At 41.0% G+C, this 57671-nt stretch carries 45 protein-coding genes and 1 pseudogene (1 of these 46 running past the window's edge); 7 read left to right on the top strand and 39 right to left on the bottom strand.

The genetic code is table 11. From position 1 onward, the window contains the following. Positions 1-409: 409 nt before the first annotated feature. The 5 genes from J2T13_RS10915 to zwf form a co-directional block, all read right to left on the bottom strand. Complete coding sequence (locus J2T13_RS10915) at positions 410-1006, bottom strand: S-Ena type endospore appendage (protein WP_429371126.1); 597 nt, start codon at positions 1004-1006, stop codon at positions 410-412. A 205-nt stretch (positions 1007-1211) separates the two neighbouring features. Continuing rightward, positions 1212-1685: a ferritin-like domain-containing protein gene (locus J2T13_RS10920; RefSeq protein WP_429371128.1), complete on the bottom strand. Its 474-nt coding sequence runs from the start codon at positions 1683-1685 to the stop codon at positions 1212-1214. Positions 1686-1877: 192 nt separating this feature from the next. Next, positions 1878-2546 (bottom strand): fructose-6-phosphate aldolase, encoded by a 669-nt coding sequence (gene fsa, locus J2T13_RS10925; protein ID WP_429371129.1) that lies wholly within the window; start codon positions 2544-2546, stop codon positions 1878-1880. Positions 2547-2574: 28 nt separating this feature from the next. Continuing rightward, positions 2575-3468, bottom strand: a complete 894-nt coding sequence (gnd, locus tag J2T13_RS10930) for a phosphogluconate dehydrogenase (NAD(+)-dependent, decarboxylating) (protein WP_429371131.1) — start codon at positions 3466-3468, stop codon at positions 2575-2577. 37 nt (positions 3469-3505) lie between these two features. Further along, positions 3506-5050, bottom strand: a complete 1545-nt coding sequence (gene zwf, locus J2T13_RS10935; protein ID WP_429371133.1) for a glucose-6-phosphate dehydrogenase — start codon at positions 5048-5050, stop codon at positions 3506-3508. 256 nt (positions 5051-5306) lie between these two features. Here zwf and J2T13_RS10940 point away from each other — a divergent pair, with 256 nt between their 5' ends. Further along, a complete protein-coding gene (locus J2T13_RS10940; RefSeq protein WP_429371135.1) occupies positions 5307-5627 on the top strand; it encodes a winged helix-turn-helix transcriptional regulator in 321 nt (106 codons plus the stop codon). A 360-nt stretch (positions 5628-5987) separates the two neighbouring features. Next, the gene (locus J2T13_RS10945) at positions 5988-6305 is read left to right on the top strand and encodes a helix-turn-helix transcriptional regulator (RefSeq protein ID WP_429371137.1); all 318 of its coding nucleotides are present in this window, start codon (positions 5988-5990) and stop codon (positions 6303-6305) included. 401 nt (positions 6306-6706) lie between these two features. Here J2T13_RS10945 and J2T13_RS10950 read toward each other — a convergent pair whose 3' ends face one another. Next, complete coding sequence (locus J2T13_RS10950; protein ID WP_429371139.1) at positions 6707-7549, bottom strand: aldo/keto reductase; 843 nt, start codon at positions 7547-7549, stop codon at positions 6707-6709. Between the two features lie 231 nt (positions 7550-7780). On the opposite strand from J2T13_RS10950, the gene J2T13_RS10955 reads away from it, so the two are divergent. Then, complete coding sequence (locus J2T13_RS10955; RefSeq protein ID WP_429371141.1) at positions 7781-8617, top strand: sulfurtransferase; 837 nt, start codon at positions 7781-7783, stop codon at positions 8615-8617. Positions 8618-9010: 393 nt separating this feature from the next. On the opposite strand, the pseudogene J2T13_RS10960 reads toward J2T13_RS10955, so the two are convergent. The 19 genes and pseudogenes from J2T13_RS10960 to J2T13_RS11050 form a co-directional block, all read right to left on the bottom strand. Further along, positions 9011-10381 (bottom strand): annotated as a pseudogene (locus tag J2T13_RS10960) (transposase). A gap of 921 nt (positions 10382-11302) precedes the next feature. Beyond that, the gene (locus J2T13_RS10965) at positions 11303-11761 is read right to left on the bottom strand and encodes a hypothetical protein (protein ID WP_429371143.1); all 459 of its coding nucleotides are present in this window, start codon (positions 11759-11761) and stop codon (positions 11303-11305) included. 139 nt (positions 11762-11900) lie between these two features. Beyond that, complete coding sequence (locus J2T13_RS10970) at positions 11901-12098, bottom strand: hypothetical protein (protein WP_429371145.1); 198 nt, start codon at positions 12096-12098, stop codon at positions 11901-11903. Positions 12099-12236: 138 nt separating this feature from the next. Next, the gene (gene mnhG / locus J2T13_RS10975; RefSeq protein WP_429371324.1) at positions 12237-12638 is read right to left on the bottom strand and encodes a monovalent cation/H(+) antiporter subunit G; all 402 of its coding nucleotides are present in this window, start codon (positions 12636-12638) and stop codon (positions 12237-12239) included. Then, positions 12613-12906, bottom strand: a complete 294-nt coding sequence (locus tag J2T13_RS10980) for a Na(+)/H(+) antiporter subunit F1 (protein ID WP_429371147.1) — start codon at positions 12904-12906, stop codon at positions 12613-12615. Before J2T13_RS10980 ends, mnhG begins: the two co-directional genes overlap by 26 nt. Then, positions 12903-13379 carry a Na+/H+ antiporter subunit E gene (locus J2T13_RS10985; RefSeq protein ID WP_429371149.1) on the bottom strand — a complete coding sequence of 159 codons (477 nt, stop codon included), beginning with the start codon at positions 13377-13379 and terminating at the stop codon, positions 12903-12905. The genes J2T13_RS10980 and J2T13_RS10985 overlap by 4 nt, the downstream gene beginning before the upstream one ends. A gap of 8 nt (positions 13380-13387) precedes the next feature. Then, the gene (locus tag J2T13_RS10990) at positions 13388-14866 is read right to left on the bottom strand and encodes a Na+/H+ antiporter subunit D (protein ID WP_429371150.1); all 1479 of its coding nucleotides are present in this window, start codon (positions 14864-14866) and stop codon (positions 13388-13390) included. Continuing rightward, a complete protein-coding gene (locus J2T13_RS10995; protein WP_429371152.1) occupies positions 14863-15198 on the bottom strand; it encodes a Na(+)/H(+) antiporter subunit C in 336 nt (111 codons plus the stop codon). Before J2T13_RS10995 ends, J2T13_RS10990 begins: the two co-directional genes overlap by 4 nt. Next, positions 15198-18062 (bottom strand): Na+/H+ antiporter subunit A, encoded by a 2865-nt coding sequence (locus J2T13_RS11000; protein WP_429371154.1) that lies wholly within the window; start codon positions 18060-18062, stop codon positions 15198-15200. The genes J2T13_RS10995 and J2T13_RS11000 overlap by 1 nt, the downstream gene beginning before the upstream one ends. A gap of 87 nt (positions 18063-18149) precedes the next feature. After that, positions 18150-18788, bottom strand: a complete 639-nt coding sequence (locus J2T13_RS11005) for a universal stress protein (RefSeq protein WP_429371156.1) — start codon at positions 18786-18788, stop codon at positions 18150-18152. A 245-nt stretch (positions 18789-19033) separates the two neighbouring features. Beyond that, a complete protein-coding gene (locus J2T13_RS11010; RefSeq protein ID WP_429371158.1) occupies positions 19034-20641 on the bottom strand; it encodes a hypothetical protein in 1608 nt (535 codons plus the stop codon). Further along, entirely contained in the window at positions 20625-21341 is a 717-nt protein-coding gene (locus tag J2T13_RS11015; protein WP_429371159.1) for an ATP-binding cassette domain-containing protein, read from the bottom strand. The genes J2T13_RS11010 and J2T13_RS11015 overlap by 17 nt, the downstream gene beginning before the upstream one ends. A 248-nt stretch (positions 21342-21589) precedes the next feature. Beyond that, positions 21590-22738 carry an FAD-dependent monooxygenase gene (locus J2T13_RS11020; RefSeq protein ID WP_429371160.1) on the bottom strand — a complete coding sequence of 383 codons (1149 nt, stop codon included), beginning with the start codon at positions 22736-22738 and terminating at the stop codon, positions 21590-21592. A gap of 5 nt (positions 22739-22743) precedes the next feature. Beyond that, positions 22744-23172 carry a DUF3995 domain-containing protein gene (locus J2T13_RS11025; RefSeq protein WP_429371162.1) on the bottom strand — a complete coding sequence of 143 codons (429 nt, stop codon included), beginning with the start codon at positions 23170-23172 and terminating at the stop codon, positions 22744-22746. Positions 23173-23295: 123 nt separating this feature from the next. Then, complete coding sequence (locus J2T13_RS11030; RefSeq protein ID WP_429371164.1) at positions 23296-23652, bottom strand: DUF6463 family protein; 357 nt, start codon at positions 23650-23652, stop codon at positions 23296-23298. 4 nt (positions 23653-23656) lie between these two features. Continuing rightward, positions 23657-24835 (bottom strand): ArsA family ATPase, encoded by a 1179-nt coding sequence (locus tag J2T13_RS11035; protein WP_429371166.1) that lies wholly within the window; start codon positions 24833-24835, stop codon positions 23657-23659. Between the two features lie 54 nt (positions 24836-24889). Further along, positions 24890-25366 carry a MarR family winged helix-turn-helix transcriptional regulator gene (locus J2T13_RS11040; protein WP_429371168.1) on the bottom strand — a complete coding sequence of 159 codons (477 nt, stop codon included), beginning with the start codon at positions 25364-25366 and terminating at the stop codon, positions 24890-24892. A gap of 616 nt (positions 25367-25982) precedes the next feature. Beyond that, positions 25983-26750, bottom strand: a complete 768-nt coding sequence (locus tag J2T13_RS11045) for a hypothetical protein (RefSeq protein ID WP_429371170.1) — start codon at positions 26748-26750, stop codon at positions 25983-25985. 811 nt (positions 26751-27561) lie between these two features. Further along, positions 27562-29199 carry a Kelch repeat-containing protein gene (locus tag J2T13_RS11050; protein WP_429371172.1) on the bottom strand — a complete coding sequence of 546 codons (1638 nt, stop codon included), beginning with the start codon at positions 29197-29199 and terminating at the stop codon, positions 27562-27564. A 647-nt stretch (positions 29200-29846) separates the two neighbouring features. Between J2T13_RS11050 and J2T13_RS11055 the strand changes: the two genes are divergently transcribed. Together J2T13_RS11055 and J2T13_RS11060 are read left to right on the top strand one after the other, a co-directional pair. Next, a complete protein-coding gene (locus tag J2T13_RS11055; protein WP_429371174.1) occupies positions 29847-30272 on the top strand; it encodes a helix-turn-helix domain-containing protein in 426 nt (141 codons plus the stop codon). Positions 30273-30360: 88 nt separating this feature from the next. Next, complete coding sequence (locus J2T13_RS11060) at positions 30361-31026, top strand: ABC transporter substrate-binding protein (RefSeq protein WP_429371176.1); 666 nt, start codon at positions 30361-30363, stop codon at positions 31024-31026. 63 nt (positions 31027-31089) lie between these two features. On the opposite strand, the gene J2T13_RS11065 is transcribed toward J2T13_RS11060, so the two are convergent. Further along, positions 31090-32073, bottom strand: coding sequence for a sensor domain-containing diguanylate cyclase (locus J2T13_RS11065; protein WP_429371178.1), 984 nt, complete (start codon positions 32071-32073; stop codon positions 31090-31092). Between the two features lie 24 nt (positions 32074-32097). Then, entirely contained in the window at positions 32098-32904 is an 807-nt protein-coding gene (locus J2T13_RS11070; protein WP_429371180.1) for an alpha/beta fold hydrolase, read from the bottom strand. A 372-nt stretch (positions 32905-33276) separates the two neighbouring features. Here J2T13_RS11070 and J2T13_RS11075 point away from each other — a divergent pair, with 372 nt between their 5' ends. Then, complete coding sequence (locus J2T13_RS11075) at positions 33277-34140, top strand: AraC family transcriptional regulator (RefSeq protein WP_429371182.1); 864 nt, start codon at positions 33277-33279, stop codon at positions 34138-34140. Between the two features lie 503 nt (positions 34141-34643). On the opposite strand, the gene J2T13_RS11080 is transcribed toward J2T13_RS11075, so the two are convergent. The 3 genes from J2T13_RS11080 to J2T13_RS11090 all read right to left on the bottom strand — a co-directional run bounded on the left by J2T13_RS11080 (position 34644) and on the right by J2T13_RS11090 (position 36794). Then, entirely contained in the window at positions 34644-34796 is a 153-nt protein-coding gene (locus tag J2T13_RS11080; RefSeq protein ID WP_429371184.1) for a hypothetical protein, read from the bottom strand. Between the two features lie 143 nt (positions 34797-34939). Next, the gene (locus J2T13_RS11085; RefSeq protein ID WP_429371186.1) at positions 34940-36133 is read right to left on the bottom strand and encodes an MFS transporter; all 1194 of its coding nucleotides are present in this window, start codon (positions 36131-36133) and stop codon (positions 34940-34942) included. Positions 36134-36194: 61 nt separating this feature from the next. Then, on the bottom strand, positions 36195-36794 hold the full coding sequence (locus tag J2T13_RS11090; protein ID WP_429371187.1) for a TetR/AcrR family transcriptional regulator: 600 nt from the start codon (positions 36792-36794) through the stop codon (positions 36195-36197). Between the two features lie 545 nt (positions 36795-37339). On the opposite strand from J2T13_RS11090, the gene J2T13_RS11095 reads away from it, so the two are divergent. Continuing rightward, positions 37340-38143, top strand: coding sequence for a class I SAM-dependent methyltransferase (locus J2T13_RS11095; RefSeq protein ID WP_429371189.1), 804 nt, complete (start codon positions 37340-37342; stop codon positions 38141-38143). A gap of 730 nt (positions 38144-38873) precedes the next feature. Here the strand turns inward: J2T13_RS11095 and J2T13_RS11100 are convergent. The 9 genes from J2T13_RS11100 to J2T13_RS11140 all read right to left on the bottom strand — a co-directional run. Then, positions 38874-41345 carry an S-layer homology domain-containing protein gene (locus tag J2T13_RS11100; protein ID WP_429371191.1) on the bottom strand — a complete coding sequence of 824 codons (2472 nt, stop codon included), beginning with the start codon at positions 41343-41345 and terminating at the stop codon, positions 38874-38876. Between the two features lie 877 nt (positions 41346-42222). Beyond that, complete coding sequence (locus J2T13_RS11105; RefSeq protein ID WP_429371193.1) at positions 42223-44448, bottom strand: S-layer homology domain-containing protein; 2226 nt, start codon at positions 44446-44448, stop codon at positions 42223-42225. 240 nt (positions 44449-44688) lie between these two features. Then, positions 44689-45729: a hypothetical protein gene (locus J2T13_RS11110; protein WP_429371195.1), complete on the bottom strand. Its 1041-nt coding sequence runs from the start codon at positions 45727-45729 to the stop codon at positions 44689-44691. A gap of 219 nt (positions 45730-45948) precedes the next feature. Beyond that, positions 45949-48135: a hypothetical protein gene (locus J2T13_RS11115; RefSeq protein WP_429371197.1), complete on the bottom strand. Its 2187-nt coding sequence runs from the start codon at positions 48133-48135 to the stop codon at positions 45949-45951. 108 nt (positions 48136-48243) lie between these two features. Next, positions 48244-49038, bottom strand: coding sequence for a zinc ribbon domain-containing protein (locus tag J2T13_RS11120; protein ID WP_429371199.1), 795 nt, complete (start codon positions 49036-49038; stop codon positions 48244-48246). Positions 49039-49103: 65 nt separating this feature from the next. Beyond that, positions 49104-52286 carry a type I restriction endonuclease subunit R gene (locus J2T13_RS11125; RefSeq protein WP_429371201.1) on the bottom strand — a complete coding sequence of 1061 codons (3183 nt, stop codon included), beginning with the start codon at positions 52284-52286 and terminating at the stop codon, positions 49104-49106. A gap of 77 nt (positions 52287-52363) precedes the next feature. Further along, positions 52364-53521 carry a restriction endonuclease subunit S gene (locus J2T13_RS11130; RefSeq protein WP_429371202.1) on the bottom strand — a complete coding sequence of 386 codons (1158 nt, stop codon included), beginning with the start codon at positions 53519-53521 and terminating at the stop codon, positions 52364-52366. After that, a complete protein-coding gene (locus tag J2T13_RS11135) occupies positions 53521-55218 on the bottom strand; it encodes a type I restriction-modification system subunit M (protein ID WP_429371204.1) in 1698 nt (565 codons plus the stop codon). The genes J2T13_RS11130 and J2T13_RS11135 overlap by 1 nt, the downstream gene beginning before the upstream one ends. A 400-nt stretch (positions 55219-55618) precedes the next feature. Beyond that, positions 55619-57671, bottom strand: partial view of an ATP-binding protein gene (locus J2T13_RS11140; protein WP_429371206.1) — the 3' portion only. Its footprint extends 65 nt past the window's final position; only the last 2053 of its 2118 coding nucleotides appear in the window; the start codon falls outside the window, past its right edge; its stop codon occupies positions 55619-55621.

A 57671-nucleotide genomic window follows, 5' to 3' on the forward strand; every position in this document is an offset into this window, starting at 1 on the left:
TGTTCTTTTGTCCATAATCCCATGTGTGCTCCCCAACCTTCCTATATATCTATTTTAATAGATTTGGGAGTTTACACAATCTATTTTACAGACTCGCTAATCAATAATTCCTCCCTCTCCTTCACCATGTAAAAAAGAAGGAGAGAGATTATTATACAAAGTGACCGTTATATACAAAATGAAAGAAAGGTCATCTCAGACATCGCGGCACTCATTGTGCGCCGATGAAGCTTTAGAATGAAGCGGTTCTTGAATAAACACAGCATTTGGATTCTCTCACAGTTGTCCCAAGATAAGCCTCTGTCTACGGTATCGTGTTCCTCTGGATTTTCTCTTTCTCCTATCGATCCATCGAAGAAACTTTGAGGATCTATGTATAACGTTATACGACTAGACTAACTCTTCCTTGTTACACAGATGAAGAGTTAGTCATGAGATGAATGGAGCGTATACCCTTCCCCACAAAACTTAGTGTCTGACCTGGGAAGGCCTGTAAACCACTTGATTCACAGCCATCGATGTACACTTCTATGATCACCGTGTTATTTGGACTGGAGTATATAGATACATGCGCTACGGTAACCATCGTTCCCGATCCGACTTCCCATAATTCTATCGTATTTCTCTGATTCGCTTGAATCAAAAAATTACCACAACTTGTTGTATCTATTAAATCATTATCTTGTAGCGTAGCGACTGCCCGAGCGTTATATGGATATCTCCTAAACGCCGCGTGTGTGATCTTACATCGTAATGTAGATCGAGTTGAGCGTGTTTTGGGAAGTAAGGGGATTAGCCTTGGAGATGTAGTTAGTACAGGATAATATAATCGTCTTGTATGATTATGAATATGACAACGTCGTCTTTTACATTTTCTTGTGATCTTTGGTTTATTGTTGAACACCGCTGGAGAACATGGGAAAATTGATATTCTGATATATTCTGCTTGTTCCTCTTTTCTTGTAGTCACTCTTCTTTTCAGTGGTATCATCCTCTTCCATGTCATCGCTTCTCATCTTGTCGCTAAATCTAGTTACTCTACTTCTATTCAATGAATCATTCGAATGTTTGGCTTGCACTCTTGCCTTAATATATGAAATATAGCGGTTATTCAAAAGACAAGCAGAATTACAATAATAGAAAACCAAATAAAGCAGCGCAATCCTATCCAAGGATGCGCTGCTTTTGATATAATTAGGCGTTCCGTTCGTTTAACCGTTCGTTCGATTCAAGGTAAACAAATAGTTATACTTGCTTGCATGTTTCAACTCGTCTAATATAATACCGCCTACAGTATCACGATATATGCCTACGGGTAGTCCAAACCATATCTTTCGGTATTTCTCAACAGCTGCTAATTCTCCTAGAAGTGCCTTCTGTAAACCTGCAACATAGGATTCTACCTGCTGATACGGCTCTTTGCTAGTACTCGGAATTTCCTGTCCGGTAAGTTCCCTATAGATACCTCGGAACATTTGATTGTGACCACGTTCATCATCACGGATGGATGCAATGATACTGGCTTGTTCGGCGTTCGGAGCGAGTCGAATAAGTTCATCATAGAATAATTCGTCATTGCGTTCTCCTTGAACGGCTTCTTTTATTAAATCTAATGCTTGTGGAGCAGATACGGACCAGACTGGTTTAAACGAAGATCTATACCAATACGGAGATACCCAATACATCAAAAAACCTCCTAATATGTTAATCATTGTAATAACCATCATATGAGCACATGCCTAGTCTGGTTACAAGAAGATTAGCCTGGTCTGTACATAGTTCGCTCATCACATATAAACGGACCCCAATGCTTATTAGCATTGGGGCCCGTTTATATGTGATCTTTATTCACTGGATTTCTTACAAGTTAGTAGATATTAGTTCTTAGGAGCTTTTACCCAATCCGCAGCAAATTTCTCCATACCTTGATCCGTTAGAGGATGTTTAGTCAGTTGTTCAATCACACTATAAGGAACAGTTGCAATATGCGCTCCCGCCATAGCAACACGAGTTACATGATCGGGGTGACGTACTGATGCAGCAATAATTTGTGAATCCAAGTTGTGAATACGGAATAACTCAGCAATTTTGGCTACTAGTAATACGCCATCTTCCGAGATATCATCTAGACGTCCTAAGAACGGAGATACATAAGTAGCACCAGCACGAGCCGCTAGAAGCGCTTGGTTAACTGTAAATACTAGTGTAACGTTCGTTTTAACACCTTTTTTAGTAAGATAACGACAGGTTTCAAGACCCGCAATATTCATAGGAACTTTAATTGTAATATTCTTGTCGCCGCCATTGATCTTAATCAATTCGTTAGCTTCTGCGATCATATCTTCAGCAGTTAATGCGTCAGGAGTCACTTCAGCAGAAACAGATTCAACATCAGGTACTAATTTTAGAATTTCTTCAATACGATCTTCGAACTTTACACCCTCTTTAGCAACTAAGGAAGGGTTCGTAGTTACACCAGACAAAACACCGATTTTGTAAGCTTTTTGGATATCCTCTACATTTGCAGTATCAATAAAAAATTTCATGAGTAATTACCTCCATATTGTTAATTTCTTATTTCATTTCTACAGCATGTCCACCAAATTCATTACGTAGTGCTGCTACTACTTTACCTGTAAACGTATCGGTCTCTAAAGAACGATAACGCATTAATAGTGACATCGCAATCACAGGTGTAGCCGTTTGTAGATCAAACGCTGTCTCGAGTGTCCATTTTGCCTCGCCAGAAGAATGCATAATCCCTTTGATCTCATCTAGCTTAGAATCTTTGGAGAAAGCACGTTCCATTAGCTCGATAAGCCAAGAACGGATCACAGAACCATTATTCCATACTCTTGCAACCTTTTCAAAATCATAGTCGAATCCGCTTTTTTCTAAAACTTCAAATCCTTCACCTATAGCCGCCATCATACCATACTCAATCCCATTATGAACCATCTTCAAAAAATGACCGCTACCCGATTTACCGGCATACAAATACCCATTTTCCACCGATGTATCACGGAAAATAGGTTCAACGATATCCCAAGCTTCAGGATCTCCACCGATCATATAGCAGGCACCATGACGCGCACCCTCCATACCTCCTGATGTACCAACATCCATATAGCTCACACCAATTTCTTGAAGTGCATCATGACGCTTGATCGATTCCTTGTAATGCGAATTTCCGGCTTCAATAATAATATCCCCCTTATCTAACAAAGAAGAAAGCTCCAGAATCACAGCATCAACGACTTTATGTGGAACCATAACCCATAGAATTCTTGGGCTTTCCATCTCTTCGATAAGTGCTTTTATACTCGAAACACCTGTAGCCCCATAACCTTTAATCTCTTCAACTGCTTGTGTATTTAAATCAAAAGCAACAACATCATGTTTGCTGTCCAACAAATTCTGACCTAAGTTCAAACCCATTTTTCCAAGTCCAATTAAACCGACCTTCATATCATTTCCTCCAAAGTTGTTAGTATGCAGCTAATCGTTAGATTACGGAAGGAAATACGATTGTTTCTCCTTCTGGTACCTCAATATCATCACTATCTATATTTGACTCAGACATAGCTTTCGTATCCGCAACTGTCCACCATTGATCTTCTCCCAAAAGTGTATTAGAAGCTTCAGGTCCAAAAGAACCCGCCGAATAACCGTGAAGGGGCAAAGTGTTCATCTCCACAGCATCAAGAATAGGTTGAACCCATTTCCACGACATCTCGACTTCATCCCAATGTGCGAAGAACGTAGAATCTCCACGCACTGCATCATGAATTAGGTTCTCATAAGCCTCTGGCATGTCATTCGATGAGGAGTAGCAATTCACAAGAACAGGCTCAGAGCTATTATTGCTAAAAGGATCCGAACTATTCAAATATAAAGTAACTGATTCATCCGGCCCAATCTCAAGCACCAATAGATTAGGAGTAGCATGCTCATTATCTTGTTTACGATACTGTTCTAACGGTTCTTTGAATTCAATGACAATCCGCGTTGATTTTCCGTTCATTCTTTTACCTGTACGAATATAAAAAGGAACCTCGTTCCAGAACGAATCATCAATCCACAATTTAGCAGCGATGAAAGTATCATTTGTCGATGATTTATCTACGCCATGCTCATCGGTATAACCTACAACAGGATGGTCTTCAAGTTCACCTGCAGTATACTGACCACGCACAACATTATGAATAACATCCTCTGGTTGTAGAGGACGAAGAGATTGCATAATTTGTTTTTTCTTGCGTTGCACCTCTTCAGGTGTACTATGTTTGGGAAGTTGAATCGCTGTCATCATCAGAAGTTGCAGAAGGTGATTCTGAAACATATCACGAAGCGCACCCGATTTATCATAATAACCTGCTCGTTCTTCCACCCCTACCGTTTCGCTGGCAGTAATTTGAACATTAGCGATATAACGATTATTCCACAATGCCTCAAGAGTTGGATTGGAATATTCGAGAACTTCAAGGTTCTGCACCATATGCTTGCCCAAATAATGATCAATACGATAAATTTCGTTCTCTTCAAACGTTTTACTCAATGTATTGTTTAGTTCACGCGCCGTCTTCAAATCACGACCAAATGGTTTCTCAATAATGAGTCGTTTCCAACCTTTGGTTGATCCTAGGCCGCTTTCTTTAATGTTAGTAGCTATGATTTCAAAAAATTCTGGACCGACGGATAAATAGAACATCCGATTTTCAGGAATGCCTAGTTCCTGCTCTCTTCGTTCTACATGCTGAAGAAGTTTTTGATAATCTTCTTTGCGACTCACGTCTAACACGCTATATTGAAAAGCACTAAGGAATATATCCAGAGTGACAGGATCGCTAGCTTCACGTCTTGAGAAATGCTTTAACGAATCGCGTACTTGATTCTGAAACACTTCATTAGACAATTCACGTCTTCCCAAGCCAATAACTGAAAATGAACCTGGTAATTTTTGATCCAAATACAGATTGAATAAAGCGGGATAAATTTTTCTCTTGGCTAAATCGCCCGTCGCTCCAAACAATACAAAAGTCGACTCCATTTCCATTCCTCCTATCGGTCTATCTCTCTATGTTTAGGTTACTTATAGTTACCTTTTATATTTTACTTACCCAATATTACAACTATGATTTTTATTCGTCAACTATTTTTGTCTATAATGTGAAGTGATTCATCGCCTATTCATCTAGATAATAGCTATGTTATACTATACATAAATGTAATTCCAACTACCTCAAATCATCTTTACTGAAATTCATTAAGGGAATTAATAGTAACCTTAAGAAAGAGCTGGTGTAATGCTACAACATAAGGAATCCAAATATTTATGTGAAAAAGTTGAAATTGCGCATCAAATAATCGGTAAGAAATGGGTGAATCTAATCATTCATAGCTTAATGGAAGAACCTAAGCGATTTAGTGAAATTCACTCTTTTATTCCTGATTTAAGTAAACGAATGCTTATTGAACGTACGAAAGAGCTTGAGGAAAACGGAATTATTATTCGGAATGTCATTACTGAACGCCCTGTTCGAACGGAATATTCATTAACCAGAAAAGGAATAGAACTCGGTAGAGCCTTAAATGCTGTTGAGAACTGGGCTGAAAAATGGCTGTAATAACATACAAATAAGACCACCCCGCATGTGGGTGAGGCCACTGAAAAAGTCCAGAAACAGTTGTTCGTGTGGCCGCTACGATAACGGATTGTCCTTACGATCGTTGTTGCCCTCAGATTTCTTGATTATATAACCTCGATAGCGGTTGAAATCCGATGGCAAAGCATATGCTTTCGAAGTAGCTTTCCAAAGGAAAGCTTGTTGACGAACGCTACCGCTTCTTCAGGACAATTCCGTTCTCTTCGCTACTTCGAACTTAATACATTATTCTGGTTTTCAGGCATCCTTTGCACAATCTATTCGTGCGAAAGATGCCTCTTTTTTGTATAATTAAGCTATCAATTTCAGGCGGTGTTCAGAATGATTCCTAATCAACCCTATCTTATTCTAAGTCCATACATTGCCATTTACGATATCGTTTCACCATTTCAGATATTGCTGATTTCATTGGGCTTAACCGAAGTTATCTATGCTCCATCTTCAAAGCGTATATTCTATAGCATTCAGGAGTATTTGATCCATTTTCGGGTGAATAAAGCCTGTGAGCTCATGATGAACAGCGAATTATCCATTGGTGATATATCTCGTTCAGTAGGATATGATGATCCTCTACTTTTCTCTAAAATTTTCAAAAAAGTAAAAGGTGCTTCTCCGAAACACTTTCGGGACGCCATCTAAATCTCATGATATAGCCCATATCAGACTTTTATACCCTCTTGAACTTGTGGATTGAATAAAAGCAGGCTTTATAACATCGCGCGAAAAAGCCGCTCCTATATAGAGAGGCTTCTTCGTTCAATGATTGTGATTTATAGAGGTTGTTCAAAAAGTCATCTTTTGATCACGAAGCATATCAAGAGGCCTAATCGACGTCGAAGATTGAATTCAGCCGGTCTAAGCGTATGCTTACGAAGTATGTTTCCTCCGAAAACATTTCAGGTGCTCACGTAGGTACTGCCTACGTTCCGCTCCTCACTCCCTTGCTTCATCCAATCTTCTGAGGCGTTTCAAAGAAACGCAACATCGTAAGCATACACTTTAGTGCTGAAAAGTCGACTTTTCGAACTCGCACTTATATGCTAAAAATTAAAATTATCAGGGTCCGAACCTACCCGCGTATTATCATTTATGGCTTCTATTTGTTTCATATCTTCCACTGAAAGCTCGAAGTCAAAAATATTAGAATTCTCGATCATGCGCTCTTCTTTAACGGATTTAGGAATCGTAACGAATCCATTCTGTATATCCCAGCGAAGAATGACCTGAGCCACAGATTTACTATGTTGGTTAGCAATATCTTTAAGCACAGGATGATCTAACAATTTCCCTTGCATGAGTGGAGACCAAGCTTCAAGCTGGATACCCTTCTCTTTGCAATAAGAGCGTAACTCAAGCTGAGCTAGACGAGGATGATATTCAACTTGATTCACCATAGGTGTAATCTCCGCATCTTGCAGTAAGTCTTCTAGATGGTGAACATGGAAGTTACTAACCCCAATCGCACGAACACGTTTGTCAGTATATAACTTCTCAATGGCTCTCCATGTGTCTTTGTATTTGGTTTTTACAGGCCAATGAACAAGATACAAATCAAGATATTCTAGACCCAATTTATTCATCGTGAGATCAAAAGCGGCCAGCGTAGACTCATAACCTTGATCTGGATTCCATACTTTAGAAGTTACAAAAATATCTTCGCGTGTAAGACCTGCTTCTTGAATGCCTTCAAGAATACCTTGCCCTACGCCCTCTTCATTTCTATAAGCCGCAGCTGTATCGATACTACGATATCCAAGTTTAATGGCATTCTTAACGGTATGTACAACTTCTGAGCCTTCCTCAACTTTAAATACACCAAGTCCCAACCAAGGCATTTTCACGCCATTGCTAAGCATCGTCGTATCCTGTAAGCTTTTCACCATTATCATAAGTCCTCCTGTATTGGTTATTATGTTAGATATATATTATTACACATAAACGGTGAATAAGACTCATTATTGAGGTAATTTGATAAAAATAAATATAGCATCAGAAGATGAATATGATGGTTTCGAATGTTATTACTATTTAAATTATGAGTAACAATTAGAAGATTCTCCATCAACTTGTGTATAATGTAACCCATACTATCATGTATAAAGGAGCGGTAAATAATGACTTCAATCATTTCGAAACAATGGCTACTTGCTCGTATGTACGAGCCCGACCTTGTCATCATAGATTGCAGATTTATTATGGGACAACCTGAAGCGGGACGCAGTGCATATGAGGAAGAGCATATCCCAGGAGCTGTTTATCTAGACTTGGAAAAGGATCTTTCAGCACCCGTTACTGAACACGGGGGTAGACATCCCCTTCCTGACCCAGATCATTTGGTGAAGCGTCTCCAACAATTAGGGATATCCAATGATACACGCATCATTGCCTATGATGATCAAGGTGGCGCCATGGCTTCAAGATTATGGTGGTTGATGAGATATCTAGGTCATAGTGAAGTATATATTATGAATGAGGGATTCTCAGACTGGAAAAATTCAAGTTATCCTGTCACAACAGATCAACCTATTCGCGTCCCTCAATCCTATGTTGCGAATCTAAACGCTGACATGTTGGTAGATGTTGAAGGTGTAAGACAAGCATCACTTCAACGTAGCTCTATTCTAATAGATTCTAGAGAACCCGCACGTTATCAAGGACTCGAAGAAACTATAGATGCTGTTGCAGGTCACATTCCAGGCGCGATCAATAAGTTCTGGAAAGAGCTCAAAGACGAGCAAGGTCATTGGAAAAAGCCTGCCCTACTCGACCAACATTTCGATGATCTACCACGTGACCAAGAAATCATAGTCTATTGCGGCTCCGGCGTTACCGCCTGCCCGAATGTTCTTGGACTCTATGAGGCTGGTTATACTCAAGTGAAGCTGTATGGTGGGAGCTGGAGTGACTGGATTAGTTATGAGAGGAACGAGATTGCTACTGGGGAAGAGTAACAACGGAGAGACCGCGTCCTTCGCGGTCTTTTTTACTTGGTGATAAGGCGATGTACCTTACATGGGAATCTCTCAGAGGGGTTTGAAATCAACACGAAATCAACTATGATCATCTGAAAACACTTCCACGAAGGGCATTCGCAATATCTTGTAGCATGCGACATAAAAGACAAAAGTACCTGAACTACTTCATACTTAATCGAATGCTACTCATTCAATATTAAAGCATTACGGCAGGGAGACAGATGGGAGACCGATTGGGAGACAAAAGTGTAAGGAACTAAAGCTATCTCGAATCAATAAAAATAAAAATAAAATGAATCAATTTCATAAAGCGTCCTCTCAATAATCAGACAATCCGAAAATTACAACATCATTTTTATGAAATAGGAGCTATGCAGCCATTTTTGTAGCTTTAATACTTTGGTTCAAGCGATCAACTGTTAGCTTACAAGCCGTGTAGGTCAGACAAGCAAGCTCAAAATCAACCTTAGCCAGTGCTCCGCGATGGCGGATGTTATTCAATTGAAAGTACTCTTTCAGATACGCATTCACGCGTACAACGGCTGTTCTCTTCTTGTACAGATCGTAATAACTGTCGCTACCACGAGCTGGAACGGTGTATTTTCTTGGGTTATCGTCGATCTTTTTCTTAAAGACCTTCTGGCATTGTCCATCGTTAAACGGACATTCCTCACACTCTTTTGGCTACGTGTACTTTACGGTTTCGTATTTCGAATCATAGCTGTCGTACCGATATGAATGGCCTTCTTTGCAGGTCGGACGAAAGTATTTGTCCACGTCGGCATCCTGGTTTTCATTGCGATGGTTGTAATCGATGAGCGCTCTCGCGTTCATCATCTCGGCTTGCTTGTAAATTGGAACTAAATCATAACCAGCATCTGCAAGCACATGAGTAACCGGTAGGTTAGGATGTCTTTCGGACAGTCCTTTAAGCAAGGGAATGGCCATTTTTCCATCATTGATATTGCCGGAAGAAAGCAATCCTGTAAGTATATATTGGCTTTTGCAGTCGACCAGCAGATGTGCTTTAAATCCATACCAGAACACGTTTTTACCTTCGGAGTTCTTCTTCACACCCCATGCTGGGGTGAGTGGAATTTCCTTCACCAACGCGTCATACCCGTAAGTTAATTGTGCTTCTACCTTCTTCTCGAACAGGGGGAGATTTTCTTCGAGTTTCAGTTGTTCCTTTAACCATTGCTCACGCTCACCCTTGGATTTACGGCCGCGTTTCTTCTTCGGAAGTTCAGCTGCTGGTTGATCGGTATCGTCTTTCTTCTTCTCCGGTCGGCGATCTCTAGCTTCAATATGAGTGGCGTCCATAGCGATTGTTGTTGCATCGATAAAGCCTTCTTGAAAGGCTTGCTGAACTAATTTTTCTTGCGATTGCTGAAAGACATTGGATTTTTGAAGCTTTTGGATCAGCCGTGTATACGAAGCTTCACTTGGAATCCGATCAGAGCCGGTAAAGCCACAGTCCGTGCAAAATTCAATACTTCTTTTTAAACGTTTCCTTAGATCTTTTATGGTAGGAATTCGTTCCACAATTCGAATAAAAAGCGAATGAAGCATAGCTGCATAATTGAGCTGAGTCGGTGCCCCTAAAAAGGCTTTCTTCGACACAACACGTAAGAATGGATTAATATCTAACGTGTCAAAGAGATAGCCGTAGGTATCTTTGGGTGACATTTCTAATAAGTCTTGCAAGGAAAACAGGCTTTCTTGTGGAATATTGTACATTGGGAGATGCTCCTTTCTTCTCATAAGTGTCTGGTAGGGGTACTAAACACTTCGAGATTTGGGGAGGTACTCCTTTTTTTATGCTCTACGAACTTAAGCGCAGTAAGGCTTTGGAATTATGAAATTGATTCACCAGTATAGTTAAACAAAAATGCTCTAATAGTTGACGCTCAACTTGTGCAATATACATCCTTAGCCTTAAAGTCTTTACTCAAATCCAGTATTTCCGACCTCTGATCTATCCGCCCTCCTCTTGGACATCTCTCGTATAGTCTCTTGGAAATGCTTACAGGGTCAATAATAAGCTGGAGTAACTGGATTAGTGATGAGGAGAATGTGGTGGCTATTGGGGAAGAAAAGAAGGCGAAAGCTGAATAGCAGTATGTAAGATTTAAATACATTGCCGAATGCGCCGCGTGCTTTGGGCGATATTTTTTGTGTTTCAAGTCAACACGGAGTCAACAGCCACTCTAAGAATACAATTGCATGAAATCTTCGTACCGAGCCCGCCTATCCCACGTGCTTGGTGCTGAATAAAGCTCGATATAAGAGTGTAAAGTTGTATGCAGGCAACTGGAGTGATTGGATTAGTTGGTCTGAAAACCCAATAACTAGGGGAGATAAATAGAGTATCAAGAGACCGCGTCCTTCACGGTCTTTTTGTTATTCAGGGTACATGGAAGTGTCGTATCGTGAAAGTGCCTACATGGCTTGTGGCAAACAATCTGGCAAACAAGGAGGTCTTTGAAAGCAGTTTCAACAAGAATTTCTTGGGTCGCTGCAGTAGTTGCCCAATACTCTCAGGGTCGAGTAACCGGAGAACAGCATAAAAAGCCTGCGCAAGCTGCAGGCTCTTTATGCTGTAGTTATAACGATGAAAACTTGTTCATATTACCCAGGAGCAGGTTATGCCAATAATAATCAGTCAAAAACCTGTTCCAGTGCTTGCGGATAATAAGGACTTATGATTTTATATGCATTTAAGTGAGAATTGTTCAAATCATTCTCATAGATGATCATATGCTGTCTGCCCTTTAAAATAATATCAAATCGTTGCTTGTGGTCAGCCTGAACTATCGTAATATAGTAGCTGAATTTTTTGTCAGAGCTTACATTTCGGGCCGATTTCATTAATTGAACATCAGAGAAATCAGCAAAAATTCTCTCAATGACAGCAGAATCAGTAATAATGACGTCTTTCTTCTCACCGGGAACTGACGACAAACGTGTGATTTCTAGAGAAGCGATTTCTTCTAAACGGATAGTGTTGCCTACGATTCGTTTAAACGAAGTATAGCGGCTTGCTGTATAGGTCATCAAAGAGACGCCTACCCCTGCTAGAAGTGCACCGACAAGCATGTATTTTCCACTTTTCACCATTGTTACTGCTCCCCCCTGTAATACGATTCTGTAATATACAATTATAAAACTATAATGTCATCAGTGCAAATTTGCTTACTTTAACTGCATTTTGTCTGTGAGCATGCCTTTCAGCGATTCAAACGCCATACCCAAATATTCATAAATGATCTGAGAGCAACCCATATTGTTTGCTCGCTATATCAGCCATTTCTTTTTTTTCGCCCTCTATAATCGTTACTGTCTTATCTATCAGACCTGCTGCTATTAGCTTCTCTTTACTTTCTTCAACCTTCTTATTGAAGTTATCGAGAAAAATTTGCATCTCCTGCTCTTTCCCGAAAGTTTCACCCAGCAATCTATATCTAACTGGACCTAACTTTTTTCAGGCAGGCTGTCGGCGGATTAGCTATGAGAGGAACGCAATTGTTACTGTGGAAGAGTAAAAGAAAAAAAGCCCGCATCCGCGGGCTTTTTGTTCTGGATTTATGATTAATCACTGTTCATGAGTTTCAATCACTTCAGGCGTTACAGTCCGAATCCGTTCGTTCTCCAACACCTCTTTCAGATCATCCTGAACTCTGCGGTTCCAAAGCGGAACACCAGAGCGATAGGCAGCCCTACTGTTCAGATGGGCCGACAACGGTGAAGTCAAAAATACGAAGACGATACCTAACAGCAGCTTGGTGCTGACATGATCAAGAAAAAACGCAAAGTAGAGAAAAACGCCACTGAGAACACATAACACACCGAGAGTAGCACTTTTGGCGGAGGCATGTGATCTCAGATATACATCGGGCAGCCGAATCAGTCCATAGGCGCTAACGGCACTAAGCAGTGCGCCAATCAGAATCAACAATGCAAATAGAAGTTCACCGACTGTCTTGATCATTTCCATGTTCAAGCACCACTCCCCTCTCAATATATCTGGCGAATGCTGTCGTACCGATAAAGGAAAGAATTCCAATTAACAGAATAACTTCAAAAAAGGCCTGGGTTCTGAGTAACACAGATAGGACGGCAACCATTGCCAACAGGTTTATTCCAATCGTATCCAGCGCTGCGACACGATCGGATAAAGAAGGTCCCTTCACCAAACGCCAGGCGCATACGCCAATGGCCAAAGCCATTATCGAAAGCGACAGCATGAGAATAAAGTGGATCATGAGCGGGTCACCTCCAGTATCGCGCGCTCAAACGTATTGCGTATGTTCGCTTTGAACTGCTCTACATCCTGAATATCCATAGTATGAATATACAATGTCCGATTGTCATCAGACACCTCCAGCACTACCGATCCAGGGGTGAGACAGAGCAACGTGATTAAGGTAGCCACTTCCCAGTCCGATTTCAACTCCGTGGTGTACTTCAGTATAGCCGGACGTATATTAAGCTCCGGTCTCAGAACAGCTTTTATCACTATATAACTAGAAAAAATCAGTTCCCGCAGCAGTAAAAGGATCAGCTTGATGATCGCCCACACCTTTTCGAGATACAACCGACTCCAGACGCGTCGCATCCCCCAAAGTACGCCAACACCCAACAGGAAACCGACTAGGAAGCGGGGCCCGGTCCAGTCATTGTGCAGGAACATCCATAGGAAAGCTACAATGAAATTCAATAATAATTGAAAGGCCATATATTCATCTACTCCTTCATGACAGCGTTAATGTATAGTGCTGGATCAGCCAATACGGCTCCGGCTTGACCGACATATCCGTTTACCTTCTCAGCACCTACACCCAGCAGAATCACAATAACGAATAGGACAGCTGCCGGTGCCATCATAGCTTTATAACGTAGAGGCTGGACGCGATCCTCCCCCTTTTCGCCCCCCCAGAATACCTGCTGGAACACCTTGATCAGAGAAAAGAGCACAATGAAGCTGGATGCCAGCGCGATCAGCGCTAGAACAACTTGATGCTCCCCGAGGGCACTGCGTACCATCATCACTTTTCCGGCGAAACCGCTGAGCGGCGGTACACCGACGAGCGCCAGAGCCAATATGAAAAACATCCAGCCGGTCCAAGGGTAACGGCGAATCAAACCACCCATATCCTTTAAGCGTTCGGTGCCTGAAGCAGAGATAATTAAACCACCAAGAAAGAACAGCAATGCTTTGGCTACCATGTCATGCATTAAATAAAACACTACACCACTCAATGAATCCTGAGTAGCGACGGAAATACCAAAGGCAATAAAACCCACGCTGATGATGATATTATAATTAAAAATTCGACTGAGATCGTTGTAAGCCATCGCACCGATTGCGCCGAGAATCATTGTCGCTCCGGCCATCCAGCCAATCAGTGTATGGGTCAACCCCGGATCGTGAATAAAAATCAGTGTAAAAGTACGCGTAATTGCATACAGCCCCACCTTCGTCAGCAATGCACCAAACAATGCTCTGACGGCCAAAGGCGGCGCGCTGTAAGAGTCCGGCAGCCAGAAAAAGAGGAGCAGTCCTGCTTTGATCGAGAATACAAGCAGCAGCAGCACCGCAATGACGTTCAGTACACCGCCCTGCCCTGTCTCGGCCACACGCATGGCCAGATGCGCCATGTTCAATGTACCGGTCGCTGCATATAAATAAGCAATCGTTGCCACAAACAAGGTTGAAGAAATCACGTTGATTAAAATATACTTTAAGGTTTCCCGTAGTTGAACCTTGGTACCGCCGAGCACAATCATCGCGTAAGAGGCTACCAGCAGCACCTCGAAGCATACAAACAAGTTAAACAGGTCCCCGGTAAGAAAGGAGCCAAATACGCCGGTCAACAGGAAATGGAAAAACGTATAATAATAGAAGCGTTCCCGTTCTTCGCCGATGCTCGCGAAGGAAAAAAACAGGCAAGCCCCACCAACAACGGCCGTGGTCAGCACGAGCAGCGCCGAGAACATGTCGGCAACAAGTACGATGCCATAAGGCGGAAGCCAGCCGCCCATATACAGGGTTTGAATACCATCCGTACTTACTTGGTACACAATGAGTCCAGCAACAGCAATATTCAAAAACACGCTGACTGCGCTGATGAAACGTTGCAGTTCAATCCGTTCTTTCAGAAATATGAGTATAACTGCCGTAAAGGCCGGAATCAGCAGAGGCAGCACTAACAAGTTGTTCATGGTCTCTCCTCCTTGATTCCTTCCACATCATCCGTACCCGTCGAGCGATAAGCCCTGTAAGCCAGAACAATGAAGAAAGCGGTAACCCCAAAGCTTATTACAATGGAGGTCAAGATGAGTGCCTGTGGCAAAGGATCGACATATGCCTCCGCGTCCTCTCCAAGCAGCGGCGCGGCTCCGGTCTTCAGACCTGCCATTGTCAACAGCAGCAGATGAACACCATGGGTCAGTAAAGTGGTTCCGAGTAGGACTCGCAGCAAGCCTTTGGAAAGAATCTGATAAACACCGACGGTAAACAATACACCGATCGCCAGGGCTATAAGGAGTTCCATTAGTTATCCCTCCCGATCGTAAATATTATATTCATGGTGACACCAATGACGGCAAGGTATACGCCAAGATCGAAAAACATGGCTGTCGTAAGTTCGGTTTTGCCTAAAAGGGGCAGATGGAAATAACCAAATGTCTGGCTGAGAAATGGAGTGTCGAATAAAAATGAGCCCAGCCCTGTAAGAAAAGCGATAGAAACACCAATTGCTATTAGCTTACGATAATTGATAGGTAATGCCTTCTCAACCATGTCCATCCCAAAAGCAATGGCGAGCATTATCAACGCAGCGGAAGCCATCAAAGCCCCGATAAAGCCGCCTCCAGGATTGTTGTGACCGGCAAAAAATAGGTAAAACGAAAATATAAGAATGATTACGAATGCGACTTTGGCTACCGATTGCAGTAGCACATCGTTGCTTCGGAAATAGCGTGGCTTATTATCGTTAATTGCTCTCTTCAGCGGGGCCGGAGCTTCACCCGACTCCAACTTCAACTTGATCATGGAATAAATAGCAAGCGAAGCGAGGCCAAGCACTGTAATTTCAAACATAGTATCAAAGCCGCGGAAATCAACGAGTAAAACATTCACCATATTTTTACCGCCGCCTAGGGTATAACTATTCTCTACGTAATAATTCGAGATGGGTTCAAACGGGCTGCTGCCTAGAGCAGCAAGTGCAACAAGTGTCATTATTACGCCGAATCCGATGGATATAATCAGTTTCGGCAAACGGGACCGAAGTTTTAACGGTTCTCTCTTCAGCTTGGGCAAATGCCGGAAACAAAGCAGGTACAACGCGACAGAAACCACTTCGACAATCATCTGCGTAAGCGCCAAATCAGGCGCCCGGAACAGAACGAAAAGCAAGGTAACCATGTAACCTACCATTCCGGTTAACAGAATCGCTGTTATTCTGGAGTGTACAAACGGGATTGCCAAGGCACCCACCAGCATAACCATAACAACAACAACTTCAAAGAAAGAAATTGGGGCATATTGACCCATTCCAAAACTGATTCCGTCTGTGTACAGCATGGTTCCGCCAAGCGCAACAATCAGGAAAGTAAAAATATACATTAAATAATGACGCATGGAACCCGTCATATAAATCCCAGTCAACCATCTAGACAACTTCTCAACCAGCCGGATTCCTCCGTCATAGACTTGAGTTAAAGTGTAGCCTTCGCTCCATTCTTTATAGACAAGACTCCAGCGGCCATAGATTCTGTAAACAACTATTCCGAGGACCACGACACCCAGAGTCATAAATATCTCAGGTGTCCAGCCGTGCCAGAAATGAATGTTAACATCAAATACTTCTCCCGTTTGCATTACAGGGTGAATTGCATTCATTGCCGGGATAATGAGCGAATTGGACAACACATTCGGAAAAAAGCCGATTAAAATCGACAGCAGTGCCAGCAGGCATGGAGCCAACAAAAGGCCAATCGGCGCCTCATGTGTTTTTTTATCCAGTTTCTCAGGCTGATATTTACCGAAAAAGGTTTGGAACACCAAAATCATACTGTATGCAAAGGTACACACGCTGGCAATCCAGGCTAAAATCGGAAAGAGCGTAAATAACGAAGGTATAGAAATTATATCCAGCTGTCTAATATTCAACACAGCCGTGAAAAACATCTCCTTACTCAAAAAACCGGAAAAAGGAGGCAAACCCGCCATGGAGAAACTGCCGATCATTGCTATCGTGAAAGTAACCGGCATAAAGGAAATTAGCCCCCCCAACTTGCGCAGGTCGCGGGTACCCGTCTCATGGTCGACTATACCAACCATCATAAACAAGGAACCTTTAAATATGGCATGGTTAATAAGATGAAAGATAGCCGCCGTTGTTGCAGCGGTATAGAAAACCGCCTCTTCACCCGTATAAAAAGCTGCCGCTGAACCCATTCCAAGCAATCCCATAATCAGTCCAAGCTGACTGATCGTTGAATAGGCTAACAGAGCCTTCAGATCCGTCTGCTTCATCGCCTGAATCGAACCATAGATCAAGGTGATCAAACCGACGACAGAGACAATCCAGAACCACGCATGCTGCCCTGCAAAAATAGGGCTGAAACGAGCGACCAAATACAGGCCCGCCTTAACCATAGTTGCCGAATGAAGATAAGCACTGACCGGTGTAGGTGCTTCCATAGCATCTGGCAGCCATATATGAAATGGGAACTGGGCCGATTTGGTGAAGGCACCCAGCAGAATCAGCAGCATTGCCGGAATAAACAGCGTCTGTCCACTAATATCGCCAACCTCACTCCAAATTTCGCGAATGCTGAAAGTACCTGTCATCACATAGAGCATCAGAAAGCCGGCGAACATCGCTAGACCACCGAATACGGTAATCAGCATGGATTTCTGCGCACCATAACGAGACTTCTGCCTCCGATGCCAGAAACCGATCAGCAGAAACGACGAAACGCTTGTCAATTCCCAGAAACCGTAGAGCACCATCAAGTTATCCGAGAGCACAACACCTAGCATTGCTCCCATAAACAACATCAGATAAATATAAAAAGGGGTTAGTTCTTCCTTGCGCTTGCCCATATAATAAATAGAATAGATGATTACAAGACTCCCCATTCCAGTTATTAACAAGGCGAACAGTAAACTTAATCCATCTAAATGGAAAACCAGATTAATTCCGAGTGAAGGAATCCATGATATGGTTTCATACCCTAAATCCCCTCCCTTAATGAGCGGAATCCGGGTCAAAAAATAAACGAACAGGACCAGTGGACCGGGAAAAACAAGCCAACCTCTGTGTAGGTTGGGTACCCTCTTTCTTAAAAGCGCTATTACAAAGGCCAGTAGAAAAGGGAGAAGTATGATTATATGCAGCAAAGGCAAGCCTCCATTTCCATTTGAACATATCTATTTGTGAACATTAGTACTTTCTTTTTTACCAAAAACCAAAAAACCTATGGACACATCCGATTATAAAGAATCGGTCAATGTACCATCGCAAATATGCAAATATCTTACCTTGCCATCTTCTTGCACAATTCTGAATAAACCGTTCTCAAACTCTGTATGCAGTTCGTGAAAATACTTTCCTTTAAGCGAAAACTCTCCCTTTGGTTCATCACTGAGCTGATATTCATCCTCGATTTTGACCAGGTAGGAGATAACGCCTTCCTCATGTGTCTCTTCCAGCCCGGCGCGCATCCGTTGCACAGCCACTATATGCAGGTCGACCATATTCATTTTGCCAATAAGTTCATTGATGAAATTACGTTTTGTAAGCTCCTGCCATCGCGTCTGGGCAGATTGTCCAATTATAATCTGTGTAACTTCCTTCTCTTCAGCAGCCTTTACAATAACATCTGTTGTTTTTCGGCCTTCGCGTTTCCGAACCATAAACTCCGCGCCAGCTTCCTCAGCAAGACGTTTCCAGACCGTCATATACATTTCTTTGCCCTCATTATATTCATCGCTGTCCGAACTATCGACGTTTAATATAAACAATGGCGCCCCTATCAATTCAGACAACCCGACACCACGCCGGATTAAACGCTCCCCATGTGGACCATAATGAACACAAACCATAATTTTTTCATTGTGAATGACCTTCATCCTCCTGTAACATGGCCAAGCAACATAAAAAAGAGCCCACTTTCGTTAGGCCCCTTAATTATTACTTAAACCGATTAGTATACTTAATTATATCTATTCTTATATTCATTGTAAAGTTAACTGGTTATCATGGAACATAAATTCTCCGTAATACTTGTAACATGCCCTTCTATTGAAGTTATCATTCAGAGCACTACGGACGTGGGATACTGCTTGAGATATTCAACAAAATCTTGAAAATCGATTTATTTCACTCGAAATGTGCGGCTTCCGTATTTTCGAACGAGAACAAGCGAAATGAGTAAGTAAACTAGCGTAAGAGTAACCACAATAGCAGTGAAAATATCTGCTGGTGCACGCACGATAAGGCATATACCGCTTGCAAACGATACTAACATGTTTATAACATAATACAGCGGATTCTTTATATTCAATTCCGTAGCATAGGGCTGAAAGATATAATACATAAACAGATGATGAATGGAGAAAAAGACGGACAACGACAGTACGCACACCCACATCATGGGTATATCTTTGCTTAACCATTCTCCGCTTCCCGCTAACGTAATAGCAGTCAATGCCGCGGCTAGAATTGTTGCAATCCTTAGATTCAGACTCATAATTTTAATAAGCCGAATGCGAAAATGCTCGAAAGCCGAAGTTCGATAGAAGCTATACCGTAACAGGCTGATGTCACAGTTATAGAACATCGCTCTGCACATTTTTTCTCCCACGGACATGAAATACATACCAAAAACTAAGAATGGAAAAACAACTCCCAGATCCGGTCCAAGGAATTCGTCCCTCTGTGAGAGAATCAACACAACTGCCACTCCCACCGCACCCAATGCGGCTGTAATGGCCATCCTCTTGTAAACCGGATTGTTAATAAGACTGCGATGTCTGGAGAAGAACAGGATGTTCAGATAGCTGTAGCCTTGCTTTGTTCCGAGATTTTCCTGATGTTTTTCATTCAAGGCATAGTCGCTTTCTTTCGATTTCACACTCGTTTTTTGCGCCTCCGACATCATACGCCCCAGATCCAGCAGGGGATCGTCCCTTTTCGTTGCGGCATCGACTGCCCCTCTGTAGTTGGAATAACGGCTAAGTCGAACAGCTGCGAAGATACCACCAACCACGAGAACAAGACAGACAGGCAGGCTCAGCAGAATCGACGAGGTTACCGGTACCCGGTCGAGCAATAGTGGCAAATAAGCGGCAGTATAGCCAAGCCCGATGACGCTCCAGACAATCACGTTATTTTTTATCAAGACCATTCCCGTTATGTCATAGAGCTTAAGATGCAGGTACTCGGTTAGAATCCTCCACAAGGTGACAGACACCAACAACAAGATAACCTCTACGATGGAAGCTCCCATCAGTGAGGTGAATATAAGCATCGCGGGCATTAGATACACCATGAACGTAATATACCGGTAGCCAAGAGAAGCCTTCATATATTTTGTAGGAGACTGCCTCATTAGCTTCACAGCTACGTACTTCTCCCGTTTCGGCTCCAATATGGTGGCGCTACTGACACCTGCGACCACAAAGCTGAGTAAAAAATATATATGTAAAAAAAGCTGAAGCTGATCTTCCACAGCTAGTTCCTTACCTAATCCGACTACAGGCAAGTAGATAAGCAGACCTACATAGGCTAGCCTAATTACAAATCCCCATAGTAGGCTTATTAGAAATACGATAATGGAAATGGCCTTTTTCAAGTTTACATTGGCGTAGATACTGTCCGTTAAATGCTTGCCAATCACCGGTAGCTTCTGGATGTAATAAATGAACAGATTCGCCGTAGTGGATGTCCGAATAGCAAGAAGGGTATTAAGAGTTCTCAGCATGGCTCTCATCCTTCAACAGGTTAATAATGTTTTGTTCAAATTCCGCGCTGTGCAACAACTCTGTCGGTACGGCAGACAACCGTCCATTGTTCAACACGACCAACTCATCACATAGATCGGAGGCCAACTGCAGAATGTGCGTGGAGAAAACCAGAATATGATTCTGCTTCATCTCCCGCAACATCTCCTTCATCTCCAGCGCTACGATGATGTCAAAAGAGGTAAGCGGCTCATCGAGCAAGATCACGAGCGGTTTCGTAATGAGAAACAGCAGCATTTGTAGCTTGTTCTTCATCCCGTGAGAGTAACCCTTAATGAGCCGGTGCCTATCCTCCTCTGACATACTCATCATGTCAAAATAACCGTCGATGCTTTGATCCATTCGCAACTTATCACGGTTAATATCCATAAAAAACTTAACAAATTCATAGCCAGTCAGGAACTCAGGCAGAATCGGCAGTGAATAGACATAACCGATATCCTGCTCGCTCAACTCCCGGACATGTCCATTCTCCTCCAATAGCGCTTTCCCTCCGTCCATGGCCATCTCTCCGCTCAAACAGTTGAACAACGTCGTTTTACCTGCGCCGTTCCGGCCCAGCAAACCGTAAATCTTCCCTTTCTCAAAGGTATATCCAGCTCCCTTGAGTACCTCTTTTCCGTTAAATTGTTTGACAATATCTTCGATAATCAGACGCAATCATAACTCCCCCATTCGTTGAAAATGCTAGATGATGATTTTCACTTCTATACGTAATTGGAGACTGTCAGTTTCATGAATACTTTCTGAGTGGTCTACTGAAAAAAACAAAGGACCGGGTCTCACCCTCTACAGGTGTTCCCGACCTAATTGTGGACATAGTTCTTATTATTTCTTGAGATAGTAACCATCTCTTCTTATGGGGTATAAAGTTTGCCTCCAATAACAATATGCTTCTGCATAGCAAGCTAGTCAGAAAAGTCTACATCATATAAAAAACGCATTGCATTGCGTTGAACCGAGTGTGGGGTAAGTCGCATCATCATATTTCGTAGATAACATAACATTCGTTGATCCATCTGGGCTATCTTACCCATCATCAAAGACTGATTTGTAATGGCTGCCGTCCTCTTACCCCGAAGTAATTCAAATGCCCGGAAAGCTGATTTAATGGAAGAGTTTTGTTTTAAGCAGCGCACAATCTCAATCGCATCTTCAATAGCTTGGCATGCTCCTTGCCCAAGATTCGGTGTAGAAGCATGTGCAGCATCGCCAATGAGAAGGGTTCGTCCGGCAATAAACTTCTTAATTGGAGCGATATCATATATGTCTTTGTAACTTATTTTGTCATCTGGTGTACTGGAAAGTATTTGTGAAACAGGAGAATGATAATCGCCGAATATATCGAGTAAATCTTGAATCTGGTATTCATTAAACTTCCTATCCCGAGGAGTGCCGTTCAACACTGCAAACCAGTAGGTCTGTTTATTCGGTAGTGGGACGATGCCAAAACGTCCTTTATAACCCCATGTCTCCGTGAAACGATCGTCCCTTCCGGAATCCGGCCAGCAGTCAGCGACACCACGCCAACAAGAATAACCTGCATAACGGAGTTCTACAGACGGAAAAAGCTTGTTACGAATGATGGAATGGATGCCATCTGCCGACAATAAGTAGTCGCCTGTGACTTCACTACCATCTGCAAAAATAGCTGTAACCGCTTCTTCACTCTGGCGTAAATCCACTAGTGATTTCCCGAAAATGAGGGTCTCCGGTCGGAGTGCAGAAAGTAGAATACGATGAAGGTCAGCTCGGTGAATCGACACGATTGAAGATCCTTGACCATTTGCAGAGAGTTCAGATAAAACAGTTCCTTGCTCGTTTAAGATTGCAAAACCACTTGGACTTGTTTTAGATTGCTCCTTAACGATTTGCGAGAGTCCTATATACTCAAGAGCCTTCATAGCGTTAGGGGCTAACGTTAGCCCAGAACCCACATCACGAAATTCTAAAAACCGTTCATACACATGGACATTTATGCCACATTGTTGCAGAGCAACAGCAGCAGTCAAACCGGCAATACCACCACCAACAATCAGAAATGTTTTGTCCAACATCTGGTTCAACTCCCTATTGTAATGGCTGCATAAAAGATGAGACTAAACCAAACGCAAAGCGGTGTAAATAAATATGTATCGTAGTGGGAGAATCGAGAATTCCGTACTTTTTTAAATAAACCAAAGTATTTGAAATCTCCAACAACCCTCAGACCGAACGCGGTGACACATACCCAGCATCCCCATTTAACTATGAAGTTAGGCTGAATCGCCACAAATAAACCCCCTTGAAGGAAAAGAAGCAAAGCTGCGAAAAACACAAGAAATGCGACAATCAAAGTTGCTATTTTACCTGGAACAAAAGTATGGTTTTGCGTTTTAGTAGTAGGCAAAACTATGGTGCTTCCCCAAGTTCCGCCGAACGCCCAATATACATGTAAGCAGCCAATACCAGTTAAAGTTACGACAGATAACCCTATTAAACCATCGATCACTTCGAATCCCCCCTTGTAAGAATGGATATATGTACGCAAACTGAAACATAATCGACATCTTCAGATGCCGAATGTGTTGTTGCCTATAACAAGAGTTATTTGCATAGGTGAGCGATAGAGACTTTAATACCCGTATCCACCAATAATAAGGATTGGAGAGATGATCAAAGCTATCCACATAGGCGATTTGGGTAACGCTAGCACTCCGACAAATGAAATACCAAGCATATAATAACCAATAATTAATAGAAGACCCTGATCTGATGCATTGGCCGCATAAACCGCGATGTGTCCAGACATCGTTAGCAGTGGACCGAATATGGTGAACCAGAACGTGGCCCGGCGCAAATCACTCGAGTTAAATTTATCTATAAATCCTTCCTTAAATGCTTCTATAATAGGAGTTCTAAAAAAAATCAGCGTACAAATCATATGCCCTACTCCAAGAAATACAAGAGACCATGCTGCTACTAAGACCATATTTTCACTCCTCCTTCATAATGATCGCAAAACGTACTGAAAGCTTCCCTTCGGTAAACTTAGCTCCTTCAACCGAACACCCCATCAAAGCCCTTGGTAATATAACCTTACGTTTATAAGATCCGACATGGATTGTCAATTCGTCCCCCTTCTGCGTCAAATCAATGTCTTGTTTATCCACAAAGGGAATGTCCACATCGAGATAATAAACGCCGTCGACTTGACGTACTTGCTCTGTTCGACCTTCGTACATGATTTGTAAAGGATCGTTATCTTCAAACAAAATATCACCAACTACATCCAACATCTCCAAACCGCATACTTCAGTTGTCATTAATGGTACCCGCAAAATCGGCAACGGACTAAAATTCTCCAATATTTCTGCTTCGTAGTGGCGATGCAACTGATGCCATTGAGCTAAAAACCCTTCAGACGCTTCATCCGGTAAAACCCGATTCACAATAATTGCATCGGTATGGAACCCGAACAAATTTAAGTAAGTAAAGGAACGCTTCGCCTCCGAGATCACCATTTTCTCAGGATTTAACACAATTCGAACAGATGTCACTGCTGGATTAAGCAAAAAATTCTGCATTTCGCCCATGTCATTTACTAGTGAGACTATACTATGCATGACGTCTTCGCTCGGTAGCTCATAGCCGGAGAACATCTTCGCGACGGGTCTGAATACTTTGACTAACCGGCGTTCGTGCGGGAAAATTTTCTCGATCCACCATTCAAGAACATTCGGATAGCTGAGCAATCTCAGTGTTTCACCCGTAGGTGCGCAATCGACGATGATCGCATCATATTGATCGCTTTGTGCATGTCGTTTAATTTGCAATAAGCTAAATAGTTCTTCCATGCCTGGGAATACAATCATTTCATCTGTTGTAATATCTCTCAACTTTGCTTTGTCCATTAGCTTTTCTAGCCACGCCTGCACAACTCCCCAATTTCGTTCGCATTCCCGTAGGCTGTTTACTTCCTGTCCCCACAATAATTCTGAAATCTGAACAGGATCTGGACCAAGTGATATTCCAAAGGCATCTGATAAGCTATGTGCCGCATCCGTGCTCAAAATGAGTGTGCGTTTCCCCTGTTTAGCCATTTTCACTGCCGTTGCCGCCGCAATACTTGTCTTACCGACGCCTCCTTTTCCTGTATAAATGATGATTCTCATTTTAATCACCCTTTCTATTAGTACGATTTCGTATTAATGTAGCAAAAAAAAAGCTTAATCATCAATACGTATACGTTTGACGCCGCCTTCTTTTATGTCTTTTTCCTGTACTACACCATCCTTAAATATCTTCGCAACCTTCAATACTAGCGATAAGAATTGCTCCATTTCTTCAGGTGTTAACGCCTGTTCAACCCGACGTACATTAACATCCATGATCTTACGCGCTTCCGTAGCTATACTTATTCCTTCTGTTGTCATACGAACTAATGTGATGCGTTGATCCTTCATGGAACTAAATCGCTCGATATATCCTTTGGTTTCTAAACGCTTGGCTATACTCGTCATCGAACTAAGCGGTGCACCCATTTCAGAAGCCAATTCTGACATGCCCAATTCACCGCGAAAGGACAATACAAGCAATGTTGTTAGTTCGGAGTGATTCAAGTTTCGTTCCAGCTTAGCGGTTTCGGATAAGAGAGAAAATGGGCGAAGTCCTGTTTTGAGAAGGATGTCATAAAGTTGTTGCATAAAAAAATCTCCTTTTAGTACGAAAGTGAAGTATGTGTAACCTTATATTATTACGATATCGTAGTAATGTCAATATATTCCTTTTGCAGTTCAGAAATCGATCAAATGATGACTACACTTCATCTGAGGACTATTTTTCACCAAATATACGGTATCTGTTACTTGTCGAAAGATATTTTGATGCTAAAACCAAAAAAATCGCTTCCCCAGTGGCGATTCAGCACTCCTAGAATATTGTACCCCTAAAGGAATCAATATCACTCTCACAAGCGAAGTTTCCTTGGAGCTCGGAATACCACCAACGTTTACTCCGTCCTCGATTCAGCGAATATTTTTCTGTATCTAATTTTATTTGAATATGCCTATCAGTATAAATAAGAGGTTGGGTCTCTCCTTTATGGAGATAACCCGACCTCACTCTCTCTTTCCTGGAATACAACAATGAGCATCGCCGAGCAATAGATTACCTCTCCCCCAAAGTAGCGAAATGAGTAATCCGATTTCCCCCTCTGACAATTTCAACCGGAATTAAAAAACGGCCTTCACAGAGAAAAGGACCTCAGAGCGGTATAATCAGCCGCCTGTGATCCTGCTATTGAATGAATATTAAAATGAATTAGTATACCTCGTAATTATAGCCATAGTTATTATCCAAATACGTTTGCCCGTTCGTTGTATACAAAATCGAATATTTAACATTTGTAGCACCCGGAACATTGAAACTGTAGTTCCAGTTTTCAACACTATTGAAATTATTCAAGGGGTGAGAATAGGTGGCGAAGCCATGGTGAGTCGTTGCCCAGTCATTCGTTGTGTACAGTATTTCAATTGTTTTCGTCGGATTCAGGTTTTTCACATAGATATTGCCGCTAAATGTACCATTGTTCAACGTACTATTTGCGTTAAGCACATTTGGTGGTCCCAAAATCACGGATGTTATAGGATATGTACTATTCACTTCATTGTAATAATCCGCAGTCCCGTTGTTATCCCAATAAGTCTGGCCATTCACTTCGTATTTGATTGCGAACTTTACGAAGTTGAGATTCTTCAACTCGGAATGATCTGTTGTAGAGCCATTTGTGGAAATGCTAAAACGCCATTTCTCATGGTGATCATCCGTCTTCCCTACATAATACGCACTCGTATCATACCAATTTGTGTTATCTGTCGTGTAATGGACAGTCACATTCTTCGCGGGTCCCAGATTAGCAACTTCAATATTACCGCTGAATCCGACATAGCCCGGTTTATAAATAACGCTGACATCCGAGTCAATAAGCTTGACCTCATTACCGCTGGCAAATGCCGATCCCACAAAGGATACACCAAAAATCAGAGTAAACATCATCAATCCAACAAAAAGTTTTTTCATTGCTTTCATAGTTCTCGCTCCTCTAATTTTAATTTTTTACACCTGAGTCTGAGTCGACAAGGAAGACATATGCTTGTACGTTTTATTGTTCTTTCATCCCTCCTTTAACACTTCGAAAACAATTTGTAATTTTCAGAAAGACAATCATTTCCTATTATTATATTAACTTTAACTAAACTTTATGTAAATAGTTAATAAGTAACATATTTTATATATTAAGTAATGTTGTATTTTGTCATAAAAAGTCTAAACAACAGGAATGCAGCAAAAAAAATCCCTTGAAGACAATCGACATTCTCCTCAAGGGATTTTATTAAAAAGCTATATATACCGCATTTAAGATCATAACCTAACCAGGAGGCGATCAATCGTTTCCATCGGATGATCATTGATTCGCTTCATAAATTGGTCCATACGGCTTAAAGCCACAGCCATAGTCCTTCGACCGGATTCAGGTTGGGACTATACAATAAAGGCGTCCACATCGGCCTTTTCCTCTTCTCGGTGATGAACCTGTCCGGTTTCGTAGTTGATCGCTCCGAACAGCTTGGCTCCTTCGTGCTATGAATAATCGAGTAGCCCCATGAATTTATTCATGGGGCTACTCGTATACGTCCCATCCATAATTTCACATATTCTATCTAAAATAATCTAAAATCGATCGACAGATCTATCTGGAACATTTATGGTTATGAACTAATTTGGCTGACTAGCACACTACTCTCAACTCTTAGATTCATTTAGCTAAACTGTACCCTAAAAATAGACTCTTAAAAAAGTCTGTTTTCAGGGTACAAACATCAATAATAATCTGATCGTTTTAGTTTTTGCTCATCACAATTTTCAGTGAGTCATCGTTAACACTAAATATATCCACTCTACTAAAACTAAAAGAAACATTTCCTACTTTCACAACTGTATTCTGAATCTTTCCGACTGAATTAATAATATTGTTAATTTTGCTGTTCGTTGTGATTCCCTTTGCTTTCAAATAATCATTCAGCATTACTTTTGATGTGTTGCTTACCGCCCCATTGTATACCGAAAGATAGATTTCAGTGGTATTGGCATCTGTGTACTTCAGGAAAAAGCCTTGCGAATATTTGTTGATTGTAACAAACATAACTCCGCCACCGTCATAACCTACAGCTATATTTGTGCTCTTACTCCAATTTCCTTCTTTAAGAAATTCAGCCTTATTTTTTTTAATAATCTGTTCCAATATAGGACGGTCTTTCGCACGCCATGCAGCTACCCTTTGCTGTTCAGCACTCCTAGAATATTGTAAACCTAAAGGAATCAATATCTCTGTCGCAAGCGAAGTTTCTTTGAAGCTTGTTATACCTCCAACGGCCATGATTTGTCCATTAGGTAATAATGCTGCATCCCCACCGTCTCTACTGTTTACGAGTTTCGGCCCCTTAACCCAGTCTTTTTCTTGAGCTCTATAGATTACAGTTGTGTTAAGGTAATGATTCTCTGCCTCGTTGTTCATTCCTCCAATTAACATGATATCTCCATTAGGTAAAGAAAGATTGGCATGACTCGTTTGGGGTCCCGGCAGACTCGCGGCCCTGCTCCATTTATCGCTCTTGAGATTATAAATAAAACTATCTGATGTTTGGGTTGTAGCATCTTTCCAACCACCTGCGAACAATATATTACCGTCCGGCAGTACTCCTGCAAAATTGAGAGCGCGAACATTGAAGGGGTTTGGAGCCACAGTTCTTTGTTTCTTATTATCCATGTTATAGATTGTACCCTCTTCTCCTATTGTCAGCAGAATCTCATTATTTGTAAGAGGATTATATTGAACTAGCACACCAGATAGGCCTAGGTCTATATTTATGGGCTCTCCACTGTCATCCCATTTTCCAGTTTCCAAATCTAATCGAACGGGTTGTATTACACTATTAATATTTAAATCAGAAATATTGTAAACCTGTTTACCTTCATTGAATTTCCCAAGTCTAACACCTCTTACAAAAAAAACGATTTGCCCTGATTGTTCAGCTACAGCATCAACCACTTCCCAATTGTTGGATACACGAGTGAACTCCTTTAGACTGTTATCGTTTGGAGAATATATATAGAGAATATATCCAGATTTAACTTTATCCACAATAAGGGCCTGGCCGTCTGATAGCGGTAAAGCTGTTTCAACATTCACACTTTGTTTCAGCATCACCCATTTATCGCTAACAGGATCATATACTTGTGGAGTTGTTGGTGATAGCTCCCTAGGACTATAGGCAATCAACTTACCATCTTTTAATTTAATTAATTTTGTATAATCAAGCGGAATATGCAATGTTGATCCATTCTTCCAGGTACCCTTGGTATAATTGAAATTGACACCAGCAGTTCCTTCCTCGACATTTGTATCCGCAAAACTTTGGTTGTTATTGAAACTCAACAATAGCAAACATACCCATACAACTGTTATTATTTTTCTCATGTTTTAACCACCCTATGTATATTTGATAACTAACACCCTGACACTACGATTACTTAGAGTTGAGCAAAAATAATTTCTGAAAAATAGAAAGTTAGATTCATACATTAGCAAGGATACTTAAGGAATTACTAGGTAAAGGATGAATATGGTACTCCTAAATAAGTATGATACTCGCTTTATATAAATATATCTGTATCCTAGTAGACATGTTTTTTGTACTTTCGCGCACAAACACACGTTCCACAACTTTATACATGAGAAACGATTTGTTAAATATTAGTTGTCACATTTGCTTAGATTCGTTATCATTGAGAATGATTATCACATATAGGATTGAAGTGTTCCTGCATGAACAACACTGAATTTAACAACTTTGCTGCAACAATGCACCCCTTTTATATTCCTATACAGGCCGTATGTTTGTCCGAAAATTATCTATCATCACCAAAAGAGGTAGAACGATCTCACCCTGCTGTTGTTGCAATTTGGGGCGGAAGTGGGCTTCTCAAGGTCAACTATACGGAATATAAGTTAACACGCGGAATCGTCTTCTTTCTTAATAGCACTTCCAGGATTAGTATCTCTTCCACATCCAGACTGGAGGGCTTGATACTGCAATATCAAGGTCTGAACACAGCTGATTCTCCTTGTCAGGACCATTTCTTCCAGTCAGTATGCTAGAGCACTGTCCTGACAAAATTCTGATACTGGCTATTCAGCTTCAAATCGCTTGGGCAGACAACCTAATTGATAATCCATTCCAGATACAACACCTATTCTCCGCATTGATGGCGGAAATGCATAGCGAAATGAAGGCAAGACGGAATCCTGAAACCCGTTGGCTAGAGCGTACGCTCGCCTATATTAATACATATTACCGAGATGAGCTCACGAGAGAGCAACTTGCTAAGCTTGCTGGTGTCAGCTCAGAACATTTTTCCCGCTTCTTTCGCAAGACAACCGGCCCAACCTTCAATGAATATATCACCCTACTGCGAATCCGAAGCGCACAACTGCAGCTGTTGACTCATTCAACGAACTTAAACACGCTGGCGTTGAATGTAGGCTTATAAAGAAGGCACCTATTTAAGCCGAAAAATCAAACAATGGGTAGGCTTGTCTCCTACCCATTATCACCGCAAGACTAAGAGGGTAGTTTCCATGACGTTTAACCACACCGCTATCCTATGGGCTCTTGGCGTCATTCCTGAACTCGGCGTGTATTCTTCGTGGCTACTAAGTGTTACAAATGTCACTTCTGGACAAAAGCTGGATCCCTACCCGTCAAACCCCGCTTTGATCTATGATGAGATCGCCGATGCTGAACCAGATGTTATTATCAACTACAATTCGCTAGAGCAGAATAGAACTCTCATTCCCCTAGCACCAATTATTGAGCTACCTTTCATGACGATGGATTGGCGCGAACAGTTCCGAAGCATTGCGGATGTGGTAGACAAACGAGGGCAGGCAGAGGAATGGCTAGAACACTATGCGGAAAAGGTTGATGCTGTCAATACAAAACTTGATCATCATATCGGATCGCGGGGAACCGCTATTGTCTGGGAAATCGGAACAAATGGCGCTTACTGTTTCAGTAGCAGCTATGGAAGAGGTTGCCACATTTTATACGACGACCTTGGTTTTCAGATCCCTGCAGTCCTACTTGAAGAAGGCATTCTGCACTTGGGGTATATTGAGACTCCAATTGAAACGATGACTGCTTATTCTGCCGATCACATTTTTATCGTTTCCATGCCTTCAGAACCCGCCAGGGCCCCTGGCAGGTTATTGTTTTCTATTTATATGCCGATACTCTCCTCTTAGGAGATGATCCGGCCTCACTCTGTATTTCAAGGGATGAAATAATGAGCATAATCAAGCCATAGATTAGCTCTCCCCCAACGTAGCGGAATGAGTAACCCGATTTCTCCCTCTGTGCTTAGAGTTATAGAGAGCCTGGTCTGCCTTATTAAGTAAGCTTTGATCTGTATCCTCCTGCGAAATAGTCGTTACACCGATACTAACCGTTACTTTGTAATCTCCCCAAGGAGCATTCTCCGTCTGGGAACAGTATCTTTCTGCTACTAATATAGCCTTATCTTGATTCGTATTCGGAAGAATAATAATGAATTCCTCTCCCCCATATCGAGCTACAATGTCGATTTCTCGTGACATGGCTTTTAGTAATTTGCTTAGATTAGTAAGGACTAAGTCCCCCACTGGATGCCCATATGTATCATTTATACATTTGAAATGATCAATATCAATCATTAAGAGTGAAAAAGGTAGCTTTGTTCGTTGAAATAATGCCATGTTCGTAAGTAAGCTATCTTGGAGAAACCTTCTATTTTTGAGACCCGTTAAAGGATCTGTTGTTGCCAACGTTTCTAGTTGATGGTTTACATTAATTAATTCCTGTTGTTTGATTTCATATTCTGCATGCAAGAGTTCAAGCTTATTGTTCGCTTCATTCGTCGCCTGATACAATTCCTCTAGTCTTGTTTTGGTTTGGAGAATATCTTTCTCATATTCTATTCGCTTGCGCATCTCAACAACTACACAATCGATACAAACTTCTCCGTCACGCTCTTGTCGAATTCCATTAAGAAGCACTGGCACATCCTGATGATCACTCGTTCTGAACGAGAAGTACATCTCATTCACATGTCCATATAATTGAATAAACGGATAAAAATACGTATGAAAGAACAATTTGTTCGTCACAGACATGAAAGATTCAATATGTCGATCTTGCATTTCATGTCGTTCATAAATAAGAATGTTCAACAATGTTTGATTGACCGATTGAATTACCCCTGTGCTTGAGATAGAGAAATATCCACAGGGGGCGTAATCTAATTGCGTATCCATTTAACGGCTGCCTCTCTCCAGGTTCTACTTGGTGGCTAAATATTCTTTAATCCATTGTGTTGTTTCTTCTGGATGACTCAAATGAGGGTAATGACCTTTTGCAGACATATGTTGAAGTGTACTATTCTTAAGATGAGCATGTAAATAATCCCCTACCTCAATCGGAGCAATACTATCGTCTGAACACTGTAGAATTAGGGTTGGAACGGATGCAAGTAATAGATCCTCACGACAATCAGATAAAAAGGTAACTTCTGCAAATTGACGTGCAATCGAAGGAATTCTAGAGCAAAAGGTTTTTTCTAACTCTTCGGCTAATTCCTGTCGTTCGGGATTCTTCATGACAATGGGCGCAAGATAACTTGCCCAACCAATAAAATTCATTTCCATCATGTGGAGTAGTTCATCTATATCACGCTTATCGAAACCGCCATAATAATCAGGGAGATCATTAACATAGCGTGGAGAAGGTCCAATCATTATAATACGCTCAAAATACTTCGAATCACGGATTGAAGCAAGCATCCCAATCATACTGCTAACGGAGTGTCCTACAAATATCGCATTTCTTAAATTCAAAGTATCCATGATCTCCAACACATCTTGTGCGTACCCTTGTAAGTCACTATATTTATCTGAATTATAGTACTCGACTTGCGATTCTCCGGAACCTACATAATCAAACAAAATAATTCGATAGTTTTCCTCAAAATAAGGCACGATGTAACGCCACATATCTTGATCACAGCCGAATCCATGAGCGAATACAATCGGTTGTTCTCCTTTACCCAACACTTTTACGTTATTGCGTACTAAGACATCAATAGTCATTGTAGATCCCCTCTCTAAGGTGTCACTAGGTAATAAATTATTCTGAATTCTGTATCGATGCCTACATAAGATTAAAGTCTATAATACCATAGATATCATAGATTAGGTGATGATTCCAGTCTCTTCAATAAATACTACCTTGATGATAAACTTGCTATAAGTAATGACTCTCCCTTAATGGACTGTATCTCTCATTCAATTAAATCATGAGTTGCGTAATCGTCAATGATTCTGCATGTACCCAGCTACCTGCCTATTTATTTAATCTAGCATTTACTATAATATTCTGAGCACCCTGTCTTTAGAGAGCACGGAATAACAGGAACAGCGAACGTCAGCATGATAGTATGAAATCAAGAGGAGATGGCAAACATGGAATGGCTTATCCGAATGAAGGAAGCTTTGGATTATATGGAGAGCAAGATGGAGGAACACATTAATATTGATGATATCGCCAAGGTAGCTTACTCCTCCCCTTTCCACTTCCAGCGCATGTTCTACATGCTGACCGGAGTATCGGTTGCAGACTATATTCGCAGACGTAGATTAACGCTGGCTGCACAGGAACTGGCGATCTCTAAAGTTAAAGTGCTGGAGGTAGCTCTGAAATACGGATATGAGTCTCCTGAATCTTTCGCCAAGGCGTTCCGTAAGGCTCATGGTATCGCCCCTTCTTCAGCGCGAGAACCAGGGATACAGCTCAAAGCTTTCCCCCGCCTCTCCTTCCATCTAACATTGAAGGGAGATCAAGAAATGGAATACAGAATCGTGGAAAAAGAAGACTTTACCGTTATCGGCAAATCCATTCAGGTTACGACTAGAGACGGTGAGAATTTACGGGAAATCCCCCTCCTCTGGCAGGAAGCCAACAAAGACGGAACCTCAGATAGGCTTGCCGAAATTGGCTTGAACAAGGATTTACTAGGTATCTGTACAGGGATGGATCACACCAATGAAACATTTGCTTATTGGATCGCTGTAGAAGGACGGCCCGGAAGCGCCGATCTGCAAGGTCTTGCATCCACCGTGATTCCTGCTGCGAATTGGGCAGTATTTACCTCCATAGGACCCATGCCACATGCCATTCAGACGTTGTGGGAACGGATCTTTCAAGAATGGTTCCCTGGAACAGGTTACGAGCATACGGGTGGTCCAGAGTTAGAGCTATATCCGCCGGGGAATCCGAGTGCTGAGGATTATCGCTGCGAAGTGTGGGTTCCAATCAAGAAAAAGTAAATACGTATTTTTATAGATAGTGGCAGATCAAGGTCAAGAACCTTGCTCTGCCATCCATCTATTTTATGTCTATTAAGGCGTGTAAACAAATCCTGTGTATAACCATCCTACTCCAACAGTTCCCCTGCCAACTGTAATAATTGCTCCTTGCTTAATATCTAATCCCCATGGCTAGTAAGTGTATTTGCTATTTAGGGATATCTATTTCTAATCCCCATGCAGTTGCCATCTAATAACTTATTATCATGCTGAAGAATATAATGAAAGCCACAAGAGCCTACAATTCATGTTGAATGTAGGCTCTTTGCAATATCATTTCTAGATCGTACGTTCGTGTTCAAAGGAACATTAAATATGTCGAACGCGATACAGAAGCTTTTACATTAAAGTGGTGGTCGGACAGGTTCATTCGAAATATTCACAGGATCAAGTATGAAAGCCTAAAGTCCTTAACTTGCCCCGTATCATCGTCTACGAGAATCTCAAACTCCGTTTGATCCGAATCATGAAAGTAACCATCTACCAAATAGCTTAGAAAACCTCCATGCAAAAAAATCTATCCACTGTAACATTCTCTTATACTGTTCTGTAGCATACTGAACAACAATCTCAGCAGCCTTTTCTTCACTGATCATTTGTGTAAAAATGGGTCTCATCTCACTAATTGCTAGATAGTCGGTCAATCTCCTGCTTTACGAGCCCTGCCAAAGCCCTCAATTACAGCTTATCATTGATTATGTAATAGAAAAGACGCTCATAATCGAGCGCCTCCTTGAACTTAAATCGATTTATTCACCATTTACCCAGCGGATTCAGACAACCGACTTCTTCTTGCCATCACAGACAATCCGTAACATAGCATTAGTACGATGGCAGCTGATACATAAGGATAGTTAATATCGATATCAAATAGAAAACCCGCAACGATAGGCCCAGCAATATTTCCTAGACTTGTAAAAGCTGAGTTCAAGCCGGCAACGTACCCTTGCTGATCCGGAGCCACTTTAGACATTTGAGTACTAATGGCTGGCCTTAATACGTCCATCGCTAAGAACACAATGAAAGTAACCACAACAATCAACCAGTATTTGTGAACAAATAGAGTTAAAAATATGAACACGCTTGATATGACCAGACTAGACGAGATAACCTTCTTCTCTCCAAAACGGTTCAATATCCATCCGAATATCGTTGCTTGTACAACAGCACCAGATATAGATCCAAACGTAATAATATAAGCGATATCTTTCGGTGTGAACCCGAATTTTTGATCGACGAACAGACCAAATACAGTCTCATAGTTTGCCAAACCAAAAGAGGCGACAAACACAATAACTAAACTTAAAAAAAACGGTTCTTTATATGAACGCAGAAGCTGTGTAGTAAGGCTCTCTCTCGCAACAGTCTTAGAGACTTTACGCTTGTCCGCGGATAAAGATTCAGGTAGAATCAATGCGGTGATTATGGCTGCTATCCCGCCGGCTATTCCCGCCGCGAAGAAAGGAACACGAATACCATATTCAGCAAGGATCCCTCCAATCCCAGGACCAATAATGAATCCCGTTGTTATCGCTGCAGTAATGTACCCCATACCTTTGGCTCTCTCTTCGTTGGAGGTAACATCTGCGGTATAAGCCATAACTGAAGGAAAGATGAGAGCAGCACCGATTCCCCCTAGAAATCTTGCGATAAACAACAGATAAGTCGAACTAACGGCTCCAAAGAGCACCTCTGAGAGGGCGAACACGATCATTCCTGAGACAATCATCTTCTTGCGTCCCCAAGAATCCGACAACCTTCCGGCTACAGGGGAAAACAAGAGTTGCGTTAACGAAAAGGCTGCAACAAGCATCCCAACCATACTTCCACTTATATGAAGTTCTCTCATATAGGTAGGCATGATAGGAACTACGAGTCCTATTCCTGTAAAGACTAGAAATATGTTGAACATAAGGAGCAATAGTGCGCCCCTATTTCTTAAAAGTAATGTCATAAAAAAATCCCCCGAGTTTCTCATTCTCTTTGATGTAATTTTGTGAATCATTTATTTGGAATCAGATAGGGTCTTTGGCGATGCCATACAGGAACACTTTAATTGCTAAATGATATAATGCAAGTGCATCCTTCTGGTTCGATTTTCGAGACATCTGACTGAGTCCCATCGTTAAACTTTCAAAAATAACTGAAAGACCCTCTACATTATTTGGCTTAAATTCCCCGTTATCGACCCCTTGTTGTAATATTTTTTGATAGAATTTAAGATGTCCAGTCACCATCTCGGTTATCCGTTCTTCGACATCGTTAGCCTTCTCCTCATTATTGAAAAACTCATCTGCTGCTTTGGTCAGAGGATGGTTTAAATCTTCAAGAACCATTTGCTCTGCGATCCCGTACATCTTATCTATCGAAGTTGTGTAAAGCGATTCTTTTTCTTTCCATTGTTTCTCCCATTCTTGGTCCCATTCCTCAATCAAATAGAGAAATAGCCCTTCCTTGCTCTTGAAATGATAATAGATGTTTCCCTTACTACTCCCTGTTGCACCTACGATATCTTCTATTGAAGTTGCCTTATAGCCTTTTTGAACAAATAAACTTCTGGCAGCATCAGCAATTCTCTTTTTGGTATCCTCGCTTTGCAACTGTTTTTTGTTCACACTCGTTCACTCCGATTCATTGGTGATCTACCGCTGTCACCCACTTATACTGAACGTTCATTCAGTATAATAACATGAACAACAAATTCTTTCAAAATAAATTTAATACGACGCTTCAATTTTAAAAGATGAATCAAAATTGCTCTTTCCATAATTACATTCATTGTTTATGGTTTTATAAGAATCATTGTGTTATATCCAGGTACATTTCCACCATGTCCAACTAGATTCTATAGATCGGAATATACAAACCAACCCTATGCATAACTTGTAACTCAGTGTAATTCTTCGATCATGAGTAACGACTCGGATCACGTAAGATTCTCAATTGGTTTGTCTTAACTGCCCCTTACGCCTTATACCATACCCATATCGGATAATGTCTCACACTCTTCCCAGTGTTTAACGAAAAACTGCCTTTAAATATGGTAATAATGTGAATATTATAAAAAAAACAACCTATATCATACCATAAATTAACAAAACAATCAAGTCTTGTTTCATTCATACTCTCAATGTTACAACAGATATGAGGTGATTAGATAATGGATAATAGAAGTTTAACTGCGCTGGTCAGTGCGTTCTCAAGAGCGTATCACGCCGAACATAATCAGATCAAAATTTTTGATGATCAACTTGCCAGACAGCTATTAACCGATGAGGAATATGAGCATATTTCCAGTAATATGTCACAGGGAATTGCTTTCTTCCTACCGGAATTTGTTGGTTCACAGGTGCAAGCGTTGCGTAAACTCGTTGATCATCAACTGTCTCCATCTCCACTTGGCAGGGCTGCATTTGCCGAACATGCACTTGAGCTTTCCACCACACTGGGTGCCAGACAATATCTTATTTTTGCCGCAGGTTATGACACCTTCGCTTACCGCCAACCGAACTGGGCTAAGAATTTGCAAATCTTTGAAATCGATCATCCCGATACTGCAGCCGAAAAACGCAGACGGGTAACGGCCCTACATTGGGACGCTCCGTCAAATCTGCACTGCATTTCAGCCGACTTCCGCGAACCAGATTGGCAGAGCCGTGTGCTGGCCTGCCCTGATTTTGATCCGAGTCTAATCAGTTTTAGCAGCTTGCTGGGAATCAGTTATTATTTGCCCAAGGATGTGTTTAAACATTTCTTGTCTGCCATTGCTTCACTTCTCCCATGCGGCAGCAGCATCGTCTTTGATTATCCCGATGAGCGAACGTTCACCACGCAGGCAGGTGATCGGGCGCAGAAGCAGGTGATGATGGCCGTGGGTGCGGGCGAGCCCATGCAGGCAAGCTACTCCTATTCGGAGCTGGAACAGATGTTGGAAGAGCTCAACCTGCTTATCTATCAGCATTAGACTCCAAAGGAAATCACCGGACAGCTGTTTCAAGCCTACAATAACAGCCAGCCTACACACAAAATAACGGCATTCGATAATGTGAACTATTGTTTGGTGGTAAAACAATAGTTCACTATAAAATTATTCTATAGCATGCCGTATAAAGCAGCATGGCTCTAAAATATCCTACGGTAACATATACGTTAGGATACTGAGGAAAGAGTTGAATAATGGAAGTAGGACGATTCTCAATCATAAATCACGTTCCCGCTTCTTCGACTGTCAAATTCTCATGAGGATAAATAATATCCATTAATGGTTCTGCATTACGAATTGATGGAGGATTAGTTCGTAGTGTGTTTTAGTAGATGCATGGCATAGGCTTATTCTCGATGCGGATATTATTTTATCTCTTTTCCGTTTTTTTGTAACAAAAATCCGATGATTTAGGTATTCATTCCTAATAGTTCATCGGATTTTTTTGAATATTCATATTATTTTTCATATAAACCGAGGTGAATTATTCTGTATAGCGATCACCTCTTCCTATTTGCTCTACTCCAGTAGCAATCTCATTCTCCTCATAACTAATCCAGTCAATCCAGTTAACACAGATCGCCCACCGATACCCTGCATAGCTCTTAAACCCGCTTGCGATTGTGATCGAAGATGTGTCTACGATATTCGTAACACTAGGTAAGAGGAATTCGTTTGTACGGCCCTGCCGTTCACGACTGCAATCGTCAGATTAGGTGCCAGAGTTCGGGTTCGGGTTCGGTTCCGGGTTCGGGCTCGGGCTCGGGTTCGGGTTCGGTTCCGGGTTCGGGCTCGGGTTCGGGTTCGGGTTCGGGTTCGGGTTCGGGTTCGGGTTCGGGTTCGGGTTCGGGTTCGGGTTCGGGTTCGGGTTCGGGTTCGGGCTCGGGTTCGGGTTCGGGTTCGGGTTCGGGTTCGGGCTCGGGTTCGGGCTCGGGTTCGGGTTCGGGTTCGGGTTCGGGTTCGGGTTCGGGTTCGGGTTCGGGCTCGGGTTCGGGTTCGGGCTCGGGCTCGGGCTCGGGCTCGGGTTCGGGCTCGGGTTCGGGCTCGGGTTCGGGCTTGGTGTTGGTGTTGGTACCGGCGTTGGCGTTGGTGCCGTTGATTGCCCGTTGACAGCCTTCACTCTAGCAAGGTCAACGTCATTTACAAAAATCGTTGCAGGCTTTACTCCCGCTGGAACGATCAGATTAGTGATAGATGTGGCGGCTCCCAGAACAAGCTGAGAATTGACTCCGGTTGTCTGAAGACTTCCGATAGTCCCCTGCACATTCAGGTTAACTACTCCGGCATTGCCGTCTACGATCGTCTGCCTGATGTTCACTGAACCGGTGAAGGAGGTGCTGTCGAATGGGTTATGGTCAGCCGTATCCGAATTACCGATGATCAGCGTACCGATTGGCGTTTGACTTGAATATTGCATTCTAACGCCAGGCACAACGGTGACTGTGGCAAGCGAAGCGGACGGATCGGCGCTGAGATCGGTATTCACCGCCGCCGTAACCGTGGCGTTTATGTTTTCAACTTTAAGTTGCACGGCGCTCCCAACAGTTGTCGAATTACCACCGGTTCCGGAGTTTGTATCAGTGGCTGCGGTGGCAACTGATCCTGCAAAAAACGCTAATCCTTCCGCATCTGGTTTTCTTCCAAATAAATTCAAGTATATTGTGTCAACGACTTGATCGATACTAAGCCCTGCGAATTCAGCTTTATATTCCGGACTATCCGCGAAGCTGTTGGCAGCCGTAATAGTGGTGGGGTTATCATTAATGACGCTTTCCCAATATTGAAGGCCCGCGATGTCGGCGGGTCGATTAAAGTATGCAACATAAAGTTCTTGAATAGATTGTGTGTATGTTCGATCTGCCAATGTGCTGACTGCTACCATTGACTTGAAGTTTGATTGGGACGTTTTGTTCGCACCAATATCAACCTTTTTCAAGGATGTGGTATCTGCCAAGATGCGGACTGCTCCCTTTGACTTGATGTCTGATTGGGAAGTCTTATCCGCACTGATATCAATCTTTTTCACTAGAGCGCTGTTAAACAAATATAATTGGCCGAGATCGCTATGCTCGAACCATATATTTGTGATCTGTGATTTCGGACGACCGTTATCTTTCAGGAAAACCGTTTTGCCTTGTACGAGCACATTGAAGGCAAAGAAATCCGACTGAACTGCCGGGGTCAAATTTAAATCCCCTTTAACTTCCAAGTGAGCCAACGCGACCTGATTTGAGCTCACGATTACGGTTCCGTAGACGGTGTTGCCTTTGGCATCAAATATTATAGGTGCATCCGTTCCGATTAATGCGTCTTTGTATCCGATAATCAGCCCTTCAACAGACTTTATCGTATCCCCCGCATAGGTGAACTGAATCGCCGCATTGTGCAAAGCAGCTTTGTTCGACGGTTGAAAAATGCCCTGTACCGATGCGCCCGCGCGATAGGTCTGACCATCGATCTTAATTGTGCCGTCATTGCCAATGTCTTGAATGATAGACGGACTGAAGAAGGAGCGATACAGCATAGTTATCCCTTCGGCCAGCACAATGTTTGCGTTTGGATCGAAGTTATCCTTCGATTTCCCGTTCGCAATACCCGCTTTCGTCAAGGCGCCTACTTCGCCAGCATACCAGCTTTTCTGCGGAACATCAGAGAATTGGCTACCGACTTGCGGCTCTGACTTCAGCTTCTTGGCCGTAACAATCAAGCTCGCCACTTCAGCCCTTGTAATCTGTAAGTTCGGACGGAACGTGCCGTCTTGGTAACCTTTCGTCAGCCCCGCATCATGGAGGGCAGTAACATACCCTGTTAATTCGCCGTCAACAGGCATATCCTTAAACGTTGAGGCGCTTTTGGAGGGGGACAGATCTAGTGAGATCGCAAGAAACTTAGCAAAATCGCCGCGTGTCATAACAAGCTGGGGACTTAGCTTATCTCCTTGCTTCGGATTAAGAATTCCTAGCATAATCCAAGTGTTAACCGCCTCTGCGTACCATGCTGTATCGGGTACATCCGAATAGCGTTGTAGGTTCACCAGTTGGGCAGAAGTAGCAGCTTCCGCTTGGCTACCCTGCGTCTTTGGAGATTCGGCCGCCGCCACATTAAAAGGAGAGCAGATGGTCAGCAATAATAACGAAACGAGCGCAATAGTCAGCCATTTTGTACGATTAATAGTAAATATCATTGGGAATCTCCTTTTTGGTCGTCTAATTAATGAAAATACAATTATCAGTTTACAAGAGGTAGCAATAGCTCCTGATCTGATCACTTTAGCATAGTAATGAAGGAAACCAATACGATAGACCTGATAAGTGATTTCTTGTTCATGATCGTTACTCAACCTACCTTCTAGTTATTTTTTTGTTCCTTACCAAGCATCTTTTATCAGCCTATCATTATTAACATCCTCAAATCTTAATGAAATCTTAATGGATATCCACAAACCTCAGAAACACGTAAACGGCTATCTTCCGCAACGATCACCTTGCACCATCATTTGATGATTATCCGCTGATTTCATATTGCGAACTGTATAAAGTGTTGATTTCTAAACATAAAAATACATCGCACCGAGGTACTTGCCTCAGTGCGATGTATTCAGATTTTCATACTAATATTCAGCTTTCGCCTTTTTTTCTTCCCCCACATCCACCGGATTCCCCTCGTAGCTAATCCAATCACTCCAGCTATCGGATACTCCGTAAAAATAGTTTCATCTCGGGAACCTTGGTGTGTACAAAACCAAGGTATGGCTTGGCTTCATTGTGTCGTTTCCCATAGCCTTCATGGGAGTTGTTTGGGGTCGCTACTTATAAGTTTCGGTTCTTCCACACGTCAGGGCCATTGGTTCGGAGAGCGAGAAATATGTTTAGCGTAGGGAATACACAGCCCAAGGTAGCCTCAGAATCCGCAACCCCTTTCCGGCAAACGGCAAGATATCATCCTTGCGGCAAGCTAACTGGGTAAGGTACTGAATGCTGAATGCTAACTGGGTAAGGTACTGAATGCTGAATGCTAAAAATAAAAAATCCCCCATTTGGGTTGGGGGATAAGAGGTTAATTTACTTCTGTTCCATCATTTTCAACAAAACCGATACAGCCTCTGCTCTTGTTGCATGATCATCAGGAGCAAATTTGTTCATACCTTTACCCGTAATAATGCCAAGCTTCTTCATTGCTGCCACTGCGCTTTTCGCCCAATTCGGAATGACCTCATCGTCCACGAAGCCCGTTGCTGTAACCTCATCGATAGGCTGACCCAGAGCGTTCGCGATCATCATTGCCATCTCCGAACGTGTAATCCCGGCACCCGGACGGAAGGTTCCGTCCCCATAGCCCTTAATAATGCCAGCTTGTACCGCCAGAGCTATCGCTTTCTTCGCCCATGTTCCAATCTCTGTGGCATCTGTGAAAGTACGCTCCGCGCCATTCCCTTGCGGCTTCAACGTATTCATCAGCATAACTGCGAATTCTGCGCGAGTCACCGTATTGTTCGGCTTAAATGTGCCATTAGCATAACCATTGACGATGCCGCTGTTTACGGCTTGCTCAATACTTGCCTTCGCCCAATGTCCCTCGATATCGCTAAATTTAACTTCTGTATCGGTTTCAGGTTTGCTCGTGGCTGAATCCACTACGAATACCGCATACTTCGTGAAGTGATCGACCTCTACGCTAATCCTATTTCCATTGATCCTACCACCTGTGACTTCCAGCCATACCTTCTTCACTTCATCATAATAGAATACGGCTGGTCTTTGGTCACTACCCACTTTAGTAAGATCAAACACGAATGTCAGTGTGACTGATTTACTGAAATTACCCGGGAAGTTTTTCAGTATTTCGAATACACGACTAGCTAGTATTTCACCATTAGATAGAAGGTTGTTCATTTCCAGCAATTTTTCTATCGTAATTGTTATATCTTTGTTCGTAGCATTCACTGGAATGTCAATCGTTACTTCGTTGTCTAGCGTAACCTTTCCTGCACTACCTGTTGGAATCGTTATCGTACCATTGGATGACGTTACATTCGTATCAATGATCGGTGTTGAATCATCACTGTTCGTAGACGATTCCTTACGCGTCACGACAACCGTATACACCTTAGATGGCCCATTCCCAACCGTTACCGTAACTGTAATCGTATTTGCTCCCACTTTAAGTGGAAGAGTAGCACTTGCAGCACCACTAGTAACAATTGTACTAGCTTCGTTATTCACAGCTACTTTCACTATTGCTGTTGAGTCTGCTACAGTTGGAGTAACTGTAAGACTAGATATTCCATACACTACATTTTGCGTATAACTCGTCTTTGCACTAGTAAACGTCTCATTCATTGTACCGCTACTTAATACTAAGTTGCTTAGATTAAGATTGGGATGAATGATCTGTTGCACCGTTGCATCTGCATATCCGTCCGCAACTACTGAGATCGTATAGGTTGCAGCAGCTAAAACGTTCGCAAATAGTGTAATCTTACCTGCTTCTATCGAGTAATCTTCTTCACTCAATATGTCCCCATTAGCAACAATTGCTGTAATCTCACCTCTCCATGTTAAATCATCAGCGAATGTAATTTCTATATCACTTAACACGTCATTATCCGTTGTATCAGTTGATAGGACTGGCGGGCTCAGTAACTGTAACCACACCGCATAGAGAGTTAAGTCATCTCCACCGTTATATGCATCTCCTGGGTCATAAACATTTCCACTACCGTCTGCTTCTGTATTCCAACCGACGAAAGTATAGCCTGTTTTGGTTAAGTTTCCACTATAATCTTCTATAATTATTTCTTGATCTTGCGTATAAATTTTAGTTGTTGGAATCGTCCCACCCGTATTACCATTTCCTGAATAGATGGCATACTTAGGACTAGGCAATTCGCTCAAGTAAGGAAAGCCATTATTATGCGTTGGATTTATCGTCCAAGTACTAGCATCGAAGGCCCAATTTGTGTAGGTTGCCTCTAGTCGCATGTCTGCTGTCGATACTGCATTGCCTTTACCAGTATCAATTTGACTTGATGTTTCCTTATTGTAGAAACCATTGCTTGTGAGAAATCCATCATATATATAACCAATCAATCCACCTTTAAAAATGTTCCCCGTTACTTTGCCTGTCGCATAATTATTATTACTGACTGTGTAGAAATTTAATCCAATCAAACCACCTACAAAGCTGTCACCAGTAACATTTCCTAGTGCGAAACTATTTGTAACAACTTCGTCATCACTATTATCATTTGGAGTATTGTTAAGACTAATTCCAATTAATCCTCCCACTATAAATCAAGCTTGAGAACAGTGAAGTGTTTCCACCCATTAAATCTTGTGACAAAGGTGCTTACTGGAAGATGACCTCATACGCTTAATATAAACAATGGACAGAGATTTTCACATTAAAAATCTCTGTCCATTGTTTAATGTGACTAGCATCAGTGTGTTGAACACTCCAGTAGTCTACATTATCCCTCAATTGACTGCTCTGACTGACCCCACTTTTCGGTTTGATTATCCATCATGTTAATATTTCTCTTTTATATTCAAAACGTACTTAGGATTAATCGATACCTTTTCATCGAGATACTTCTTCCAGCACGTATTATCTCTGCTTGGATCATTTGCTTGCTCCGTGAAATATGCCCCCATACTGTTATACTCAAAAAGGAAGTAATCCCGCCCTCTCTGATTTCCAAACAAAGCAACCATTGCGTAGTTGTAGCTAGAGCCAATAGCAATACCTGTCTTCTGCATCGGAACCCTCTTGTGTATCTCTTCTATTGTAAACGTAGCCTCATGCTCGGCGTTTTTTCCATCCATGGATTGCAAAAGTAATGCAAATAATAGATCCGCATTTGACCTCAATATGATCATTCCAATATCGAAGCCATCCGATTGGAATGTACTCCAATCATGCTTCTTAGAAACTGCTGGTGCCACTTTAGACCTGGACACTGGAATGGTTTTCACCTTATGCTTTCCAAACATCATGAGGAACTTATTCAATTCGCGTTTGTTACCTTTCGCCTCTTTGACAGCGGGAAGTAATGCCCTCAGAAAATCAGAGAAGTCCACAATGTCGTAGATACTCATGGGATTACGTTTCCAAACCCAATCCTCCCTAACAGTAGACATGAGATAATTCATGGCTCTGAAATTATGTTGATCTATAATTTCGACTTGTTCGGGATTGATTAGGTGTGACAAGAATGCCACTGTAATGAAGGATTGATGTCCCGCTAGACGTTCCTCCCAAAAGGCAAAGGAACTATCAATTTCACGATGCCCTGTTTCCGCAAACTCCGTCCAATACTTTTGTAGCTTGGCTATAATAACCTTATGTGCAGGGACATAGTTGACCTTTCCCCAATGACCGTACTTCCATTCCATCGCTTGCTTTACGTCATTTTTATCGACCACTTTTGGTTCAGGGAATACGGATAGCCATTTCATATATGGCTCTTCAGGATACTTAACGCTCTCATATTTGGATCTGTATTCGCTGAAGTGCTCAGAAATGGTCTTCGTGATGGACTCTATTTCTTTCTTCTTTAATATAGCCATAAACTGTTCCTCCTTCTTTTAATAAGTCCATTCACACAGCCAGCCTCGCATCATTTTATGGGAACTATTGTTCATCTCAAACTTCCCGCTTATTATTTACTCGCACAATTGTAGGGAGACTTCCTTTAAAGTGTAGCTCTAAATATAATATCCTGTGGGATTGTCATTATAGACAGCAAAAGGCCCCACTGTAAGGACTACAGTAGGACCAGAATTGAATTACCCTGCTTTGACAACCTTATTCTTTTTGACGCTTGGCTTTGTTACTGGCTTATTGTTTCTAGCACGTTTCTTTGAATCAGCCATTACATCCTTCATCACATCATCTATATCAAGCCCTTGTTCAAGAATAGAGTGGTTGATAGCGTGTACTAAATCATCGAAATACCACATGACCACCTTTTTATTATGCAGTCGAGCGATATGTTGACATAACGCTGTTAGTCCTTGGTCAACATTAGCTGCAATAATTAAACCAACCACGTGTACTCTTTGGTCTAAACACATCTTTAAAAACTGTTGAATCATTTCTCTTCCCTTATCACTGCTTTCAGTTACCGTCTTTTTCTCGTAGCTTTTCGCAACACCAACAAATACTGAATCGTCTACCCCAAGATTAAGAGTAAAGCTAACATCTCCAAACTCTTGCCCGTGATGAGGGTGGAGTATATGATCTGTAAACGAAATAAACGGCTTCATTACGCATAAGACACTTTTTTCAGATTGACATTGCCTACACCCCTCAACACTTTGACGACTACACTTTTCTTTCAAAATCTCAAGAATCGCCACTAACTTATTGCGCCGTTCCAGAGTGACTTCTACACTTCTAATTGGCTGGAACTGAGGGAGATCCGCGACCTTAAACATCACTTTGGATGGAGTTGAGTTGGTATAATGCATGACATTATTAGAGAAATAAAAGGACTCTTTCTCCAGCGAAAATCCTAAACTCGGAAAATACCTAGTGACCAACTGGGAGACCAATTCTGAAAATCCCGAGTTTGGGATGATTTGAATACCTTCAAAATTTGAACTCACTATTATATTATGCCCCTCGGCACACTGATAAGTTCCTTCATTATATTTTTCTCCACAGAAACTACAATTTACTTTTACTTCATCTTTTAGCAGTCGATAATGATTAAGTTCTGATTTTCCACAGCAGCTACAGCTTAATTCTATGAAGCTATCACACGTATCGCAGTATGGCGTAAAGAAGCTCGTAGAATACTTCCTTACTTGCTCCAAGAGAAACCTTGGTGTGTAGTGTAGAGCTATAGTTGTCATTCCCTGCTTCTTACATTGAACAATTCCTTTAACTACTTCAAGAATAGCCGTTCTTTCTATTTTATTAAAAGCAAATTCAACTAGGTTTATATCGCTCTCGATACCTAACGAATCCCACACTGCTTGTATGTCTCCATCTTTATAAGAACCATTGATATACCCCATTAGTTGTTTAATTCTTTTTAATCCCCAATCACGAAGTTTTGATGCCTTTAGCTGTTTAGTTAAATATAGCTTTCCCTTATTACTGTTGATTCCTAGTGTTGTATATGATGAATCCTCTACTTCTTCCTCAAAAACAGTACTGGGGGACTGGTATCCTTCATATTGTGCCAAATGAGTCGTTTTGTCCCCCATTTTAGAGTCCGATAACGTTACTCTTGTCGGCATATTGGTAGGAGGATTCGGATTATATAACGTCTTTCTTTTTAAATTATCTTTTCTAAACAAGCGATCAATCAGGCTATCGCTAATGTTTGTAGCAATGGTGAATACAGGAAACACAGCATGTATCCCATCAATTAATACACCTGTAATACTATCAGTGGGTACACTAATGCTTAGGAAACGATCTGTTACGTTAATCCAAATAAACCCATATTTTAGTTCATAAATAGAATCGTTATCTTCGGTATCAGGACTAATAAAATTATGCACTTGTTCATAAGAAAATGAGATTTCTAATGTGTCTGCTTCAACCTGAGTTTGATCAAGGAAACGGATGTTTTTCCAAACTCCCTTTGCATGTTCTCTTTCAGTCATCGAGACATTCAATTGTTCAACAGCCTTATTGTTTCCCCATTTTTTAATCATTGAACTTGACTCGAATTTTGGATCTATTGGAGTTAACAAATAAAGTCTAAAACTCGGGCGACTGCTATACCTATATTCCTCAAAACACTGTTCGACATCTAATTCGGTTATTTCAGAACTTAAATTAACCATCTTAATCAGCGTTTCTTTTTCAGTCCTGTTTAATGCTTCTTTTAAGTCTTTAGCTGTTCTTCCAGTTACACGATTAAAGCGGTTGTGTAGATCTTTCTCTTCCACCTTTTGATACAACAGTTCCCTAATAGCTGGTCTCTGAACATGAATGAGCTTGTCTGACTTTTTCATCGGGTGCCTCCCATAGGAAAAAGATTATTGCACCCTTTGTTAGCAGAAGTATATGTTGAGTGCTAATTACATTATAGGAATTTTTAGGGATATTGTAAACAAGCGTACCTAAATCACAATCGAAATACTCTGTCCCTTAAGCCTTCGCTTCATCTGGACAGCAAAAGACCCCTCTGCATGGATCGCAGAAGGGTCAGCGGTTAAAAAATGGTGTACTGTATTCTCATCGAAGTTCATTTCAATTTGATCAATGGTTCGTGTATCTTTGATCGTAATTTGCTTAATAATGAGGTGCATCAGCGTCTTTCGTTGGTCGAAGGATGATGAGTCTAGTAACTTATCGAACTTGTCTAGCAGCAACCGGACAACCTCGTAAGAAACTGGCTCCACATTATCTTCTTTTAATTCAAGTGTCAACTCCATTTTCTGGGCGTGGAGTCGGTCTAGTTCCGAATTTATATCATCGAGCCGCTTTGAGAACATACCCTTATCCAATCCGTCCATTTCGTACAGATCAAAATATATTTGTTTTCTGCCCTCAAGCTCAGTAACTTTAGAGATGATGTGATCGAGCTGTTGCTGGAGAAGTTTAATACGTTTCTTTTTCCTTTCATTGATATTCTTTACAATGGCTTTAAGAATATTAGGCTTTGCTATCACTTCTTTGACGCGATCTACCACGTATATTTCTGCCTCATGCTTACGAATGCTGTTAGCGCTGCACACTTTACTACCCTTGTTGCGAAAGTTGCTACATGAGTAGTAAAGCCTATTGATCTTAGTTCCGTCCTTTTGGCGATTCTGTGTGCGGTTTGCCACCATAGGAGCCCCACACTGAGGGCACCGTATGAGCCAAGTTAGCCGAAACTCCCCATCGAATCGCTTAAGTGAGATAACGGACACCTTCGATGACTAAAAATATAGTTAATGACTATTCCCTCATGAAATTTTGAGATGCAATGACACATTTAACTCGCTATCCAGCCAAAGCCTGTTATTGCTTGGTCCATTATGTGTTCATACACAATGTTGCTCTTAAGTGTAAAAACATCTCTTTCATAGCTTTCTGGTAAAAAGCTATTTAAGACCGCTATGATTTCACTCTTAACTCTCTCTTTCGGTTGAGGATCGTTATGCCACCCGACCACAAACAACTCCGATTTCTTCTGTATCAACGTTTCGTATAACATTTTAGCTGCTAACTTAACCTTCTTCTCTTCCGCAGCGGTTAACTTGTCTTTTCGAAGCAGGTCAAATAATTTAAGCTCTTCTTCCGTTAATTCCTCTTTGATATGGCGTTCTTCTTCTGCTTTTAGTTTCTCCATGAATTCAAGCAACTTTTCAAAGAACTCATCATTCGTTGAGCCACCTGCATTATAATTATCAATGATGTTTTGGAATAACTCAGCGAAATTACTTCTTGTGAGATTTTTCTTTAGCATTTGCTCAAGCTTCTTCGATATATAATCTCTTAAACTCGCGATTTCAATGTTCTTATACTTAACCTTTTTAAATTGCTCTCTTAACTTGTCAATATTGAGCTTAGAAAGGTCAATTTCTTTGGACTTTTTCGCTATTTCATACACAGCACCTTGCTCTGCAACAATACTTTGGTCCAGCAATGCATCAATTTTCTTGCGTGCTTCTTCTAATTTTTCAGGTCTTATTTTACCATCAATAATCCCTCTTAAGTAGAGAATAGCTTCCTTAAGTGGGTTATTCCAATTCATCTTGAAGATATCAGGACGGAGTGATTCATATAAGAGTTCTACTGTGTTCGAATATACTTTGAACTCATTCTTCCATTCATCATTTTGTAGAATCGTATTTGCAAAGCTCCCAAATAAGTCCAACATTTTGAATGTGTCATGTGTAGCAACTAATTCATTAATGTCTATTCCAATGGCAGCGCAAAATATAGTAGTGTTCTCAATGGCTTGGTTCAGAAGATCAACCAATTTTCCAATATCTTTAACAGGCATTTCATCTTCTTCTGAACTAGCATAGTCTGCAAGAGCACGTTTCATATAATTAAATACATCAAGATAATCAACAATAACTCCGTTATCCTTTCCTGGGAACACACGATTTGCTCTTGCGATCGCCTGCATAAGGGTATGCCCCTTCATCGGTTTGTCCAAATACATCGTGGATACACTTGGGGCATCAAAGCCAGTTAGCCACATAGAGCAGACAAATACCAATTGGAACGGGTGATTCTCATTCTTAAAATGATCTTCAATATCAAAGCCGTTCTCATCAACGGCAATCATAGCATCTCTATGTTTCTTAATAGATAGTCCTTGGGTTGCAAACTTTGCTTCCTCTTTGTCTTCTTCGCTAATAACAACCGCCATTTGCACATTTCGCATATAATCAACAATTTGTTTTAATTCAAGCCGCTTGGTCTCATCTCGTTCGACTGTGATTTCAATATTCAGTTTCTTGATTTCTTCTTTCCAATAGTAAGCTACTTTATCGTACATTTTAACCGCTGTGAACTTATCGATACAGATCACCATACCCTTGCCAAGAAAGCCCCTACGTGGAAAATGGTACACAATATCTTTGGCTATCACTTCAAGTCTGTCGTCACGTTTAATCACTTCAAGCTCTCTGGCATAGTGGTTCTCCAACCGCTTTTGTTCTTCATCCGTTAGATTATCCTGTTCTAAAATTTCCGAGAAGTCGGAATCCAAGAAATCATTCTTCAGTTCTACGGTTGGAACACGTTTCGTGTAGTAAAGCGGTACCGTTGCACCATCTTCAATAGACTGGGCGAAGTTATATTCGCTGACATAATTACCAAACCAAGCATGCGTTAAGTGTTTACTTCCAAGCAGTGGGGTCCCTGTAAATGCTATAAACTGTGCATTTGGCAGGCCATTCCGCATATTCTCTGCAAGGTCTTTATACTGCGTTCTGTGAGCTTCATCAACCATCACAATAATATCTTTACGCTCTGATAATACAGGATATCTCTTACCTTTATCGTATCTAAACTTGTGAATCAGTGTAAATAGAATACTCTTGTTAGTCGTGAGTTGTTGACGCAGTTTGGTGCTGTTTGCAGGACGAACATCTTCGTCCTTTGCAATAAACTCCGTTCTAAGGAAGTTCTTATAGATTTGATCGTCCAAATCTTGGCGGTCAGTAACGACCAAGAACGTAAAGTTCCCCTGACATTTATGTTTGATTTTACGTGCGAACATTACCATTGAGTAACTTTTACCACTACCCTGTGTATGCCAGAACACACCAAGTTTGCCCTTTAAACTTTCACGATTAATAAAAGCGTCAAACGCACTGTTAATACCTAAAAACTGATGATTCTTTGCTATTATTTTGGTGCGCTTACGGTCAAACAATATAAAGTTCTCTATGTAATCAATGAGTGTTTCTTTCTTCAATAGTCCGTTGATCAAATATTCAATACTAATGCCATTCTCTTTGATCTGATCTCTATCTGGTTTTTCCTTTTCACTATCTACCTTTAGCCATTCAAAGAAATGCTCATATCCTGCTTTAAAGCTGCCCACTCGGGTTTCCATACCATTAGATAGCACACAAATCTGATTGTAATTGAATAGATAAGGAATATCCTTCAGATAATCCGTTAAGTTCTTATCATAAGCATTCTTCACTAATATATTGGAGTTCTTGAGCTCTATAAACACAAGCGGCAAGCCGTTAATAAATATAATTAAATCAGGGCGTCGCCAATGGACTTCGCCCTTAATCCACATTTGTGAGACCACAGTAAAGTTATTATTTAGCGGTTCTTTGTAATCAATGATGTTGAGAGTGTTGCTCTCTTGCTTACCGTTCACTTCAAATTGGACATTGATGCCCGTTCTAAGCATTTGATAGTTTGCACAATTGATAGACATTAAATCAGCAGTATGAGGGGTAACCATCAATGTTTCAGCAACGGATTTGATAGTCTTTACAGGGATCGTAGGATTAATTTCACAAAGCTTAAGAAACAGGATGTTTGGCAACACAACCTGTTTCTTATTCTCTCTGCCTGTACCATCAGGAAGGGTTTCACGTTCTGATGTAAAACAGTTCATTGTGTCGTATCCGTTGGATTCAACCAACATCTTGATCGCCGCCTGCTCAATCATGTCCTCTGTAATGATGCGAGCCATGTGCATGTTCCCCCTTTACTATGTTATCGAAGTACCAAGAATTTCTCGGTACTTCAATATGTTAGATTACTCAGCCTCTAAACCTCTAACTTTCCACTCATTAATCGTGGCAGTAATAGGTCGCGTTGTTTGATTAGGTTTTGGTTTTTAGCCATATTACTACTAATACTATCAAGGATCGGCTTAACTACAACTTCAAATGCCGTTAGGAGTTCAATTGAAGGAATTAATACTTTGATCCGTTTCATATCTTTTATCGGTAGTTGTGGTTGGGCAGAACCAGAAGAAAACAAAGTAATTAACTGCTGAACAGAACTGCTCCTTAATAATAAATACAAAAATGATATATTTGTAACACTATTAATCGGTCTAACAATAACCATTCCAGAATTAATTCTAACGTTATTATATGGAACAAAGCTATTATACAAAGCAACATTACCAACAGTACCTCTGGTTGTTATTACTATATCGTCTCTATTTAATTTACCATTTCTCAGTTTACTATCTTTATCTTTTGTTATAAACGTATTTCTCGAATAGTCGAATCCGTTTTTTGTAACGTTTCCAGCGTTCAGAAATAGACAATAGCCCTCATCAAACATTTCATTTTGATTAGGATAGTTAGTACCTCTATCACCATCAATTACTTCTACTATTTCACTAATTTTTTTCACTTCCCAGCCGTAAGGTATCCCTTTTGAGAAGTGGGCGGATTCAAACCCTGGAAAATGAAAACGTACAAACCATTCCTTATATATTTGCTGTGCAGCTTGCACTAATAGCTCTATTCTGTGGTTATTGTTTTTAATAAGGTCATCATAAGCAGATAATATATCTGCTATTTTTTGTTGGTTTGGCACGTTGTGGACTTTCAGCCTTACATTATGCAAATGATTTTGATTTAGTGTTGGAACACCTGCACCAGAGTTATAAATCTCTAGGTGCATTGTTTGTAAATAATAATATACGTATTTCGGGAAACTGCCCTTGAAATCCTTCACGTATAATGACGTATTTAAAGGCCAGCAGTCCTCAGCGATGTATTGAACAGCACCTAAACTGCCTGAACGTCCTGTAACAACACATGGCGCTTTTATCTTAAATTGATTGTGATAACCTTTTATTGATGTTGAAGCTACAACTGGAATCTTTCCATCAACCATTTTTTCATTTGGCAAATCAAACCCTCTGTTTAACTTAATAAAATCATTGAATTTTTTAATTTCCCACATTACTCACTCACCAAAGACAACAAATTCTCCGTTATCTTCCTTTCAAGCTCTTGTGCGGTGCTGTTCAGTACTGTCAGTTCCGCGTTAAGCCGTAGCATCTCAGCATTAAATTCTTCTTTCGTCATGCCATCTTCCTCGATAACGACGCCAACATAACGTCCGGGGTTAAGCGAATAATCCTGCTCGGCTATTCCATCCTCACCATCAATCTTCGCAACTTTGCAAAGTCCGATAACATCGCAATATTTACCCTCTGGAAAACGCTCCGTTAGCCAGTCTACATTAGACTGCCAATATTTCTCGTCACTTTCCGTTTCAGCATTTTCAAGGTTAGTCTTATATTCATGAATAAGGTCAATAAACGCCTCTATCTTACCTTCATATAATCTTGAGATAATACCGAGATTCTTTATTTGCTCATCACTGAATTTAACATGGGCTCTATCAATGACGGTAAACACGTTTCTTGCATCAATGAATAGGATCTCATCTTTATTCTTCTTCTGTCTGTCAAAAAACCACAGCGTGGCGGGTAAACTTACTGTACTAAACATGTTCTTGGGCATGGTCAGCATTTGACTGATTAACCCTTCTTCAATGAGTTTTTTCCTAATATCCTTCTCACTATGACCTGCATCAGATGCAGAGTTTGCCATAACAAGAGCTGCACGACCTTTTTCATTAAGAGCGGTTGCGAACATATTAATCCAAAGATAATTACCGTTCGGCACGGTTTCAGATTGATCATTTTTAGCTTTCTTCGTCTTGTTCTGTGGTACACCATAGGTATTAAATCGTGGCTGATTCTTAACTGAATCAAGCTCTACCCCATCTACATTAAACGGCGGATTGGCCATCACATAATCAAAGGCACCCACACAATCATAAGGATCTACATAATAAGAGTTAGCTTCGGTTATTGTACCTCTAATATTGTTAAGTGCAAGGTTCATCTTTGCAAGCTTAACGGTCGCCCCAGTCTTCTCTACACCATAAGCACGCAGATTAATGTCATTCCCATTGTGTTTATGTTCTTTGATATAATGGGCTGTCTGAACAAACATTCCCCCAGATCCACATGCAGGATCTAGTATTTTACCCTCTGTCGGAGCAAGTACCTCTACCATATAACGAACAACACTTGAAGGTGTAAAGAACTCTCCACCACCTTGACCCTCCGCAAGTGCAAAGTTTCCAAGGAAGTATTCATATATTTCACCAAACACATCTATACTGATATCATCAGGAATATCTTTAAAGTTCTTTAATAGTTTCTTCAGGACTGTCTTGTCTTCCGTACCATTCACGCTATAATATTCATCTTTTGGCAAGGTGTTTTCAAGCTCGCTTGTGAATTTCTCAACCGCTACCATGGCATCCTTGACCTTCTGCGCTAAGTTTTCGCTCTCTGGTAAATTAAGAAGGTAGTTGTATTTCGCTTCATCAGGCAGATAGAACCCGCATTTCTCAATCGCTATTTCGTGGATTTCACGTTCCATTCGAGTGCCTTTTAACCTGTTATATTCAGCGTTAATCTCCGTTTCAATCTGCGAGTATTTGCTTTCTGCAAAACGGAGGAAGATAAGTCCCAATATTGGTGTGGCATATTCGGTGGATTTCAACCCTGAGTTCGCTCTAAGTTGATCCGCAGATGCCCATAAGTCAGCTTTTAATTTCTTGAATTCTTCGTTAGTCATGTGTAAACCCCTTTGATTTTCTTTGATGCAATCCTCTTAGTCTCATGGCATTAACAGTTTATATAAGAGCTACAATATATGTGCCCTAATCTATCATCTTTCAAGGGATAGCAATCATTATTGTGTATTGATTCACTTCATCAAGTATACATCACCAATGCAAGTATTGGCAGACTGTCAATACCAATTTTACGTCATTGTAAGAATAAAATATTTTAAGCATCACCATATAGGTTTCAATCAAAATGTACAAGGATCCAAATCTTACTGTCAATCTCAGCAAGAGGAAAAACTTCATACAAAAAGATAGTTGAATAACAAAAGTGCCACTCTATAAATAAAGTAGCACTTTAGCTCTTATATTAAGCAATGGTCGACAAAGGAAGAGTTTCTCTATCTTCTAAATAGAGTTTTTCAACCATTTATCTACTACCTTTTTTATATTAACTTCATTGGAATTACCAAGCCATTGATTAAAAACTTCCGGATCATCGCTACCAGGACGAGGCATTACATCATTAAACCGCACCTGAGAAGGACTTTTAACAGCATCCCCCATAATTATTGCATGTTGCTGTGGTAATATAGGAAGTTGATTTAATATATCAACATTAGCCGATGATACAAGCTGCCTAACGTAGTTTTGATCCTCTGGATTTTGTAATCGATGAACAATAAACGTGTTACATTGTGATAAAACAGTTTTTGATAGCTCAGAAGGTCTTTGAGATGAGATAATTAATGATAACCCATACTTTCTCCCTTCTCTTGCTATACGTTCAAACACACGTTTTGAGATTGAAGCGTGCTCTTTTTTTCTTTCAATTTGAGGAATGTAATTTTGGGCCTCTTCAAGTACAATAGCAATCGGGATTTTCCCACGAAGACTTTTATATTCTTCAACCTTTTCGATTCTCTGAACAAATTCAAGAAGCATACGGCCTATTAATCCTGTGATGTTTTCCAATACCTCATACGGAAGTAACGACATATCAATAATTGTTATTTGACTCCGATTCTCAGCTACTTTAACGCTTGAACCTTGACTCCTATATTTCTCGAATTCGGTTTCTTCTCCATTCTCAGAATTTAGATTTCCACCTAGTATATAAGTTAAAAAAACTACTAACGAATCTTTAAATCCCCTGCTCTTTAACATAAAAGGCGTGCTTATCCTTTCATCAGAACTATAACTCGAAATTCTTAACTTGAGACTTGAAAGATATTCTTTATATTTAGCTTGCGAAGAACCAATTTCGTTAATAGCTGAATCGATATATTCAGTAATTATCTTTTGAAAATCAAAGAAGCTAGGTATATCAACATCCTTTTCGTTTGATAATACTCTCGTCTCAGACTCAATAATTATTACATCTGTTATCTTTTTGAGCTGGATATAGGCCTCATTAACAACAGATGAACTAATATCTCCCTTAATACCGTACTCAACGTTTAAATTCCCAACTACTTTAGCCTGATGTAAAGCGTCTAACTGAATCTTAATTTGGACCACACTTGAATTATCGTTATTCTGTAACGTTTCAATTAAATCTGCTAATTCATGTATAATAAATAGCTTCAAATCTTTATCATTAGCCTCTAATAAATTGATAAGTCTTAATACTTTATTAAATATAGGTTCAGCCAATAGTTTTGATACTTCGACACTTTCAACTTGTTCAGCATTTTTCGCTAATGCAATAGCTCTCTTTAATACTGGAGCCTGCGTAAGTTGTGATGGTTCAAATAAGTAATCAAAATCATCATAATTCATAAACCAAAATGGTACTTTTAATCCCTCATTAGTGATTGTAAACGTGTTAACTCGTGCACTTAGCTCTTGCTCTTCAAATTGAAAAGCTTTTGAGTACTCACCGTTTGTATCAAAAATGATTATGTGTGCGTCCGTTAAAGTCTTTATGCCGTCAGTAGTTTGGTATTGCCCACGAAACATTGATTGAATTATTGACGCTATCGTGCAGGATTTGCCTGAACCCGTATTACCTAAAATAGCTACATGCTTATTAAAAAATTTATCAGGGTTAATCTTTACATCAAATTCAGAATATGCAGGAGACTTCCCAACGGATAAAAAATAATCTTGTTTAAAATCAATTGGACTATCTTTTGATTTATAATCAAAAATTACCTCAAGTTCCCCCCTCAATACATAGCTCACTGGATTATCTAAAATCGGAAAATTATATACACCTTGAATGTATTTGTTGTAGTTATCTATGGTTCCGATCATGGTCGCAACAACATATCTTTTAGATTTAGGCAGTAATATCGAATTCTCTGATTTTTCGAGTTCTGTTTCATCACTAATTTTAACACGCGTAATCATTGCAATTATTTTTTCTGCACCTACGGGAATAGAGACATATGAGTTAATTCGTGCTATCTCGTATATATCATTAAACCCGCTTTTAAATAGGGATTTTACATTGGCG

This window comes from Paenibacillus sp. DS2015, assembly GCF_050433705.1.
Classification (GTDB): Bacteria; Bacillota; Bacilli; order Paenibacillales; family Paenibacillaceae; genus Paenibacillus_AQ.

Excerpts from the sequence above, each read along its gene's own strand:
- J2T13_RS10915 (WP_429371126.1), bottom strand. The coding sequence starts at position 1,006 with ATGACATGGAAGAGGATGATACCACTGAAAAGAAGAGTGACTACAAGA.
- J2T13_RS11050 (WP_429371172.1), bottom strand. The coding sequence starts at position 29,199 with ATGAGAAAAATAATAACAGTTGTATGGGTATGTTTGCTATTGTTGAGT.
- J2T13_RS11115 (WP_429371197.1), bottom strand. The coding sequence starts at position 48,135 with ATGAAAAAGTCAGACAAGCTCATTCATGTTCAGAGACCAGCTATTAGG.
- J2T13_RS11045 (WP_429371170.1), bottom strand. The coding sequence starts at position 26,750 with ATGAAAGCAATGAAAAAACTTTTTGTTGGATTGATGATGTTTACTCTG.
- J2T13_RS10980 (WP_429371147.1), bottom strand. The coding sequence starts at position 12,906 with ATGATCCACTTTATTCTCATGCTGTCGCTTTCGATAATGGCTTTGGCC.
- J2T13_RS10955 (WP_429371141.1), top strand. The coding sequence starts at position 7,781 with ATGACTTCAATCATTTCGAAACAATGGCTACTTGCTCGTATGTACGAG.
- J2T13_RS11125 (WP_429371201.1), bottom strand. The coding sequence starts at position 52,286 with ATGGCTCGCATCATTACAGAGGACATGATTGAGCAGGCGGCGATCAAG.
- zwf (WP_429371133.1), bottom strand. The coding sequence starts at position 5,050 with ATGGAGTCGACTTTTGTATTGTTTGGAGCGACGGGCGATTTAGCCAAG.
- J2T13_RS11035 (WP_429371166.1), bottom strand. The coding sequence starts at position 24,835 with ATGAGAATCATCATTTATACAGGAAAAGGAGGCGTCGGTAAGACAAGT.
- J2T13_RS11075 (WP_429371182.1), top strand. The coding sequence starts at position 33,277 with ATGGAATGGCTTATCCGAATGAAGGAAGCTTTGGATTATATGGAGAGC.
- J2T13_RS11100 (WP_429371191.1), bottom strand. The coding sequence starts at position 41,345 with ATGATATTTACTATTAATCGTACAAAATGGCTGACTATTGCGCTCGTT.
- J2T13_RS11010 (WP_429371158.1), bottom strand. The coding sequence starts at position 20,641 with ATGCTGAGAACTCTTAATACCCTTCTTGCTATTCGGACATCCACTACG.
- J2T13_RS10995 (WP_429371152.1), bottom strand. The coding sequence starts at position 15,198 with ATGGAACTCCTTATAGCCCTGGCGATCGGTGTATTGTTTACCGTCGGT.
- J2T13_RS11065 (WP_429371178.1), bottom strand. The coding sequence starts at position 32,073 with ATGGATACGCAATTAGATTACGCCCCCTGTGGATATTTCTCTATCTCA.
- J2T13_RS10990 (WP_429371150.1), bottom strand. The coding sequence starts at position 14,866 with ATGAACAACTTGTTAGTGCTGCCTCTGCTGATTCCGGCCTTTACGGCA.
- J2T13_RS11080 (WP_429371184.1), bottom strand. The coding sequence starts at position 34,796 with ATGAGACCCATTTTTACACAAATGATCAGTGAAGAAAAGGCTGCTGAG.
- J2T13_RS11135 (WP_429371204.1), bottom strand. The coding sequence starts at position 55,218 with ATGACTAACGAAGAATTCAAGAAATTAAAAGCTGACTTATGGGCATCT.
- gnd (WP_429371131.1), bottom strand. The coding sequence starts at position 3,468 with ATGAAGGTCGGTTTAATTGGACTTGGAAAAATGGGTTTGAACTTAGGT.
- J2T13_RS11130 (WP_429371202.1), bottom strand. The coding sequence starts at position 53,521 with ATGTGGGAAATTAAAAAATTCAATGATTTTATTAAGTTAAACAGAGGG.
- J2T13_RS11005 (WP_429371156.1), bottom strand. The coding sequence starts at position 18,788 with ATGAAGGTCATTCACAATGAAAAAATTATGGTTTGTGTTCATTATGGT.
- J2T13_RS11110 (WP_429371195.1), bottom strand. The coding sequence starts at position 45,729 with ATGGCTATATTAAAGAAGAAAGAAATAGAGTCCATCACGAAGACCATT.
- J2T13_RS11060 (WP_429371176.1), top strand. The coding sequence starts at position 30,361 with ATGACGTTTAACCACACCGCTATCCTATGGGCTCTTGGCGTCATTCCT.
- J2T13_RS10965 (WP_429371143.1), bottom strand. The coding sequence starts at position 11,761 with ATGGTGAAAAGTGGAAAATACATGCTTGTCGGTGCACTTCTAGCAGGG.
- J2T13_RS10940 (WP_429371135.1), top strand. The coding sequence starts at position 5,307 with ATGCTACAACATAAGGAATCCAAATATTTATGTGAAAAAGTTGAAATT.
- J2T13_RS11070 (WP_429371180.1), bottom strand. The coding sequence starts at position 32,904 with ATGACTATTGATGTCTTAGTACGCAATAACGTAAAAGTGTTGGGTAAA.
- J2T13_RS10950 (WP_429371139.1), bottom strand. The coding sequence starts at position 7,549 with ATGGTGAAAAGCTTACAGGATACGACGATGCTTAGCAATGGCGTGAAA.
- J2T13_RS10920 (WP_429371128.1), bottom strand. The coding sequence starts at position 1,685 with ATGTATTGGGTATCTCCGTATTGGTATAGATCTTCGTTTAAACCAGTC.
- fsa (WP_429371129.1), bottom strand. The coding sequence starts at position 2,546 with ATGAAATTTTTTATTGATACTGCAAATGTAGAGGATATCCAAAAAGCT.
- J2T13_RS11095 (WP_429371189.1), top strand. The coding sequence starts at position 37,340 with ATGGATAATAGAAGTTTAACTGCGCTGGTCAGTGCGTTCTCAAGAGCG.
- J2T13_RS10945 (WP_429371137.1), top strand. The coding sequence starts at position 5,988 with ATGATTCCTAATCAACCCTATCTTATTCTAAGTCCATACATTGCCATT.
- mnhG (WP_429371324.1), bottom strand. The coding sequence starts at position 12,638 with ATGGAAATGATCAAGACAGTCGGTGAACTTCTATTTGCATTGTTGATT.
- J2T13_RS10985 (WP_429371149.1), bottom strand. The coding sequence starts at position 13,379 with ATGGCCTTTCAATTATTATTGAATTTCATTGTAGCTTTCCTATGGATG.
- J2T13_RS11030 (WP_429371164.1), bottom strand. The coding sequence starts at position 23,652 with ATGGTCTTAGTAGCAGCATGGTCTCTTGTATTTCTTGGAGTAGGGCAT.
- J2T13_RS11085 (WP_429371186.1), bottom strand. The coding sequence starts at position 36,133 with ATGACATTACTTTTAAGAAATAGGGGCGCACTATTGCTCCTTATGTTC.
- J2T13_RS11020 (WP_429371160.1), bottom strand. The coding sequence starts at position 22,738 with ATGTTGGACAAAACATTTCTGATTGTTGGTGGTGGTATTGCCGGTTTG.
- J2T13_RS11040 (WP_429371168.1), bottom strand. The coding sequence starts at position 25,366 with ATGCAACAACTTTATGACATCCTTCTCAAAACAGGACTTCGCCCATTT.